At 60.7% G+C, this 56887-nt stretch carries 51 protein-coding genes, 1 tRNA gene and 3 pseudogenes (1 of these 55 cut by a window edge); 30 read left to right on the forward strand and 25 right to left on the reverse strand.

The window, feature by feature from the left end; genetic code table 11:
• Positions 1-625: 625 nt before the first annotated feature.
• Positions 626-1537: a GntR family transcriptional regulator gene (locus tag FHT71_RS25945; RefSeq protein ID WP_007801915.1), complete on the reverse strand. Its 912-nt coding sequence runs from the start codon at positions 1535-1537 to the stop codon at positions 626-628.
• 237 nt (positions 1538-1774) lie between these two features.
• Between FHT71_RS25945 and FHT71_RS25950 the strand changes: the two genes are divergently transcribed.
• The 7 genes from FHT71_RS25950 (at position 1775) to FHT71_RS25980 (ending at position 9738) form a co-directional block, all read left to right on the forward strand.
• Positions 1775-3277, forward strand: coding sequence for an altronate dehydratase family protein (locus FHT71_RS25950; RefSeq protein ID WP_132593402.1), 1503 nt, complete (start codon positions 1775-1777; stop codon positions 3275-3277).
• A gap of 35 nt (positions 3278-3312) precedes the next feature.
• On the forward strand, positions 3313-4332 hold the full coding sequence (locus tag FHT71_RS25955) for an aldo/keto reductase (RefSeq protein ID WP_132593317.1): 1020 nt from the start codon (positions 3313-3315) through the stop codon (positions 4330-4332).
• A gap of 9 nt (positions 4333-4341) precedes the next feature.
• A complete protein-coding gene (locus tag FHT71_RS25960) occupies positions 4342-4788 on the forward strand; it encodes an RbsD/FucU domain-containing protein (RefSeq protein WP_007801920.1) in 447 nt (148 codons plus the stop codon).
• Between the two features lie 206 nt (positions 4789-4994).
• Complete coding sequence (locus FHT71_RS25965; RefSeq protein WP_007801922.1) at positions 4995-5981, forward strand: ABC transporter substrate-binding protein; 987 nt, start codon at positions 4995-4997, stop codon at positions 5979-5981.
• A gap of 121 nt (positions 5982-6102) precedes the next feature.
• Positions 6103-7653: a sugar ABC transporter ATP-binding protein gene (locus tag FHT71_RS25970; RefSeq protein WP_007801924.1), complete on the forward strand. Its 1551-nt coding sequence runs from the start codon at positions 6103-6105 to the stop codon at positions 7651-7653.
• Between the two features lie 24 nt (positions 7654-7677).
• Entirely contained in the window at positions 7678-8652 is a 975-nt protein-coding gene (locus tag FHT71_RS25975) for an ABC transporter permease (RefSeq protein WP_007801926.1), read from the forward strand.
• A gap of 66 nt (positions 8653-8718) precedes the next feature.
• Positions 8719-9738, forward strand: coding sequence for a zinc-binding alcohol dehydrogenase family protein (locus tag FHT71_RS25980; RefSeq protein ID WP_132593319.1), 1020 nt, complete (start codon positions 8719-8721; stop codon positions 9736-9738).
• On the opposite strand, the gene FHT71_RS25985 is transcribed toward FHT71_RS25980, so the two are convergent.
• Both FHT71_RS25985 and FHT71_RS25990 read right to left on the reverse strand, forming a co-directional pair.
• Entirely contained in the window at positions 9735-10457 is a 723-nt protein-coding gene (locus FHT71_RS25985) for a copper homeostasis protein CutC (RefSeq protein WP_132593321.1), read from the reverse strand. The genes FHT71_RS25980 and FHT71_RS25985 overlap by 4 nt on opposite strands.
• A gap of 30 nt (positions 10458-10487) precedes the next feature.
• Positions 10488-11681: a LysR family transcriptional regulator gene (locus FHT71_RS25990; RefSeq protein WP_132593323.1), complete on the reverse strand. Its 1194-nt coding sequence runs from the start codon at positions 11679-11681 to the stop codon at positions 10488-10490.
• Positions 11682-12103: 422 nt separating this feature from the next.
• On the opposite strand from FHT71_RS25990, the gene FHT71_RS25995 reads away from it, so the two are divergent.
• The 6 genes from FHT71_RS25995 to FHT71_RS26020 all read left to right on the forward strand — a co-directional run bounded on the left by FHT71_RS25995 (position 12104) and on the right by FHT71_RS26020 (position 18835).
• Positions 12104-13012: an ABC transporter substrate-binding protein gene (locus tag FHT71_RS25995; protein ID WP_132593325.1), complete on the forward strand. Its 909-nt coding sequence runs from the start codon at positions 12104-12106 to the stop codon at positions 13010-13012.
• Between the two features lie 66 nt (positions 13013-13078).
• A complete protein-coding gene (locus FHT71_RS26000) occupies positions 13079-14245 on the forward strand; it encodes an ABC transporter permease (RefSeq protein WP_132593327.1) in 1167 nt (388 codons plus the stop codon).
• Complete coding sequence (locus FHT71_RS26005; RefSeq protein WP_132593329.1) at positions 14242-15186, forward strand: ABC transporter ATP-binding protein; 945 nt, start codon at positions 14242-14244, stop codon at positions 15184-15186. The genes FHT71_RS26000 and FHT71_RS26005 overlap by 4 nt, the downstream gene beginning before the upstream one ends.
• Complete coding sequence (locus FHT71_RS26010; protein ID WP_007801938.1) at positions 15183-15932, forward strand: ABC transporter permease; 750 nt, start codon at positions 15183-15185, stop codon at positions 15930-15932. The genes FHT71_RS26005 and FHT71_RS26010 overlap by 4 nt, the downstream gene beginning before the upstream one ends.
• 47 nt (positions 15933-15979) lie before the next feature.
• On the forward strand, positions 15980-16375 hold the full coding sequence (locus FHT71_RS26015) for a VOC family protein (protein WP_183722698.1): 396 nt from the start codon (positions 15980-15982) through the stop codon (positions 16373-16375).
• A gap of 9 nt (positions 16376-16384) precedes the next feature.
• Entirely contained in the window at positions 16385-18835 is a 2451-nt protein-coding gene (locus tag FHT71_RS26020) for a glycoside hydrolase family 2 protein (protein WP_132593333.1), read from the forward strand.
• Positions 18836-18950: 115 nt separating this feature from the next.
• On the opposite strand, the pseudogene FHT71_RS26025 reads toward FHT71_RS26020, so the two are convergent.
• Positions 18951-19332, reverse strand: a pseudogene (locus tag FHT71_RS26025) (PRC-barrel domain-containing protein); the annotation flags it as partial.
• Positions 19333-19581: 249 nt separating this feature from the next.
• Here FHT71_RS26025 and FHT71_RS26030 point away from each other — a divergent pair.
• The 3 genes from FHT71_RS26030 to FHT71_RS26040 all read left to right on the forward strand — a co-directional run bounded on the left by FHT71_RS26030 (position 19582) and on the right by FHT71_RS26040 (position 23967).
• A complete protein-coding gene (locus FHT71_RS26030; RefSeq protein ID WP_183722700.1) occupies positions 19582-21282 on the forward strand; it encodes a long-chain fatty acid--CoA ligase in 1701 nt (566 codons plus the stop codon).
• 138 nt (positions 21283-21420) lie between these two features.
• Entirely contained in the window at positions 21421-23046 is a 1626-nt protein-coding gene (pgi, locus tag FHT71_RS26035) for a glucose-6-phosphate isomerase (protein ID WP_007801948.1), read from the forward strand.
• Positions 23047-23166: 120 nt separating this feature from the next.
• Positions 23167-23967: an alpha/beta hydrolase gene (locus FHT71_RS26040; protein WP_132593337.1), complete on the forward strand. Its 801-nt coding sequence runs from the start codon at positions 23167-23169 to the stop codon at positions 23965-23967.
• 1 nt (position 23968) lies between these two features.
• On the opposite strand, the gene FHT71_RS26045 is transcribed toward FHT71_RS26040, so the two are convergent.
• Positions 23969-24895 carry a carbohydrate kinase gene (locus tag FHT71_RS26045; protein ID WP_183722702.1) on the reverse strand — a complete coding sequence of 309 codons (927 nt, stop codon included), beginning with the start codon at positions 24893-24895 and terminating at the stop codon, positions 23969-23971.
• An 88-nt stretch (positions 24896-24983) separates the two neighbouring features.
• The gene (locus FHT71_RS26050) at positions 24984-25673 is read right to left on the reverse strand and encodes an orotate phosphoribosyltransferase (RefSeq protein ID WP_007801954.1); all 690 of its coding nucleotides are present in this window, start codon (positions 25671-25673) and stop codon (positions 24984-24986) included.
• Positions 25674-25913: 240 nt separating this feature from the next.
• Here FHT71_RS26050 and FHT71_RS26055 point away from each other — a divergent pair, with 240 nt between their 5' ends.
• Positions 25914-27185, forward strand: a complete 1272-nt coding sequence (locus FHT71_RS26055; protein ID WP_132593341.1) for an MgtC/SapB family protein — start codon at positions 25914-25916, stop codon at positions 27183-27185.
• 48 nt (positions 27186-27233) lie between these two features.
• Here FHT71_RS26055 and FHT71_RS26060 read toward each other — a convergent pair whose 3' ends face one another.
• Entirely contained in the window at positions 27234-27884 is a 651-nt protein-coding gene (locus FHT71_RS26060; protein ID WP_183722704.1) for a TetR/AcrR family transcriptional regulator, read from the reverse strand.
• Positions 27885-27979: 95 nt separating this feature from the next.
• Here FHT71_RS26060 and FHT71_RS26065 point away from each other — a divergent pair, with 95 nt between their 5' ends.
• Both FHT71_RS26065 and FHT71_RS26070 read left to right on the forward strand, forming a co-directional pair.
• Positions 27980-28804 carry an NmrA family NAD(P)-binding protein gene (locus tag FHT71_RS26065; RefSeq protein ID WP_132593345.1) on the forward strand — a complete coding sequence of 275 codons (825 nt, stop codon included), beginning with the start codon at positions 27980-27982 and terminating at the stop codon, positions 28802-28804.
• 2 nt (positions 28805-28806) lie between these two features.
• Positions 28807-29289, forward strand: coding sequence for an anthrone oxygenase family protein (locus FHT71_RS26070; RefSeq protein ID WP_132593347.1), 483 nt, complete (start codon positions 28807-28809; stop codon positions 29287-29289).
• 39 nt (positions 29290-29328) lie between these two features.
• Here the strand turns inward: FHT71_RS26070 and FHT71_RS26075 are convergent, their stop codons facing one another.
• From FHT71_RS26075 to FHT71_RS26110, 8 genes and pseudogenes are all read right to left on the reverse strand, one after another.
• On the reverse strand, positions 29329-29865 hold the full coding sequence (locus tag FHT71_RS26075) for a glyoxalase superfamily protein (RefSeq protein ID WP_183722706.1): 537 nt from the start codon (positions 29863-29865) through the stop codon (positions 29329-29331).
• Between the two features lie 189 nt (positions 29866-30054).
• Positions 30055-31227: pseudogene (locus tag FHT71_RS26080) on the reverse strand (GGDEF domain-containing protein).
• Between the two features lie 183 nt (positions 31228-31410).
• Positions 31411-32451 carry a dihydroorotase gene (pyrC, locus tag FHT71_RS26085; RefSeq protein ID WP_183722708.1) on the reverse strand — a complete coding sequence of 347 codons (1041 nt, stop codon included), beginning with the start codon at positions 32449-32451 and terminating at the stop codon, positions 31411-31413.
• A gap of 89 nt (positions 32452-32540) precedes the next feature.
• Positions 32541-32888: a DUF805 domain-containing protein gene (locus tag FHT71_RS26090; RefSeq protein ID WP_007801970.1), complete on the reverse strand. Its 348-nt coding sequence runs from the start codon at positions 32886-32888 to the stop codon at positions 32541-32543.
• Positions 32889-33000: 112 nt separating this feature from the next.
• The gene (locus FHT71_RS26095) at positions 33001-33627 is read right to left on the reverse strand and encodes a nucleoside triphosphate hydrolase (protein WP_132593353.1); all 627 of its coding nucleotides are present in this window, start codon (positions 33625-33627) and stop codon (positions 33001-33003) included.
• A complete protein-coding gene (locus FHT71_RS26100) occupies positions 33624-34406 on the reverse strand; it encodes an ATP-binding cassette domain-containing protein (protein WP_132593355.1) in 783 nt (260 codons plus the stop codon). The genes FHT71_RS26095 and FHT71_RS26100 overlap by 4 nt, the downstream gene beginning before the upstream one ends.
• Position 34407: 1 nt before the next feature.
• On the reverse strand, positions 34408-35472 hold the full coding sequence (locus tag FHT71_RS26105; RefSeq protein WP_007801975.1) for an ABC transporter permease: 1065 nt from the start codon (positions 35470-35472) through the stop codon (positions 34408-34410).
• A gap of 155 nt (positions 35473-35627) precedes the next feature.
• Positions 35628-36653 (reverse strand): sugar ABC transporter substrate-binding protein, encoded by a 1026-nt coding sequence (locus tag FHT71_RS26110; protein WP_007801977.1) that lies wholly within the window; start codon positions 36651-36653, stop codon positions 35628-35630.
• 234 nt (positions 36654-36887) lie between these two features.
• Between FHT71_RS26110 and FHT71_RS26115 the strand changes: the two genes are divergently transcribed.
• Together FHT71_RS26115 and FHT71_RS26120 are read left to right on the forward strand one after the other, a co-directional pair.
• Positions 36888-38135: an ROK family transcriptional regulator gene (locus tag FHT71_RS26115; RefSeq protein ID WP_183722710.1), complete on the forward strand. Its 1248-nt coding sequence runs from the start codon at positions 36888-36890 to the stop codon at positions 38133-38135.
• A complete protein-coding gene (locus FHT71_RS26120; RefSeq protein ID WP_007801982.1) occupies positions 38119-38601 on the forward strand; it encodes an RbsD/FucU domain-containing protein in 483 nt (160 codons plus the stop codon). Before FHT71_RS26115 ends, FHT71_RS26120 begins: the two co-directional genes overlap by 17 nt.
• A gap of 3 nt (positions 38602-38604) precedes the next feature.
• On the opposite strand, the gene FHT71_RS26125 is transcribed toward FHT71_RS26120, so the two are convergent.
• The 4 genes from FHT71_RS26125 to FHT71_RS26140 form a co-directional block, all read right to left on the reverse strand.
• Positions 38605-39642: a 4-hydroxyproline epimerase gene (locus tag FHT71_RS26125; RefSeq protein WP_132593357.1), complete on the reverse strand. Its 1038-nt coding sequence runs from the start codon at positions 39640-39642 to the stop codon at positions 38605-38607.
• Between the two features lie 609 nt (positions 39643-40251).
• A complete protein-coding gene (locus FHT71_RS26130) occupies positions 40252-40620 on the reverse strand; it encodes a surface protein (protein WP_183722712.1) in 369 nt (122 codons plus the stop codon).
• 198 nt (positions 40621-40818) lie between these two features.
• Positions 40819-41142 (reverse strand): hypothetical protein, encoded by a 324-nt coding sequence (locus FHT71_RS26135; protein WP_132593360.1) that lies wholly within the window; start codon positions 41140-41142, stop codon positions 40819-40821.
• A 306-nt stretch (positions 41143-41448) separates the two neighbouring features.
• Positions 41449-41817 (reverse strand): antibiotic biosynthesis monooxygenase family protein, encoded by a 369-nt coding sequence (locus FHT71_RS26140; RefSeq protein WP_132593362.1) that lies wholly within the window; start codon positions 41815-41817, stop codon positions 41449-41451.
• Between the two features lie 96 nt (positions 41818-41913).
• Between FHT71_RS26140 and FHT71_RS26145 the strand changes: the two genes are divergently transcribed.
• Together FHT71_RS26145 and FHT71_RS26150 are read left to right on the forward strand one after the other, a co-directional pair.
• Positions 41914-42390: a MarR family winged helix-turn-helix transcriptional regulator gene (locus FHT71_RS26145; protein WP_007801992.1), complete on the forward strand. Its 477-nt coding sequence runs from the start codon at positions 41914-41916 to the stop codon at positions 42388-42390.
• Between the two features lie 117 nt (positions 42391-42507).
• Positions 42508-42897 (forward strand): annotated as a pseudogene (locus tag FHT71_RS26150) (cytochrome b/b6 domain-containing protein).
• Positions 42898-43046: 149 nt separating this feature from the next.
• Here FHT71_RS26150 and FHT71_RS26155 read toward each other — a convergent pair.
• Positions 43047-44033, reverse strand: coding sequence for a GlxA family transcriptional regulator (locus FHT71_RS26155; RefSeq protein ID WP_132593364.1), 987 nt, complete (start codon positions 44031-44033; stop codon positions 43047-43049).
• A gap of 118 nt (positions 44034-44151) precedes the next feature.
• Between FHT71_RS26155 and FHT71_RS26160 the strand changes: the two genes are divergently transcribed.
• The 4 genes from FHT71_RS26160 (at position 44152) to FHT71_RS26175 (ending at position 48245) form a co-directional block, all read left to right on the forward strand.
• Positions 44152-44724 carry a cysteine hydrolase family protein gene (locus FHT71_RS26160; protein WP_007801999.1) on the forward strand — a complete coding sequence of 191 codons (573 nt, stop codon included), beginning with the start codon at positions 44152-44154 and terminating at the stop codon, positions 44722-44724.
• 185 nt (positions 44725-44909) lie between these two features.
• The gene (locus FHT71_RS26165) at positions 44910-45380 is read left to right on the forward strand and encodes an aminoacyl-tRNA deacylase (protein ID WP_007802001.1); all 471 of its coding nucleotides are present in this window, start codon (positions 44910-44912) and stop codon (positions 45378-45380) included.
• A gap of 399 nt (positions 45381-45779) precedes the next feature.
• On the forward strand, positions 45780-46973 hold the full coding sequence (locus FHT71_RS26170) for a succinylglutamate desuccinylase/aspartoacylase family protein (protein ID WP_183722714.1): 1194 nt from the start codon (positions 45780-45782) through the stop codon (positions 46971-46973).
• Between the two features lie 261 nt (positions 46974-47234).
• Positions 47235-48245 (forward strand): D-cysteine desulfhydrase family protein, encoded by a 1011-nt coding sequence (locus FHT71_RS26175; protein WP_183722726.1) that lies wholly within the window; start codon positions 47235-47237, stop codon positions 48243-48245.
• Between the two features lie 102 nt (positions 48246-48347).
• On the opposite strand, the gene add is transcribed toward FHT71_RS26175, so the two are convergent.
• The 5 genes from add to FHT71_RS26200 form a co-directional block, all read right to left on the reverse strand.
• Entirely contained in the window at positions 48348-49187 is an 840-nt protein-coding gene (gene add / locus FHT71_RS26180; RefSeq protein ID WP_246699509.1) for an adenosine deaminase, read from the reverse strand.
• 657 nt (positions 49188-49844) lie between these two features.
• A complete protein-coding gene (locus FHT71_RS26185) occupies positions 49845-51254 on the reverse strand; it encodes a M20 family metallopeptidase (protein ID WP_132593372.1) in 1410 nt (469 codons plus the stop codon).
• A gap of 176 nt (positions 51255-51430) precedes the next feature.
• Positions 51431-51507, reverse strand: a tRNA-Arg gene (locus tag FHT71_RS26190).
• Between the two features lie 113 nt (positions 51508-51620).
• Positions 51621-53138, reverse strand: a complete 1518-nt coding sequence (locus FHT71_RS26195) for a HAMP domain-containing sensor histidine kinase (RefSeq protein ID WP_132593374.1) — start codon at positions 53136-53138, stop codon at positions 51621-51623.
• A 152-nt stretch (positions 53139-53290) separates the two neighbouring features.
• Positions 53291-55291 carry a methyl-accepting chemotaxis protein gene (locus tag FHT71_RS26200; protein WP_183722716.1) on the reverse strand — a complete coding sequence of 667 codons (2001 nt, stop codon included), beginning with the start codon at positions 55289-55291 and terminating at the stop codon, positions 53291-53293.
• A 445-nt stretch (positions 55292-55736) separates the two neighbouring features.
• Between FHT71_RS26200 and rpmH the strand changes: the two genes are divergently transcribed.
• The 3 genes in view from rpmH to yidC are tightly spaced (at most 22 nt apart) and all read left to right on the forward strand, a layout consistent with a single transcriptional unit that may run on beyond the window.
• Positions 55737-55871, forward strand: a complete 135-nt coding sequence (rpmH, locus tag FHT71_RS26205) for a 50S ribosomal protein L34 (RefSeq protein WP_016552555.1) — start codon at positions 55737-55739, stop codon at positions 55869-55871.
• A gap of 22 nt (positions 55872-55893) precedes the next feature.
• The gene (rnpA, locus tag FHT71_RS26210; RefSeq protein WP_132593376.1) at positions 55894-56295 is read left to right on the forward strand and encodes a ribonuclease P protein component; all 402 of its coding nucleotides are present in this window, start codon (positions 55894-55896) and stop codon (positions 56293-56295) included.
• Positions 56295-56887, forward strand: the 5' end (the start) of a protein-coding gene (gene yidC, locus FHT71_RS26215) for a membrane protein insertase YidC (RefSeq protein ID WP_132593406.1). Its footprint extends 1195 nt past the window's final position; 593 of the gene's 1788 nt are visible here — the first part of the coding sequence; its start codon is at positions 56295-56297; the stop codon falls past the right edge of the window. Before rnpA ends, yidC begins: the two co-directional genes overlap by 1 nt.

A 56887-nucleotide genomic window follows, 5' to 3' on the forward strand; every position in this document is an offset into this window, starting at 1 on the left:
TCGCGCGAAAGGCCGGACAGATGTCAGCACCCGACTACGCGTACTGCCGCCCGAAACTCTTCTTGCATTCACCGGGGCGTCCACAGATGGAGAATGGTTCAAGAACCGAAGGACAGCATCTGTCCAGCGGAAGGACGAGATTTAGCGGATCGACGAAGAACGTCGATCAAACACAACCGAACCCAAGGAAAAGTCCGCAAATGCGGTAGTTTATCCCTTGTGTTCTTTCATTGGAGAAATGCCATGCTTCTACGAGCGCTTGGAGCGCCCGTTCTAGCAATTGGTCTTGCAACCAGCGCTATGGCGCGATCGAGCGCGCGACCGGCGGCGGAGCAAATACGACCGGCAGCGGCTCGACAACACGCCCGGCCTGAACAACAACACACCTGTATCAACGACAGTAACAATGGCACCGGCACGCTGGATCCAAACGCTGCGAATAACGTCACCACTGCGAACGGACAGTCAGGCTCGTCGGGCGGCAATCCGAATGACCGCCAGCGCCGCGAGTCCAGTGGCACATCCAACCCAACGCCGCCGGTGAGCACCACGATGACCTCGCCTGACACCCAGCAGGCGTGCCGATAGAACTAAACCCGCCTTCGACCGGGTTTTTCCTTTTAGACTAACTCTCTGCCTCAAACTCGTCGGAAGGCGTCAGCGGAATCGATTGCAGCAGAGTCTGCCGCGCCGAGCGCAGATGCAGGCGGCACGCGAAATCAATCGTCGCCTGATCACGTGATTCCAGTGCGGCGATATAATCCAGATGTTCGTAAATGGCGCGTTCGTTGCGCTCACGGGCGAAAGCTTTGTTCCACTGGTAGTGATAGTGAAAGATGATCGCGATCGCATCGTAGAAATCGGCGATGAAGCGGTTCTTCGAGGCTGCGTGGATAAGCAGGTGGAAGCGTTCGTCGAGGGTGGAAAACTCCTTGTAGCGCGTATCGAGATCGCGCAGCATCGCCTGGTGTTGGGCCTTGATGTCCGAGAGCGCGCGCCACGCGTCGCTCTCGGGCGGAAGCTTGCCGAATTCCGCGGCCGAATGCAGCTCGAACATCTCACGCACGTCAGCGAGTTCAAGCGCAAAGTCACGCGTGAACCCCTTGAGGATCCAGTGGCTGTTCGGCCGCTTCTCGATCAGGCCGAACCGCGAAAAGCGGATCAGGAACTCGCGGACGCTGGTGGTGCCGGTGCCGATTTCGCGGGCGAGTTCCAACTCGTTGATCTGCATGCCGGGTGCAGCATCATCCGACAGAATGCGCTGCATAAAGCTGCGCTCGATGATGTCGTGCAGCGAATCCGTCTCTTCCGTCGGGAAGAAATCGGCCTCGGTCGGCTGCCGGAGGACAACCTTCTGGCGCTTGTTCCAGCGAATGATGCCGGCATCGCTGAGCCGTGTCAGGATGGCACGCGCCGTGCTGCGGCTGATGCCGAGCTGGGACGCGATCTCGGGCTCCGACGGTAATGCGGCGTCCGTCCGCAAAGCCGCGGCATAGCGGTTGTACGCTTCCTTGAAGACTGTATTCTGCCGTGCCATACGCGCTCCGCCCTCTTGCCTCGGCAACACGAACGGCCGGCCGCGGAGCGCGGCACGAAGCGTGGCAGAAGCTTATCTCTCAGCAATCCTTATCTTATTTTGGATCGCATGCGGCTGTTTGCCTCCCTCGTCCACAGGATCAATAATCCCGTTGACTTGAAAATGTTTATTGTAGATAAAAAACAAAATCAATGAGCATTCGCCGACGCAGCGAGTGTTTCCCTAGGGAGAAGAATGTTGACCAAGGACCCCTGGATCATCTTGTCTGCCGGCGACAACGTTGCGGTCGCAACGGCGGCGATCCCCTCTGGCGCGACGGTCGCCGGCATCCAGACCCGCGAGAAGATCGATCCCGGCCACAAGATTGCATTGGCCGATATTCCGCTCGGCCAGCCGGTCGTCAAATACGGGCAAGCGATCGGGCGGACGACGGCTGACGTTAGGGCCGGCGACCATATTCACAGCCACAATCTGCATTTCGAGAACGATCGTCTTGCGGCAACGGCCAATTCGGCGCCCGAGGAAGCAAGCGCCGCAGACAGAGCGCGCACGTTCATGGGCTATCGTCGCGCCGACGGCCGCTCGGCGACGCGCAACTACATCGGCATCATTGCCAGCGTGAACTGTTCCACCACGGTCTGTCGGGCGATCGCCGACGAGGCCAACCGGACGATCCTGCCGCATTTCGACGGCATCGACGGTTTCGTGCCGATCGTGCACGATCAAGGTTGCGGCATGAGCTCCACCGGCGACGGCATGGCGGTCCTCCACCGGACACTTGCCGGCTATACCAGGCATGTGAACTTCGGTGGCGTGCTGATGATCGGGCTCGGCTGCGAAGTCAACCAGCTCACGCTCTACGGCCAAAGCGGCGCCGGCAATTCCAAGCGCCATTTCAACATCCAAGATGCCGGTGGCTCGCGCCGTGCGGTTGCGCGCGCCATGGGCATGCTGCGCGAGATTGCTCAGGATGTCGCCAAGGAAAAGCGGGTGCCGCTGCCGATCAGCGATATCATCATCGGCCTGCAGTGCGGTGGCTCGGATGGATTTTCCGGCATCACCGCCAATCCGGCGCTTGGAGTGGCCGCCGACCTGCTGGCGGCTGCCGGCGGCACGGCGATCCTCTCCGAAACATCCGAGATCTATGGCGCGGAGCACCTACTGCGAAGCCGTGCAGTCAACGATGAGGTTGCCCGCAAGCTCGACGATAAGATCGCCTGGTGGGAGAAATATGTGGCGTTGCATGGCGCATCGCTGGATAACAACCCCTCGCCCGGCAACAAGCGTGGCGGCCTGACGACCATTCTAGAAAAATCGCTTGGCGCCGTCGCCAAGGGCGGTCGTTCGCCCTTGACCGCCGTCTATGGCTATGCCGAGCGCGTCAGCGCGCCGGGTCTGGTCTTCATGGATACCCCCGGCTACGATCCGGTTTCGGCAACCGGCCAGGTGGCCGGTGGCGCGAACATGATCGCCTTCACCACCGGCCGCGGCAGCTGCTTCGGCTGCCGCCCGGCGCCTTCGATCAAGCTTTCCAGCAACTCGGCTCTTTATGCCTCGATGGAAGAGGACATGGATATCGACTGCGGCACGATCGCGACAGGCGATGCAACCATTAGCGCGAAGGGCCGCGAGATCTTCGATCTGATCATCGACACAGCGTCGGGCAAGAAGACGAAAAGCGAAGAATTCGGCTACGGCGACAATGAGTTCGTGCCGTGGCATCTCGGAGCGACGCTCTAAACCACACGAAATATCAGGTCTTCGCAGGAGGAAGGATGAAGAGGAGGAGCATCGGCAGGACGGAGCTTGACGTGACCGAAGTGAGCTTCGGTGGCGCGGCTCTCGGCGGCCTGTATCGGACCTGCCCGCGCGAGCAGGCCATGGAGACGCTGGAGGCTGCATGGGACAGCGGCATTCGCTACTTCGATGTCGCGCCATGGTATGGCCTTGGCCTTGCGGAGCGTCGCTTCGGCGATTTCCTGCGTGACAAGCCGGAAAAGGAGTGGGTGCTCTCGACCAAGGTGGGCCGGCTGCTGCGCCCGGTGCCGACGGGGACGGTTCCCGATTATAGCTATGTCGATCCGCTCTGCTTCGATGCCGACTACGACTATTCCTACGACGGCATCATGCGCTCGGTGGAGTTCAGCTACGCCCGTCTCGGCCTGAACCGGATCGATATCCTCTATGTCCACGACATCGGCAGATACACCCATGGTGCGGCCAAGAACGCCATCCTCCAGAAGCAATTCCTGGATAGCGGCATCAAGGCGTTGGAGGAGCTGAAATCCTCCGGAGCGATCAAGGCCTTCGGGCTTGGCGTCAACGAGGTCCCGGTCTGCCTTGACGTGATGCGTAATGCCGATATCGACTGCATCCTGATGGCCGGGCGCTACACCCTGCTCGACCGATCGGCAGTTGCCGAGCTGCTGCCGCTCTGTCGGAAGAAGGGCACATCGCTCGTGGTCGGCGGCGTCTTCAATTCAGGTATCCTTGCAACCGGACCCGTGCCCGGCTCGCATTTCGACTATATGCCGGCGACAGATGACGTGCTCGCCAAGGTCGCGAGCATGGAAAAGATTGCCGTTAAGCACGGTGTGCCACTGGCCGCCCCTGCTCTGCAGTTTCCGCTCCGCGATCCGCTAGTCTCGTCCGTGCTGATCGGCACGGCCAAGGCATCAAGCTTGCAGCGCAACATGGAGCTTTTCGAGCCCACGTTGCCGGACTCCATCTTCCCCGAATTCGACGCTCTGACGCTCGTCGCGCCGCCGCTCGGCGAAGACGCTGTGCGTATTTAAGGACTGGCTATGCTTAAAGGCATCCACCCCATCCTCAATCCCGACCTGCTGCGTGCGATCGCTCGCATGGGACACGGCGACGACATCGTGATTGCCGACGCCAACTTCCCGTCGAGCACGATGGGGCCGGAGGTCATCCGCGCCGACGGCGTCAGCGCGACCGACATGGCCGGGGCCATCCTGACGCATTTTCCGCTTGATACGTTCGTGCCGGAAACGGCGTGGCGCATGGAGGTGGTCGGCGATCCGACTGCCGTGCCCGAAGTTTGTGCCGAATTTCAGGAAATCGTGTCGAGGCGCGCTGGCGACTTCAGGATCGCCTCCCTCGAACGCTTTGCCTTTTATGAGCGCGCTCGCACGGCTGCCTATATCGTGGCAACGACCGAATTCCGGCTCTACGGCAACTTGATTTTGAAGAAAGGCGTCGTTCACCCCCATGAAGTCTATCGCGGTTGACAGAACGTCAGACTGCGGTTGAATAATCGTAAAAACAATCACTTACGGCGAATGAAGAAACGACAATCGAGCCTGCTAAGCTACTTGCAATTTGACTTTCGCTCGGCTAGCTTCTCGTAGTAAATGTTTTTTATCGATAAAAATCGTCCGCCTGCGTTCAGCGGTACGGTTTACCTGGAGGAGAACGCACCTAGGAGGAGAACTACATGCGCATGAAATCCATTCTGTCGCGCCGAGCCTTCACGGCTCTCGCGGGTGCTGCCGTTATCGCCACCGCAATGCCGGTGACGTCGTTCGCAGCTGACGTGACGATCCCGATCATCGTCAAGGACACGACGTCCTTCTACTGGCAGATCGTTCTGGCCGGCGCCCGCGCTGCCGGCAAGGATCTCGGCGTCAACGTGCCGGAACTCGGCGCACAGGCCGAATCCGACATCAACGGCCAGATCAGCATTCTTGAGAACGCCGTTGCCGGCAAGCCGGCTGCAATCGTGATCTCGCCGACGGAGTTCAAGGCGCTCGGCAAGCCGATCGACGAAGCCGCCAAGTCCGTTCCGATCATCGGCATCGACTCGGCCGCGGACTCCCAGGCGTTTAAGTCGTTCCTGACGACCGACAACGTTCAGGGCGGGCGCATCGCAGCCGACGGCCTTGCCGCGGCCATTAAGGAAATGACCGGCAAGGAAGAGGGCGAAGTCGTCATCCTTACCAACCTTCCGGGCGTCGGCTCGCTTGAGCAGCGCCGCGAAGGTTTCCTGGATCAAGTAAAGACGAAGCATCCCGGCCTGAAGGTCATCGCCGACAAATACGGTGATGGCCAGGCGACGACCGGCCTCAACATGATGACCGATCTGATCACGGCCAATCCGAACCTCGTGGGTGTCTTCGCCTCGAACCTGATCCTGGGTCAGGGTGTTGGCCAAGCGATTGCGGAAAACAAGCTCGGCGACAAGATCAAGGTCATCGCCTTCGATAGCGACGACAAGACGGTTGGCTTCCTCAAGGACGGCTCGCTTGCCGGTCTCGTTGTTCAGGATCCCTATCGCATGGGCTATGACGGCGTGAAGACGGCGCTCGCCGTATCCAAGGGCGAGAAGGTCGAAGAGAAGGTCGATACCGGTGCCAACCTGGTCACCAAGGCCAACATGAGCGACCCGAAGATCGACGCTCTGCTGAACCCGAAGATCAAGTAATGATCTGACGATGGCCGCGCGGGAGAAATCCCGCGCGGCCTTTCCTTCACCTGTGTTATCGTCCGCATGAGGAGCGCGGACGGCCGGTGGAGAGTTGGCAATTCGCGAGAAGGAGACGTCCATGAGCCTGGAAGAGGTCAGTCATCGCCACGATGACAGCGCCACGCTGACGGAGGGAAACCGCATTCCGGCGGGCGCCCCAATCCTCGAACTCAAGGGATTGCAAAAGAATTACGGCTACGTTCAGGCGCTGAAGCCGGCGACGATGACGTTTCTGGCCGGCGAGATTCATGCGATTGTAGGTGAGAACGGAGCCGGAAAGTCGACGCTGATCAAGCTGCTGACAGGCGTTATCACCAGAACGGCCGGCGAGATCCTCTGGTGCGGACACCCCGTCGCGCTGGCAACGCCGAACGAGGCGATCGCGCGCGGCATCAACGCCGTCCATCAGGAAGTCGTGCTTTGCCCGCATCTGACGGTCGCGGCCAATCTCTTCCTTGGCGACGAGGTCAATCAATACGGCCTGATGCGCAAGAGAGAGATGGAGAAGATGGCGCAAGCCGTGCTCGACGATCTCGGCTTCGGGCTGCCCGCCGGCGTCCCGCTCGCCGATCTGACGATCGGCCAGCAGCAGCTCGTCGCGACGGCGCGTGCGGCGATGCGCGGCACCCAGTTTCTGATCTTCGACGAACCGACCGCTTACCTTACGCGTCAGGAATCGGCCCAACTTTTCAAGCTGATCCGTCGCCTGCAGGGCGAAGGCGTGACGATCGTCTACATCAGCCACCGCATGGAGGAAGTGTTCGAGCTCGCCGACCGTGTTTCGGTACTTCGCGACGGCACGCATGTCGGCACGCGCGCCATCGGCGAGACGAACGAGGCCGAGCTGATCGCTCTCATGATCAACCGCTCGATCGAGCAGATCTATCATAAGGAAGAGATCCCGATCGGAGAAACGATCCTCGACGTGCGCGGCCTTTCTGGGCCGGGCTTCGAGAACGTGTCGCTCTCGGTCAAGGCCGGGCAGATCGTCGGCCTTTACGGCCTGATCGGTGCGGGGCGAAGCGAATTCGCGCTGGGCCTTTTCGGCCGGGAAAAGACGACGGCCGGTGAGATCCACTGGATGGGCAAGAAGGTCGATATCAACAGCGAACGCACGGCGATGGAGCTCGGGATCGCGCTGGCGCCGGAGAGCCGCCGCGACCAGGGTCTTTGCCTCAACCTACCGATCGGGCTCAACATCAACCTCCCGGTCTTCAAGCGGCTGAGCAAGGGCCCGGTCATCAGCCACAGCGAAGAAACGCAGAATGCCGACCAACAGATCCGTGACCTCGCGATCAAGACGCCCAGCCGGCGCGTTCTGGTTTCGGCCATGTCCGGCGGCAATCAACAGAAAGTCGTCATCGGCAAGTGGCTGAGCTATGGCGCACGGCTCTTCATCTTCGACGAGCCGACCGTGGGCGTCGATGTTGGCACCAAGGCGGAAATCTACCGGCTGTTCGCCAAGCTTCTGAAGCAGGGGGCCGGGATCATTCTGATCTCGTCCTATCTGCCCGAGGTTTATGAGCTTGCGGATAGGCTGCACGTCTTCCGCCGCGGCCAGCTTGTCGCGAGCCACGACTTCCACGCCGCAACACATGAAGAAGTGCTGAGCGAAGCGATCGGCGTCTAAAAGAATAAGAGGGAGAGAGAACCAATGACCGCAACCCCCACCGAGATCGCCGCGCCGCCGCCGCGTCGAAAAGTGAACATCCTTTTCGGCCTGACTCTAATCGGGCTCCTGGCCTTCCTTTGGATCGTTCTCGGCTTCGTGACTGCCAGCTTCTGGACGCCACTGAATATCTCCAACCTCCTGCGCCAAGGCGCAATGACGGCGATTTTGGCTCTTGGCCAGACCTTCGTGATCATCACCGCCGGCATCGACCTTTCGGTCGGAGCGATCGTCGGCTTTACCAGCGTCATCCTTGCCTGGCTGCTGCAGGCGGGCGTGCCGGTCTGGGCGTCTATCCTGATAACGCTGCTGATCGGCGTCGGCATCGGGGTGTTCCATGGCTTCGGCATCGTCAAAATGGGACTGCCGCCTTTCATCATCACGCTGGCAACGCTCACGTCGTTGCGCGGCATCGGGCTTCTGATCACCAACGGCTCGACGATCAACATCGTCAACGAGCCCTTCACGAACTTTGCCCGCGCCGACTTCCTCGGAGTGCCGAGCCTGTTCTGGATGGTCATTCTCGTCGCGGTGCCGTCCTACATCTTCCTGCATCTGAGCCGATGGGGACGCTATCTCTTCGCCGTCGGCTCGAACCGTGAAGCGGCCCGCCTGTCGGGCGTCCGGGTGAACGGCATCATTTACCTCGCCTACATCCTCTCGGCGACGTTCGCTGCCTTCGTCGGCGTTCTGCTTGCCTCGCGTATCGCGATCGGCAACGCCACACAGGCCGACGGATGGGAGCTGCAGGCGATCGCTTCCTCTGTGATCGGCGGCACCAGTCTGTTCGGCGCTGTCGGTTCGGTCCACGGGCCGCTCATCGGCGCCTTCATTCTGGCAACCATCAACAACGGTGCGAACCTGCTCAACGTCAATTCGTTCTGGCAGCGCATCATCACCGGTCTGCTGATCATCGTGATCGTCTACTTCGATCAACTGCGCCGCCGCCGCAACCCGTAAGCAGGCAGCGACATACGGAGCCGGCCCCGAGGCCGGCTTCTTCCATTTCAGGAATGCGAGACCATCATGAAAGCAGTGCTCTGCAAAGAACCCGGTGTCCTCGAACTCGTGGAACGCCCTTCCCCCGGCGCGCCGTCACCCGGCTGGATCCGCCTTGCGGTCAGCCATGTCGGTATCTGTGGCACCGACTACCACATCTTCGAGGGCAAGCATCCATTCCTCGAATATCCACGCGTGATGGGGCACGAGATCTCCGCGACGGTTCTGGAAACAGGCGACGGTGTTGCCATGGCGGTCGGCACGCCCGTCATCGTCAACCCCTATCTTTCGTGTGGCAGCTGCGTTGCCTGCCGCCAGGGCAAGCCGAATTGCTGCACGGACATCAAGGTGTTGGGCGTGCACACGGACGGAGCGTTCTGCGACGAGATTTCGGTGCCGGCCGGCAATCTCTATGCTGCAAAGGGCGTGAGCCTGGAGGCCGCAGCCACCACCGAGTTCCTCGCAATCGGCGCCCATGCGGTCCGCCGTTCCATGGCGCCGGCCGGATCACGCTCACTCGTCATCGGTGCCGGTCCGATCGGGCTGGGCGCCGCGATCTTCTCGCGGATTGCCGGGCATGAGGTCACATTGCTCGACACCAGTCAGGAGCGACTGCAGATGGCTGCTGACCGGTTCAACTTCTCCTCAGGCATCGTTGCCGGCGAAGGTGCCTCCGAAGCTGTCAAAGCGAAGACTGACGGCGATGGTTTTGACGTCGTCTTTGATGCCACCGGCTATGGCCCGTCGATGGAGAAGGCCTTCGGCTTCGTTGCCCATGGCGGCGCGCTTGTGCTCGTCAGCGTCGTCAAGGACGACATCCGTTTCTCCGATCCGGAGTTTCATAAGCGTGAAATGATGGTGATCGGTAGCCGCAACGCGACGCGCGTGGATTTCGAGCATGTCGCAGATTCGATCGCCAAAGGACTCGTGCCCGTCGAGCAGCTGATCACTCACCGCACGACGCTGGCGGACGCGCCGCGTGACCTGGCACGCTGGGCGCACGAAAAGAGCGGCCTGATCAAGGCAGTCATCAAGGTCGGCGCCTAAAGCGCGTCGATCGCCGCCCGCATTTGACGCACTACGTCGGCATCCGTCCGGTTCGTCGTCGCGGCTTCGAAGCCGAAGGCAACCGCCCTTGGATCGATGCTGTCAACCCGTGAGCTGCAGGAGGCGTGAACCTCGCTTGCGCCCGTAACCCTTAGTATGTCGCCCACGTTGCCGGGACGCACGCCGCTGCCGGGCATGATCGAAACGCGGCCGGCGGCCTTGCGGGAGAGACGACCCAGCGTCTCCAAGCCGTCGATCACCTTCGGCACACAGCCGGACGTGAGAACGCGCTCGCAGCCAAGCTCGATCGCCTGTTCCAGCGCTGCATCGGCATCAGGGACGAGATCGAAGGCGCGGTGAAGGGTCGATCCAAGTCCCTCGGCGCGAGCCTTTAACCGGCTGATCAGCGGTACATCCAGTGTACCGTCCAAACGATTGGCGCCGATGACAACCCCGGCGAGGCCGAAGGCGCGCACGGCGTCAATATCGGCCATCATCGCTTCTTCGTCGACCGCATCGAATACGAAGGGCCCGGCATGCGGCCGGATCATCGCATAGACAGGAACAGGTGCGGCGGCCGCAGCCTTCATCAGGCCCGCAACCGGCGTCAGTCCGCCAAGCTCCAGAGCCGAGCAGAGCTCAATGCGGCCGGCACCGCCGGCGATCGCAGCCACAAGGCCCTGCGGGCTGTCTACGCATACTTCCAGCAAAACGGTCACGCTCGAATCTCCTTGTCCGCCGCTGTCTCTTTAAGCGAAGGCGCTCTCCTGCGCGATGGGCGTGGCAATTATTTTGGCGACGGCGTCGATGATCATGGCACTTGCGTCAGCCGAAGCTTTCCGATGGTTGAAGGCGACATGATAGGACATCGGAATGGACTCAGCGAGCTCGACGATCCGAACTTTGTCGGCGATGGGCATGGCGCTGACGCGGCCAAGAAACGAGATGTAGCCGTGATTGGCCACAAGGTCGACGATGACAGGCAGCGAGTCAGCCGCCGTGATATCCCGGTTTCGGTAGCGGCGATTGTTGACGCGCTCGTGGCTGAGCGCCATCGTGGCGTGTCCGAGGCCCGTCCGGGAACTCGGCGTGCAGATCGCGTGACCTTCGACAAGCTCGGCCACTGTCCGCTCGCGGCTCTGCGGCGGCGCGATAAGAACCATGTTCGTCTGCAGCAATTCACGGTGTCGGAAGCGCTCGAGGCCGAAGACGGAGTCGAGAATTGCAACATCGATACGGCCGGCCTTGAGAGCTTCCCGCAAGTCATCCGCGGTCATCAGTACGAGCGAGATCGCGTTCTTGCTGCGGCTGGCATTCCACTCCGCAACCAGCGCGCCAAGGCATCGCGCTACCCAACTTTCCGATCCTGTTGGGATGATCGAACCGATGCGAAGCGCCCGCGCGGTGCGCTGATAGCGCTCGTCGGAGGATGCCTTCAAATCATTCCATCTCTGAGCGATGGCCTGGAAGATGGCATAGACCTGGTGGCCATGCTCGGTTAGCACAGAGCCCTGAGCCTGCCGCTCAAACAGGCGATGACCCAGTGCCTTCTCCAAAGTCGCGATCTGAAGCGAAAGCTGCGGCTGACCAAGCTTCAGCCGCCGCGCCGCACGGTTGATGCTGCCCTGGTCGGCGACCTCGAGAAATCGCTCCATGGTGGCGATCTTGATCGGCAGGCGCGACGGCTTGTCTGTCCCAATCCATTCCGCCAGATCCTCCGCCGACTGCACAATCGGCAGGAGTTTTTCGCGGACGTCGTCGCTGGCAAGCAGCGTCGCAAGCTCGCCGGAACTGCGCTCGGTCAGTTTGAGCGCAAGCTCGGTCTCAAGGCTGCGGACTGCTGTCGAAACCGTCGATACCGCGAGTGAAAGGTTTCGTGCCGTCTCTCTCACCGACCCGGACGAGAGCACGTGATTAGCAACAAACAACGTGCCGAGCTGCAACCGCGTTCTCCGTAACGATATGGAAAATCGAACGATATGATGTGTTCGTTAAAAAAGATATCCCTGCCGGGAAATCGGCCGGCTATCGTTCCTGCCAAGTACAAAACCGGGCGTGGCAGTAGAACCACGGAAAAGAGCACCGGACATCTGCGGAAACGCGTAAGGGAACAAAAACAAATCGCGCCGGCGATAGAAAAGGAAATGCATTTTCGCGCAAGCGTTTGCATTCACCGCCATAATCACGCCGCGACCGCAAAACTGGAGAGGCTTGCATCGATTTTTTCAACGCGAACGCTATTTCCATCACGCACGTATTTCCGGCACGATCGTAGCGGGGCTGCTTTCGCCGGTGATTTTATACGTGGGAGCCCTCCGCCGGGGCTTTCCGCGCAGTCCAACGGTGTAAATCAAGGGGACAATCCATGCTGAAGAAATTCGCTCTTGCCGTTTCGCTCTCCGCTTTTGCGGCAGGCGCGGCCGATGCTGCAGACGTCGTCGTTTCATCGAAGATCGATACTGAGGGCACGCTGCTCGGCAACGTCATCGTGCTGGCGCTCAACGCAAACGGCATCAAGACGCAGGACCGCGTCGCGCTCGGTACGACGCCGGTTCTTCGCAAGGCGATCACTGCCGGCGAAATCGATATCTATCCGGAATACACAGGTAACGCCGGCTTCTTCTTCAACAAGGCCGACGACCCGGCCTGGAAAAATCTTCTTCAGGGCTACGACCTCGCGAAGAAGCTCGACTACGACGCCAACAAGATCGTCTGGCTGACGCCTTCTCCGGCGAACAACACCTGGGCGCTCGCCGTGCGCAATGATGTTGCCGGCCCGAACAACCTGAAGACCATGTCGGATTTCGGAAAATGGGTCGCCGGCGGCGGGGCTGCCAAGCTGGTCGCTTCCGCCGAGTTCATCAATTCGGCCGGCGCGCTTCCGGCATTCCAGACGACCTACGGCTTCACGCTGAAGCCGGATCAGGAAATCGTTCTTTCGGGCGGTGACACGGCCGCGACCATCAAGGCCGCAGCCGACCAGACGAACGGCGCCAACACGGCCATGGTCTACGGCACGGACGGTGCGATCCAAGCCGCCGAACTGACCGTTCTCGAGGACGACAAGAACGTGCAGCAGGTCTATGCGCCGACCGCGATCATCCGTGAAGAAGTGCTAAAGGCAAACCCGAAGATCGAAGAAGTCCTCGCACCAATCTTCAAGAGCCTGAGCGCGGATGAACTGCGCAAGCTGAACGGCAAGATCCAAGTCGATGGCGAACCGGCGAAATCCGTTGCCGAAGGCTACCTGAAGGAAAAAGGCTTCCTGAAGTAATCTCGTCGCCCGATGCTCCGCCCGCCGCGGGCGGAGCATCGTTTCTGACCGGACAGGGATGGATCGATGGAAGAAACCTTAGCGGTCCGCAAGCTGGACCGGCTCGGCGCGGTGTTGGTGACGGCCGGCATCGTCGCAACTGCGCTCCTGCCTTTCATCTATGTGAAGGCAAACCGCATCGCCGCCGGAAAGCCCATGCTGCTGACGCAGCTTCTGAACCAGCCGTCCGCCATCATCCTGACAATCCTCCTAATCGTCACCGCACTGGCCGTTCTGTTTCTGCAGAACGCGCTGCTGCGGCTGGTGATCGCGACCCTCTGCTTTGCGGCGCTGCTTGCGACGATCGGGCTTGCGGCCGCGGTATTCACACCACCGAACAGCAATGCCGCACGCATGACGCCTGGCGGCGGATTCTGGGTGCTGTTCGCGGTCATCGGGCTCATCATCTCGGACGCGCTCGTCAAGATCAGGCTTACTCCGTGGATGCGGATTGCAGCCCTTGCTGCTTACACCGGCCTGCTCGGAATCTTCCTCACGTCGGGTCTGCTCGACAATCTCTCGATCATGAAGGAATTCGCGACCCGATCCGCGCAATTCTGGACCGAGGCGCTGGCCCATCTGCTGCTCGCATTCGGCTCGCTGGCGACCGCGATCGTCATCGGCCTGCCGCTCGGCATCCTGTGTTTCTGGGTTCCGAAGCTGCGTGCCGCAGTGCTACAGGGTCTCAGCCTGATCCAGACAATCCCGAGCCTTGCGCTTTTCGGTATTCTGATGCTGCCGCTCGGCTATCTCGCGACCCATGTGCCGGCGGCTGCCTCGATCGGCATTCGCGGCATCGGTGCTGCGCCAGCGCTGATCGCGCTCATCCTTTATTCGCTGCTGCCGATCGTCGCCAACACGGTCGTCGGTCTGCAGGGTGTTGATCCCTCGGTCCGCGACGCCGCGGCGGGGATGGGCTTGACGCGCCGCCAGATCCTCACTGGCATCGACCTGCCGCTGGCCTTTCCCGTCATCCTGACAGGCATTCGCATCGTCCTCGTTCAGGCGATCGGTCTGGTGACGGTGGCAGCGCTGATCGGCGGTGGCGGCTTCGGCATCTTCATCTTCCAGGGGCTTGGCCAGACAGCCATGGATCTCGTTCTGCTCGGCGCCGTGCCGACCGTTTTCTTCGCCTTTTCTTCGGCCGTCATCCTCGATGCGGTCATCGACAGCATACGGGGATCCGCTGCATGAGCATGATCGAGATCAGGAACGTTACCAAGCGCTACGGAGCGGCAACCGTCGTCGACAATGTCTCGATGGATGTCGAGAAGGGCTCGATCACCGTCATCGTCGGTACGTCGGGCTCGGGCAAATCGACACTGATGCGGATGATCAACCGTCTCGTGCCGATCACCGCGGGTGAGATCTTCGTTGGCGGGCAGAACATCATGGATGTGCCAGTGACGGAACTGCGCCGCAAGATCGGCTACGCGATCCAGGGCCACGGCCTCTTTCCTCATCGGACGGTCGCACAGAACATCGCGACGGTGCCGCAGCTTCTCGGCTGGGACACGGTAAAAATCAAAGCCCGCGTCGAGGAACTGCTCGGCCTCTTCAACCTCGATCCGGCGACCTTCGCCGAGAAATATCCGCATCAGCTCTCGGGCGGCCAGCAGCAGCGCGTCGGCGTTGCGCGTGCGCTGGCGGCGGAACCGGAACTGCTATTGATGGACGAGCCGTTCGGCGCGCTCGATCCTGTCATCCGCGGCAAGGCGCAAGACGATCTCCTCGCGATCCAGAAGCAGTTCGGTACGACCGTCGTCCTCGTGACGCACGATATGGACGAGGCCTTCCACCTCGGCAACCAGATCGCCGTGATGAGCGTCGGCAAGCTGCTGCAATGCTCGACCCCGGAAAAGATCCTGACCGAGCCGGCCGATCCCTTCGTGCAGCAATTGACCGGCACCTCCGACCGGGCACTGAAACTGATGTCGCTGCTGCCACTGAAGGAGAGCATGGAGCCGGCGAAGTCAGGCCTGGCTTACACATTACCAGAATCGCTCAGCCTGCGCGACGCGCTGGCCGAGATGATCTGGCAAGGCGTCGACGAAGCCGCCGTTCAGGATGGCGACAGGGCGCCTATCGGCTCGATCTCGATAACGCGGCTGCTCGAACTGGGCCGTAAGGCATGAAACACGTCTTCGCGAACCTCTTCCGCGTCGTCGCACTGCTGTTGCTGCTGATCCTCCTGTTCAGGACGGAGTGGCTGTCGTTCCTGCTCGTGCCGTTGACGAGTAACAATGCGCCGGCCGTCTACACGCAAAACAGTCTTCCGCAGCTTGCCGCTTCGCATCTCTTTCTTGTGGCGATCTCGATCGCGGGCAGCGCCGTTCTTGCGATCCTCGGCGGCATTTTCGTCACCCGCAAGAGCGGCGAAGACTTCCTGCCGTTGTCGCGGGCGATTGCCAATGCCGGCCAGACCTTTCCGCCGGTCGCGGTGCTCGCTTTGGCCGTGCCAGCAACCGGCTTCGGTGCCGGTCCGACGTTGATCGCCCTCTTTCTCTATGGCCTGCTGCCGATCTTCGAGAACACCGTCTCCGGCCTGAAGCAGGTCTCCCCCTCCGTGCTTGATGCCGCCGATGGCATGGGCATGAATGGCAGACAGCGGCTCTTTCAGGTGGAACTGCCGCTTGCTCTGCCGCTGATCCTCGAGGGCTTGAAGGTTGCGACCGTCATCAACATCGGCACCGCGACGATCGGCTCGACGGTGGCGGCCAAGGGCCTTGGCGAAGTCATCATCGCCGGGCTGATTTCCGACAATACCGCCTTCATCCTGCAAGGTGGTCTGATCGTCGGCCTAATGGCAGTGCTGATCTATGATGCGATGGGGCTTGTCGAAAACGCCATCACGCAAAGAATTGGCTTGCGCCCGGCCTGAGGCGGCGGCTACCAAGGCTGCCGTGATATCGGCAACGGGAGGCAGCCTTGGCCAAGATGATTCATTCCATGATCCGCGTTCTCGACGAGGCGCGCTCGGTCGAGTTCTACGGCAAGGGTTTCGGCCTCAAAGTCGCCGATCGCATCGACTTCGATACCTTCACCCTGATCTACATGAGCAACGACGAAACCGGCTTCGAGCTGGAGCTGACGGTCAACAAGGGGCGCACTGAACCCTATGATCTCGGCAATGGCTATGGGCATCTTGCCCTCTCTGTCCAGGAAGTGAAGATCGAGCATAAGCGCCTGATGGAAGCGGGCCTGAACCCTGGCAAGATCGTCGAACTCAATCGCGACGGCAAACTGCTGGCGCTGTTCTTCTTCGTTACCGATCCCGACGGCTACAAGATCGAAATCCTGCAACGCCACGGCCGTTATCTCTAAAAGTTTCCCATGATCGAAAAGACCGAACTAAACCGGGGCTGGACTCTTTCCTGCAACGTTACAGGTCGACGCGACCTGCCGGCTGAGATTCCAGCAAAAGTGCCCGGTTGCGTACATCTCGACCTTCTGGCCGCCCGGCTGATCCCCGACCCCTATCTCGACATCAACGAGATCACCAACGACTGGATCGGCAAGGACGACTGGACCTATCGCTGCACTTTAGACGCGTCACCGGACGCCGGAAAAATCCACGAACTGGTGTTCGACGGCCTCGATACCGTCGCGACGATTGTCCTGAACGGCGAGGAGCTCGGCCGAACCTTCAACATGCATCGCACCTATCGCTTCGATGTCTCGGAGCGACTGAAGCAGGGCTCGAACGAGCTCGTCGTGGCATTTCGCTCGGCATACGCATACGGTGCCGAGATGGAGGCGCATTACGGCTATCGGCCGAATAACTATCCCGGCCCTGGCAACCTGATGCGCAAGATGGCCTGCAACTTCGGTTGGGACTGGGGACCGACGCTGGTGACCGCGGGGATCTGGAAGCTGGTGCGGCTGGAAAGCTGGGAACGGGCTCGGCTTGCAGAAACGCGGGTTTCGGCAACGCTTGCCGGCCGCGACGGGCTTGTGACGGTGCGAGCACGTGTCGAGCGCCACGCCGGCGAGGGCGCGAAGATCGTCGCTAGCATTGCCGGCATCAGCCATGTCGCCGAGTTCGCGGAGGGAGCAGATGAGATCGAGTTTCGGTTGACTGTCCCTGCCCCGCAGATCTGGTGGCCACACCATCTCGGCGCACAACCGCTCTACCCGTTGCAGATTGAACTGCGCGATAGCGTAAGCAATGACTTACTTGACAGCTATTCGAAAGAGATCGGCTTCCGCTCGGTCAGGCTGGATACCGCACCCGACGAACACGGCTCCGCATTTACTTTCGTTGTCAACGACGTCCCACTTTTCCTCTGCGGCGCGAACTGGATTCCGGACGACTGCTTCCCATCGCAGGTGACCGCAGAGCGCTATACTTCCCGGATTGAGGAGGCCAAAGCAGGGAACATCAATCTGCTGCGTGTCTGGGGCGGCGGCATATTCGAGCGCGACGAGTTCTACGAAGCCTGCGACCGCGCCGGGATGCTCGTCTGGCAGGACTTCCTGTTTGCCTGCGCATCCTATCCCGAAGAAGAGCCCTTGCGCAGTGAGGTCGAAGCGGAGGTGCGCGACAACGTCATGCGCCTGATGCCGCACCCGTCGCTTATCGTCTGGAACGGCAACAACGAAAATATCTGGGGCTTCGACGAGTGGGGTTGGCGTCCGATCATCAAGGATGGAGTGAGCTGGGGGCTCGGCTACTATCTCGATGTTCTGCCGAAACTCTGTGCTGAGCTGGACCCGGATCGGCCGTATTATCCAGGCAGCCCCTACTCCGGGACGATGGAGATCGAGCCGAACGCCGATGAACATGGCTGCAAGCATATCTGGGATGTCTGGAATGACCTCGGCTACGAGGTCTATCGCAACTACATCCCCCGCTTCTGCTCAGAGTTCGGCTGGCAGGCACCACCCAACTGGGCGACGATCGAGGAAAGCGTCCACGATACGCCGCTGACACCGACCTCGAATGGCGTTTTCCACCATCAGAAGGCGACGCAAGGCAACGACAAGCTGATCCGCGGCCTCGCCGGGCATCTGCCGGTGCCGCGGACCATGGACGACTGGCATTTCGCCACACAGCTCAACCAGGCGCGCGCCATCCGCTTCGCGATCGAGCACATGCGCTCACACCGCGCTGCCTGCAAAGGCGCCGTCGTCTGGCAGTTCAACGATTGCTGGCCGGTCACCTCCTGGGCGGCGCTCGATTCGGCCGGACGCCGCAAGCCGCTCTGGTATGCCATGCAACAGGCATTCGATCCGAGGCTGCTGACGATCCAGCCGCGCAGCAGCGGACTGGCGGCGGTGGCAGTCAACGAGCGTACCCTCTTCTGGCGTGCGAAGATTTCAGGCAAGCGCCTGCGGCTTGACGGAACAGTGCTGGCCGAATTCGAGTTCTGGCGACTGCTCTGCGACCGCTTCGAAGCGAAGGAGTTTCCGCTGCCGGCTGACATCGCAACGCCAGACAACGCAAACGATGAGCTCATCGTCGTGCAGATGCTCGACCGCCGTGCCTTCCACTACTTCGTCGAGGATGTCGACCTGAAGCTGCCGGCGCCGCAGGCATCGATCGAGGTTAGCCCTTCCGCGGATGGCTATGAGGTGAAAGTAACAGCTGTGACGTTCCTGAAGGATCTCTGCTTGATGTCAGATCGGCTCGATCCTGATGCCGTCGTCGATTCCATGCTGGTAACGCTACTTCCGGGCCAAAGCCACATATTCGGGTTACGGACTGCAACGGCGCTTTCGGCAAGCGATATCACCATTGGCGCTGTGCTGCGCTCGGCCAACGACCTCGTTGCCACAAACTGAAAAGGCCCGTCTGCACGGCGCCCATCCAAGTCGCTTTACCACGCCAAGCGCCATAAAGCGCGCTCTGGCGCAGCGGATATACGCGCGATAGATAGACCGCGCGCCGACGACGTTGCATCCAGTAGGGCGGCACGCCGTAGTAGTCATAAACGCGGCCATTATCCTTGTACCAAGTGTGGTCATCATCCGCATAGCTCGGCGCGCCTTCGATCTTTTCCTTCGTCTGGTCGATGCGGTAGCCGTCCAGTTGTGTGTCGTAAGTCAGCTTTTCCCACGGCAGCGGACAGTGATCGTGACCGATGCCCAGGAAGCCACCGAAGCTCAACACGGCGTAGGCAACGCGCCCATCCTGCTCGCATCAACCGTTCGATCGAGCCGATGTCTTTGCCATCGGCGCCATAGACTCTGGTGCCTTCCACGCGGTCGCTCGCAATCAGCGTTGGCGTATCCTCTACATTCGGGTCACGGCGGGCCGTGTCAGCGTCCTGATGCAGCATCGTGCACCTCCTCCTTTTTCGTTCCTCGTGGTTGGTCCACAGTTGAAAGACGCTGCCCGAACTCGAGGTTCCCTTTAGTCACAACAACCAGCCCCGCAGCGTTATTGACGTTTACGTCAAGGTTAGTGTAACTCTATTCTCAGCTTGAACCGTTCAGGCGATGACATAAGCTGCCGTGTTGGAAGATGGAGGATCGTCCAATCGGTTTTGTCGGTAGGACCGGCCGGCGGCGACAGGGAGAGAGACACGATGAACAGCATTTCCGTCCATCCAGGCGGTGCGAATCCCCAAAAGCCCTGGCTTGCGACCTATCCCGACAGCGTGCCGGCCGAGCTGCCGCCTTTGGAATACGAATCGCTGGCGGAACTGCTCGAAAAATCCTGTGCGCGCTACGCCAATCGTACCGCCTTCTCCAGCATGGGAAAGACGCTGACCTATGGCGAGCTTGAAAGCCAGACGCGGAAGATCGCAGCCTGGCTTCAGGGCCTCGGCCTCGAAAAGGGCGACCGCGTCGCCGTCATGATGCCGAATGTGCTGCAGAACCCCGTCGCCGTCTACGGCATCCTGCGCGCTGGCCTTGTGGCAGTGAACGTCAATCCGCTGTACACGCCGCGCGAGTTGGAGCACCAACTGCGCGACTCGGGCGCCAAGGCGATCTTCGTGCTGGAGAATTTCGCCCGCACCGTGGAGCAGGTACTTGTGAAAACCGATCTGCGCCATGTGGTGGTCACCTCGCTCGGCGAAATGCTGGGCGCCAAGGGTCTGATCGTCAATCTACTCGTGCGCAAGGTGAAGAAGCTCGTTCCATCCTGGTCCATCCCGCAGCACAAAACCTTCAAGCAGGTTCTGGCCGAAGGCGCCGGCAAGGCGCCGAAACCGGCAAACCTCAAGGGCGACGATATCGCCTTCCTGCAATACACGGGCGGCACGACGGGGATCGCCAAGGGCGCAGTGCTAACGCACAAGAACCTGCTCTCCAATAAGCTCCAGCTGGAACTCTGGCTGCAATCGGCTTTCGACAAGAAGCAGCGGCCAGAAGTGCTGAACTTTCTCTGTGCCCTGCCGCTTTATCACATCTTTGCGCTGACGGTGAATTCGCTGATGGGCATGTCGCTCGGCGCGCACAACATCCTCGTTGCCAACCCGCGCGATATTCCGGCGCTCGTCAAGGAGTTCGGCAAGGTCAAGGTCCACATATTCCCCGGCCTCAACACACTCTTCAACGCCTTGATGAACAACGCCGATTTCGCCAAGGTCGACTTCTCCTCCATGGTGATGTCGCTTGGCGGCGGTATGGCGGTACAGCGGCCGGTTGCGGAGCGGTGGATGAAGATCACCGGCTCCCATATCACCGAAGGCTATGGCCTCTCCGAGACGTCGCCGGTGGCAACGGCAAACCGCTTCGATTCGGCCGAGTTTACTGGCTCGATCGGTCTGCCGATCCCATCGACCGAGCTCGACATTCGCGACGAAGACGGCAATTCGCTTCCGCTTGGCGAAATCGGCGAGATCTGCATACGCGGTCCTCAGGTGATGGCTGGCTATTGGAACAAGCCGGAGGAGACGGCGCGCGTGATGACACCGGACGGTTATTTCCGCACCGGCGACATGGGCTTCATGGATGCACGCGGCTACACCAAGATCGTAGACCGCAAGAAGGACATGATCCTCGTCTCCGGCTTCAACGTCTATCCGAACGAGATCGAGGAAGTGGCAGCGATGCATCCGGGCATCCTCGAGGCCGCGGCGGTCGGCATTGCCGACGGGCACTCCGGCGAGGCAGTGAAACTCTTTGTGGTGCGCAAGGATCCGGCGCTGACGGAGGCGGACGTCAAGGCGCATTGCGCCGCGAATCTCACCAATTACAAGCGCCCGCGCTTCGTAGAATTCCGCACGGAATTGCCGAAGACACCGGTCGGAAAAATCCTGCGCAAGGATCTGCGCGGTTAAGTTTGACGGTTGCGTGAAATTGAGAGCCATCCGTTTGTTCGGATGGCTTTTTTGCGTTTCGACAGGTCGCCGAACTTGATTTGCGCCCTACAAAGCGAATAGTTTCCGCGACCCTCTCGCCCTGCAAAGGAGCCTCCCATGAATGCCATCGTCGAACAATTGAAGAGCACTGCGGCCGCCACCAAAGCGACCGATCTGCGCGCCGCCTTTGCCGCCGATCCGCAGCGTTTCTCGCACTTCAGCGTGTCGCTCGACGACCTGCTGATGGACTATTCCAAGACGGCCGTGAACGATAAGATCCTGGCTCTCCTGGTCAAGCTCGCGGAAACGAGCGGCGTCGAAGCCAAGCGCGACGAGATGTTTGCCGGCAAGGCGATCAACTTCACCGAAAACCGCGCAGTCCTGCACACTGCTCTGCGCAACCGCTCCAATACGACGGTGCTGGTCGACGGCAAGGATGTCATGCCTGAGGTCAACGCTGTACTTGCCGCCATGGGCAAGTTTGCCGACGGCATCCGCTCCGGCAGCCTGAAGGGCGCGACTGGCAAGGCGATCACCGACGTCATCAATATCGGCATCGGCGGCTCCGACCTCGGCCCGGTCATGGCGACGCTGGCGCTGGCGCCTTTCCACGACGGTCCGCGCGCGCATTTCGTTTCCAACATCGACGGCGCCCATATCGCCGATACGCTGAAGCTCGTTCAGCCCGAGACGACGCTCTTCATCGTCGCCTCCAAGACCTTCACCACCGTGGAGACGATGACGAACGCACAGACGGCGCGCAAGTTCATCGCCGACGCGCTCGGTGAGGCCGCCGTTCAGCATCATTTCGCTGCCGTTTCGACTGCGCTCGACAAGGTCGCGGCCTTCGGCATCGAAAGCGAACGCGTCTTCGGCTTCTGGGATTGGGTCGGCGGTCGCTATTCCCTGTGGTCGGCGATCGGCCTGCCGATCATGATCGCGATCGGACCGGACAATTTCATCAAGTTTCTCGAGGGCGCCCATGCCGTCGACAACCACTTCCGCACGGCGCCGATCACCCAGAACCTGCCAATATTGCTCGGCCTGATCGGCTACTATCACCGCAATGTACTCGGCTACCCGACCCGTGCGGTCCTGCCCTACGACCAGCGCCTGTCGCGCTTCCCGGCCTATCTGCAGCAGCTCGACATGGAATCGAACGGCAAGGGTGTGACGATCGACGGCACGCCGGTTGAAGGCAATTCCGGTCCGGTTGTCTGGGGCGAGCCCGGTACCAACGGCCAGCACGCCTTCTACCAGCTCATCCACCAGGGCACGAGCGTCATCCCGGCCGAGTTCATGATCGCGGCGAATGCCTTCGAGCCAAATCTGCGCCACCAGCACCAGCTTCTGATGTCAAATGTGCTCGCCCAGTCCGAAGCCCTGATGAAGGGCCGCACCTTCGAAGAGGCGAAGAAGCAGCTGACCGACAAGGGCATGGACGACAAAAAGGCCGATTTCATCGCGCCGCACCGCGTCTTCACCGGCAATCGCCCGTCGATCACCTTCGTCTACGACAAGCTGACGCCCTATGCGCTGGGTCGCCTGATCGCGCTCTATGAGCACCGAGTCTTTGTTGAAGGTGTGCTCTTCCGCATCAACTCCTTCGATCAGTGGGGCGTTGAGCTCGGCAAGGAACTGGCGACCGGCCTGCTGCCTGTCGTCGAAGGCAAGGAAAGCGCTGACGGACACGACTCCTCGACGCAGGGGCTCGTTTCTGCACTGGCGAAGCTCGCCAAGTAAGCGCTCGCACAAAGCGATTCAAAAGCTCGCCCATGTCATGTGGGCGAGCTTTTTTGTTTGAAGCAGTCGAACCGGGCTACATTTCTTCGTCTTTACTGCAGTGTTCGATGGGAGAGACGCATGATCGAAACAGACGACGAGCTGGCAATATTCGAAGCGAAGGGTGCCGCGCCGCTGCCCACCGCAGCTCGTGCTGGCTTCGTCGAAAACGACGGTGCTCGCATCTGGTATGAGAGCTATGGCTCCGGCCCCGCTGTCATCCTGCTGCATGGCGGACTCGGCAATGCCGGGAACTGGGGATATCAGGTGCCAGCACTTGTTGCCGCCGACCGACAGGTCGTCGTCATCGACAGTCGCGGACACGGCCGCAGCACGCGCGACGCACGTCCTTTTCACTATGCCCAGATGGCAGACGACGTGCTTGCGGTGATGGATCGGCTGGCGCTCGCGAAAGCCGCCCTCGTCGGCTGGAGCGACGGTGCCTGCACGGCGCTGATCCTCGCCGATAAGCGGCCGGAGCGGGTTTCCGGTGTGTTTTTCTTCGCCTGCAACATGGATCCCAGCGGCACGCTTGAATTCAAGCCGACACCCGTGATCGATCGTTGCTTTAGTCGCCATCGTAAGGACTATCAGGCGCTATCCGCCACGCCCGATGCCTTCGATGGCTTCGTGGCGGACGTGTCGAAGATGATGGCCAGCGAGCCGAACTACACGGCCGCCGACCTCGCCGGCATCAAGGTGCCGGTCGCGGTCGTGCTTGGAGAGAACGACGAGTTCATCAAGCGTGAGCATGCCGATTATCTGGCACGCAGCATTCCCGACGCCGAGCTGATCCTCCTACCAGAGGTCAGCCATTTCGCACCGCTACAGCGGCCGGAGCACTTCAGCCGCGAAGTGCTCGCCTTTCTCGATCGCCTATAGTTCAGAGGCCGATTTCTTTCGCCCATGGGGGATTGGCGCCGGCGCGCGAGACCGTGACGGCGGCGGCCTTCGCGCCAAGCGAAAGGGCGTTCTGCAGAGCCTTTTCGCTGAGCGAGGCAACCTTTTCCTTGGTCAGGAGGTCGTCGATCTTCAGCGAGGCGAGCACGCCGGCATCGAAGGTGTCGCCCGCGCCAACGGTATCGACGACGGTGACGCGCTCGCTCGGCACGGTGACCTTGCGTTCCTTGGTGTAGCCGGACGCCCCTTCCGCACCCTTGGTGATGACGACAAGCTTGACGCCCTGTTGCAGCCAGTAGGCGGCGAGATCGTCGTGGCTGCCCTCGAGACCGAACCACTCCAGGTCCTCGTCGGAGAACTTCACGATATCCGACTTGGACGCCATGCGCTTGATGCGCGCCATGTGGGCTTGCTTGTTCTTGATGAAGCCGGGGCGAATGTTGGGATCCAGCGAAATGACGCGCTTGTCGCACTCGCGGTCCAGCAGTGCCTCGTAGGTCTCGCCGCAGGGGCTGGGGATGAGGCTGATTGCGCCGAAATGCAATGCTTCGCAATCGTCGCCAAGTGCGGGCAGATCGTCGATGGTGATCATGCGGCCGGCCGTGCCTTCATCGTAGAAAGCATAGGTCGCCTGGCCGTTGACCAACTTGACGAACGCGACAGTCGACGGGCGCGGGGTGATGGCGCAGAGGCTGAAGTCGACATTGCTCGCCTTCAGCGTATCGCGCAGGATCTCGCCCATCATGTCGTCGGCGAGGCCGGTGAAGAACGCCGTTGGGATGCCGAGGCGTCCGAGCGCGATCGCCGTGTTGAAGATCGCACCCCCGGCGTACGGCGCAAAGCCCTTCTCGCCGAGAGTTGTCTCCCGCGGCAGCATGTCAATCAGCGCTTCGCCACAGCACAAAATCATTCCGGCCTCCAGCATTACGATCCATCGATGTTCAAATCGATTAGATAATTTCGTGGCAAAAGCAAAGCGCCGCGACGCAATTCTTCATTCAAAGTGATGAAATGCCCCCATTGCGTCCCGACCAGGCGAGGGGCGCATCAAGGAAGGCCTCCACTTCGCTCAATGTCTTCTCGTCGAACAGCTTCTGCGCCTTGGCGACCGCCAGCACATCGCGCCAGGTGGCGATGTAGTGCAGCTTGACCTTGCCGTCGGCAAAGCGCAGGGCGCCTTCGTCGAAAATGCCGTAGTAGAAGAGCGCGATACCGTGATCGACCACACCACCGGCGGCACGGACAGCATCGATGAACTTGAACATGCTGCCGCCGGCCGTCGTCAGGTCCTCGATGACGAGGACGCGCGAGCCCTCCGGCATGTTGCCTTCGATCTGCGCGTTGCGACCGTGACCCTTCGGCTGCTTGCGCACATAGATCATCGGCAAGCTGAGGCGATCTGCGAGCAGTGCGGCAAAGGGGATGCCAGCGGTTTCACCACCGGCCACGCAATCGAACTGCTCGAAGCCGGCCTCGCGCAACACGACGCTGGTGGCAAAGTCCATGACGGTCGAGCGGACGCGCGGGAAGGACAGAAGCTTGCGGCAATCGATGTAGACGGGGCTCGCCATACCGGAGGCGAACTTGTAGGGCTGGGCAGCGTTGAAGTGCACCGCCTTGATCTCCCAGAGCATCTTCGCAACGAGTTCCGCCATGACTGCGCGGTCGGTGAATGTCGTCTGGATCATCGCTCTCTCCTTTGGTCAAATTTATGGGCCAATAGCAGCAAGCGGGTCAGTTTTCCAGAACAGCGAGCGGTTCCATGTCGAGAATGATGGCAAAAACGCCCTGGTGATCGAACAATGCCCGCGCGCCGCCGCACAAGAAATGCTGAGAAAACCGCGTTCGAGGGCACGGCGGCGCGCAATGCATCAATTCTTTCAGATATTTGCGCTTGCGCGCCCGCGCGGCGGCGATATCGTCATGCCATGGACCATATCGACGTTTTCCAGCGCCTCGGCGTCGCACTTGCCATTGGCCTGCTCGTCGGCGTCGAGCGGGGCTGGCAGGAACGCGAAGTTCGCGCGGGCGGCAGGACGGCGGGTATCCGCACCTTCGGTCTCACCGGCTTTCTCGGCGGAATAGCTGGAACACTTCAGTCCATGACCGGCCCCCTTCTGCCTGCAGCAATCGCGGTGCTTCTGGGTCTCATCTACATCGCCGGCAAGTGGCAGGAGACGAAGGAGGACGAAGACTACAGCATCACCTCGGTCGTGGCCGCCCTTGTGGTGTTCGGGCTCGGCGTTCTGGCTGCCGTCGGCGACATCGTTACCGCGGCAGCCGGCGGCGTCGCAACGACAGCAATTCTTGCGGCTCGCCACAGCCTGCACGGCTTTCTTAGAGGGTTAACGTGGGTTGAACTCCGCTCCGCCTTGCTGCTGCTTGCGATGACCGTGATTGCACTGCCACTGCTGCCGGACGAGGCGCTCGATCCCTGGGGCGCGCTCAATCCTTACTCGCTGTGGCTGTTGACGATCACCATCGCGGCCCTGTCTTTTGCCGGCTACATGGCGATTCGATTGATGGGCACCGGCCGTGGCGTTCTGTTGGCGGGGGCTGCCGGCGGGCTTGTCTCGTCGACCGCCTTGACGCTGTCTTTCGCCCGCTATTCGGCGGAAGCGCCCGAGGGTGCACGGCACCTTGCGGCAGGCGCAGGTATTGCCGGCGCCCTCTCCTATGCGCGCGTCCTCGTCATCGCCAGCGCCCTCTCCTTCACCATGCTGGCGCCGCTCGCGTCCGCGCTCGTCCCGGCGATCATCGGTTTCATGGCGGCCGGCCTGTTCTCGGTGTGGCGTTTCAAGACTGCGACCGAGGCGCCGGAGATCGACCTGAAAAACCCCTTCGAGCTCAAGACCGTCATCTCCTTTGCGGCGCTGCTCGGTCTCATCAGCCTCGTGTCGAAGATGGCGATCGACTATGTCGGGCCATCCGCGCTCTTCGTCGTGGCGGCGATCTCCGGCCTCGTCGATGTTGATGCCATCACGCTTTCCACCGTACGCCTCGTAGGCTCGACGATCGACGTGACGACGGCGGCCGATGTCATCCTGATCGCCGTCGCGGTTAACACGGTGACGAAGGTGGTGCTTGCCTTCACGGCCGGGCGGCGGGAATACGCGATGGCGCTCGGCGAAGCGTCGGCGGTGGCGGTCGTGCTCGGCGCCGTAGGCTATTTCGCGGCGCGCAGCTTTCTGCCTGCCTGAGCCGATTGCACCAAGGCGAGCCCAGAAAAAGAAGCGTGGATCCAGCGCCTACGATAGTCGTGCAATATCGGCGGGCAGCATCCGCTGATAAAGCGCAATCGTGGCACGTCCGTCCGCATCGTCCAGTGAAATCGCGTAACGAACGGCCGCTGCCAGAAGCTGCATGGTAAGCCTGGCAATGGCGAGAAGCTCGCTCTTGCCACGTTCCGGCTCCAGCTTTGCGAGAACGGAAAACAGCGCCTGAGCGTGAAACTCCATGTCCTCGCCATCGACCTCCTGCAGCAACCGATCAGCCTGGGTGGCGACCCATATGTCGCGCATCACGGGCTCCTGCCGGAAAAAACCGTAGTACTGGCCGGCAATGTTGCAGAGCGCCTGCCGCAGCGTTGCGGCATCCGTCGCCGTTGCAAGCTCAGCCCCGACGCAAGCCCTGCCCTGTTGGTTGAAGCGTTCGGCAAGTGTGCGGATGATCGAACTCTTGTCCGGGAAATACTGGTAGAGCGCCCCGAAGGATAGCTCAGCCCTTTCAACGATCTCACTCATCCTCAGCGCATCGCTGCCATTCTTCTGGATCAGTTCCAGCGCCACGGAAAGGATCTTCTCGAAACGCTCACGGCCGCGCTTCTGCCGCGGAATCCGGCGCGGCTGGCCGGTCGGTTCCGGCTGTCTTCTGCGCCTAGCGGCAACCTCTTCGCCCATTCCACTCTCCATTTTTCACTTGACGAATAAAATAAGAGAGTTTATCTCATTTTGCAAATGAGAGACTTTCTCTTATTTAAACCGGAGGTGGTCCCATGCAGAATTCCGAAATCATCGTCATCGGCGGCTCGGGCAAGACAGGCGGCCGCATCGCAGACCAGCTGGCGAAGCGAGGGCTCACCTTCCGCTTTGCCTCGCGTTCCAGCGCGCCTCCATTCGATTGGGAAAAGCGGGCAGACTGGGCCGCGACGCTCGCCGGCGCAAAGAGCGCCTATGTGAGCTTCCAGCCTGACCTTGCCGTATCATGGGCCGCTGATGCGGTTGGTGCGCTCGCCCGCACAGCGATCGACTGCGGCCTTAGCCATATCGTCCTGTTGTCGGGCCGCGGCGAAGAGGGTGCGCAGCGCGCCGAGGAAGCGCTCAAGGCGTCCGGCATCGACTACACTATTCTGCGAGCATCATGGTTCTGCCAGAATTTCAGCGAAGGCGCCTTTGCCGAGCAGGTCGCTGCAGGCGAACTGGCCCTTCCGGCGGGTGCTGTGAAGGAACCCTTCATCGATACCGACGACATTGCCGACGCGGCCGTTGTGGCGCTAACCGATGCCAGCCATGTTGGCAAGACCTACGAACTGACCGGTCCACGCGCGCTAACCTTCCGCGAGGCGGTCGCCGAGATCGCTGAAGCATGCGGCAGGGATATCGCCTATCAGCAGATATCCATGGCAGAGTTCAAGGAGGGACTTGCTGCCGCTGGGCTGCCGAAAGACATGATCGGCCTGCTCGAAGAGCTCTTCACGCAGGTGCTTGATGGCAGAAATTCGCAGGTTGCGAATGGGGTCGCGGAAATTCTCGGCCGCCCCGCCAAAGATTTCGGCGACTATGCACGCGATGCTGCTGCCAATGGAACGTGGAGGGTATGACAATGACACTTGTTGTCAGTATCGCTTTGGCGGCTGCGGCGATCGGCAGCGGCCTTGTTGCCGGCATCTTCTTTGCCTTCTCAACCTTTATCATGACGTCGTTCGCCCGCATTCCCACCGAACAGGGCATAGCGGCGATGAACTCCATCAATGTCACGATCGTGCGCTCGCCCTTCATGCTGCTTTTCGTACCGACCCTGGTCCTGTGCCTCGTGATCGCTGCCGTCGCGTTCTTCAACTGGCGCGGTGGCGTCAGCGTCTGGATGCTCTCCGGCGCAGTGCTTTACGTCTTTGCATCGTTCCTCTCCACGATCGTCTTCAACGTGCCGATGAACGCCGCGCTGGCGGAAGTCAGCGGCAGCGGCGCCGAGGCCACCGCGCTCTGGACGGCCTACCTCAAGGATTGGACCTGGTGGAACCACGTGAGGACGATTGCTTCGCTCCTCGCCTCGATCGCCTTCGTGCGCGCCTTGATGCTCGTGTGAAATAAGGCCGCAGGGGATACCTCCTCCCACCTGGCGACATTACATCCGTTCGCAGAACGTGAGCCGGTTATTGAAGGGGTCGATTGCCTCCATTTCGAGGCCCCAGGGCGCCTCCTGCAGGCCGGGCTTCATGTAGCGATATTGCTTGGCCGCGAGCTCGCACTGCAAGACACGAACACCGGTGACGGGCACGAAGGCGCGGGCGCCGGGGCTGGCGTCGCCGGAATGTTCGCTGAGATGCAGGATCATGCCGCTTCTCGACACCTGGCAGTAGAGCGGGAAATGATCGCCGAAGGGGTGCTCCCAATCCAGCGCGAAGCCGAGAAATCTGCAATAGAACTCCTTCGCCTTGTCGACGTCGAAGATGCGGAAAATCGGGATCGGCGGCTGAATGGCAATCGCGGGCGTTGCCGCTTCCTGCTCTTCAAGCTTGGCCGAAAGGATATTCCACTGATCGAACCCGAACTGCCGGGCAACGATCTCCAGGGTTTCACTATGGGTGAAGTCTATGTCGCGGGTAGCCAGAGCCTGCCGCAGAGCTTTCGCCATGAGTTTGGCGTCGCGAAAATCGCGCATGATTCATTCCTTACGTTGGCGGCAAACAGGATGATCAGTGCCCGCGTCTGCTGACCCGTTCGCCATCAATCGCCAAACGGCAAGGGATGTGAAGGATGTATCTGGATGCATTCACCATCGCGCTTTCGCGCCGCGGGGCGGCTGGCCGCATCCGGCCGACGGCGACAATAGGCGAGCTGAGTTTTTCGCTCAAGAGCCGGTGCGAGCCGCACCCGCCGGCACAGAATGGAGATGGCTTGCGAGCTCGATTCGGTTCCGGCCCGCGCTTGGCGGCGTAGAGCGCCTTGTCTGCGGCATTCAGCATCGCGTCAAAATCCATCGGCGTGGAGCGCCCCGGCGCGACACCGACACTGACCGTGCATGTGAGTGTTTCGTCGTCGAGGTAGATCTCGCGGCCGGCAAAAGCTTTGCGGATGCGTTCGGCCACCATTTCGGCGCGGCCAGGCATGATCTCTTTCACAACCAGCGCAAACTCCTCGCCGCCGAGGCGCGCGGCGGTATCACCGATTCTGCAATTCGCCGCGAGCTCAGCTGCGAAAACCTTCAGTACACGGTCGCCTCCGGCGTGCCCAAAGGTATCGTTAATGGACTTGAAGCGATCGAGATCGAAGATCAGCACTGCGGTTGCCGATCCCATCAGACCCTGCCCGTAGCGATCGAAAAGCGCACGGCGATTCACGAGCCCGGTCAGCGGATCCGTCATGGCATCCAGACGGTGCCGCGCGGCGAGCCGCCACTGGTGAAGTGCCAGCGACAGGGCACCGATGCCGGTCATGCTGGCGATGCAGATCGCAAGGCTCAGATCCTCGGCCCAATTGCTCGGCGCAACGCCCAGCACCATCTTTCCATCGGCGATCAGGACGGCCGCGCACAGAACGAAGGAAATCGCCGTCAGGCAATAGAGGACGGTAATTCCGGTCAGAGGCGCCGGCGCCTCTTGCCGCGCCCGCCAATACTGATAGGCGGTAGCGAAGAGCATGGCAGCGATCGCCGCATTTTCGGCGATAAATGCGAGCCCGTCATAACCGATCAACAGTGGAGGAATGGAAACGAGCATCGCCACCAGGGCGCAGGCGACGGTGGCTCGCAGCGCCAGTCCGCTAGTGCGAAACTGGCAACCGGCGCCCCAGACAGTTGCAAAGCCGGCATGGAAAAGTACGAACGAGACAACGGCAAACACCACCGCCGGATCATCGACATACATGCCGTAAGCAATGATGCCGCTGACGATGAGAACGAGGCCCAAAGTGCAGGTTAAAAGAAAAGTCTCGGAGCGGTGCACAAACCAACTGCCCAGCGACGTAAGGGCAAGACACGTGGTCGAGACAGCAAGCGCCAAAGGGAATGGTAATCAAGCGTCATGCTTTAGAAATCGCGATGGCCGGCGCGCCCCATTCGTGCAAAGCCTACGGGTCTGCTATGACGAATGTCTTACTTATTTCGTTAAAAATTCATGCATTTAGATCAGCGATGCCGCAGGCATAGCATATCCCTGCAGCCCTCAAAGAAGAGCGGCAGTAAACATTCCGTGATGACAAAAGATCTTTAGCGCTCAACGTCCCAATGGAGCGGGAACATTGGATCGAAAACGGTAACTACGCCTGCACCGGTTTCGACCTTGCTCGGAAAACTGACGGGGCTATCACGCTTGACCAGCGTTATTCTTTCTTCGTTGACCGGCAGGCCATACCAGGCGGGTCCGTTCAACGACGCGAATGCTTCGAGCTTGTCGAGCGCGGCTTCCTGTTCGAAGACATGCGCAAGGCAACTCATCGTGTTGATCGAAGTATAAATGCCGGCGCAGCCGCAGGCACATTCCTTCAAGGGATCGACGTGCGGGGCTGAATCCGTGCCTAGAAAGAAGCGCTGATCGCCGCTCGTTGCGGCGGCGCGAAGGGCAAGGCGGTGGTTCTCGCGCTTGGCGACCGGCAGGCAATAGTAATGCGGGCGAATGCCGCCGACCAGGATGGCATTGCGGTTGATGATCAGATGGTGCGTCGTGATCGAGCCTGCGAGATTGCCGCTTGCAGACTTGATGTAGTCGACGCCGTCCTTGGTGGTCACGTGCTCCATCGTGACCTTGAGTTCGGGCAGGCGTTTGCGGAGCGGATCGAGCACGGTTGCGATGAACACCGCTTCACGATCGAAGATGTCGACGTCAGGTGTCGTCACCTCGCCATGAACGCAAAGCGGCAGGCCGATCCTGGCCATGCGTTCCAGCACCGGCATCGCCTTCTCGATATCGCGCACCCCGCCATGCGAATTGGTCGTGGCGCCGGCGGGGTAAAGCTTGACGGCGGTAATCAGCCCGCTCGCCTTGCCGGCCTCAACGTCATCGGGATTGGTGTGCTCCGTCAGGTAAAGCGTCATCAGCGGCTGGAACTTGTCGCCCTTCGGCAGCGCCGCCATGATGCGACCGCGATAGGCTTCGGCGTCCGTTGTGGTCACCACCGGCGGCACCAGGTTCGGCATGATGATTGCGCGAGCGAAGTTGCGGCTCGTATCACCGATCACCCCTTCCAACATGGCGCCGTCACGCAGATGCAGGTGCCAATCATCGGGACGACGGATGGTGATCGATTGCATGCGCTGAAACTCCGCGGGCTGGCCTATAAGGTTCAGCCCTGCGCATTATCACCCCAACGCGCTGCATGGCAAACATTTTACCGACCGTTTCAGGCGGGCGCGCCGTATTCATTGAAGCCCGGCGTGCCACGGCTGACATACCAGACGAGAAGAACGATCCAGCCCACCAGCGGAATGACGCCGACCAGAATCCACCAGCCGGAGCGGCCGATATCATGGAGGCGCCGAACCGCGACGCCGAGGCCGGGAAGCAACACGGCAAGACCGTACAGGGCGCCAAGTATTTCGTAACCGAAGAGGACCTTGTCGAGAAAGGCCAGGATCAGTGAGGCGATGACGTTGAAGAGCGCAAACCACCAAAATTCGGGGCGGCCGGCGCGGCCGCTGAAGACGGCGTATTTCGAAAAAACTGTCGAGACTGCTTCCGTGAAACCCATTTGCTCTCCCTCCAGGCATTCCGCTGATAACGCGGAAGTTGCATGAGGATAAACCTGCAACGATTCCATCACGCGCTGCAAGTCCAGTACTTCAGCGGGAACAGCGGACAGATCAGGCCATGTCGAGCGTCACATCCGCCCTGCGGCGGTTGCCGAGGATCAGCCGGCCATTAGGCAGATCATTGCCGCAGACCTTGGCGCTCGCTTCCTCCTCTGTCAGCCCGTAGCCGCGCCAGCGCGCCCACAGCCGCTCCTCGAGCACCTCGATCGGCGGCGCCAGCATGACAGAGTAGTCGAAGATGCCTTCGAGTTCGGCCCATTTGCCTTGGCTGAACAGCAGGTAGTTGCCCTCGACGATGATGAAGCGATGCTCCGGCGAAACGACACGCGCCGAGGCGATGGCTATCTCGCGGGACCGGTCGAAGACCGGGATCAGGACTTCCTGGTCGGCAGGGCGTACAGCCCGGATGATATCCAGGAAGCCTCGAACGTCGAAGGTTTCCGGGATACCCTTGCGCGCCAGAAGACCGCGTTCGACGAGGATGGCATTGTCCATATGGAAGCCATCCATCGGCAGGACCTCGGCCGTTTCGCCCCTGGCTTTCAGGGCATCGGCAAGATTGTCTGCCATGGTGGACTTGCCAGCGCCGGGGGGACCTGCAATGGCGATCAGGAAGCGTTTGATATCTCCGGCGCGGTCGATGACCTCGCCGGCGATTTCGTCGATCGTGACGCTCATGCGGCGACCGGCTCCGTCGGCACGGCTTTGGCGCCGGTCATGAAAGCAACGGCGTCGGACATCGTGTATTCCTTCGGATTGATGACCGTCAGACGGCGGCCAAGCCGATGAATATGAATGCGGTCGGCGACCTCGAAAACATGTGGCATGTTGTGCGAGATCAGCACGATCGGCAAACCGCGCGAGCGTACGTCGAGGATCAGTTCCAACACCTTGCGGCTTTCTTTGACGCCGAGGGCGGCCGTCGGCTCGTCCATGATAACGACCTTCGATCCGAAGGCGGCGGCGCGCGCCACGGCCACACCCTGGCGCTGCCCGCCCGAGAGCGTTTCGACCGCCTGGTTGATGTTCTGGATGGTCATCAGGCCAAGCTCGGAGAGCTTGGCGCGCGCCCGCTTCTCCATCGCCGGGCGATCGAGCATACGGAACCAGCTGCCGAGCAAGCCAGGTTTCCTGATCTCGCGACCCAGGAACATGTTGTCGGCAATCGATAGTGCCGGCGAAAGCGCGAGATTCTGGTAGACGGTCTCGATGCCCGCCTCTCGCGCCTCCATGGGGGACTTGAAGTGGACCGGCTTGCCCTCCAGCGTAATCTCGCCCTCATCGGGAGCGATCGCGCCAGATATGGCCTTGATGAGCGACGATTTGCCAGCACCGTTGTCGCCGATCACAGCGAGAATCTCGCCGGGATAAAGGTCGAAATCGGCATGATCGAGTGCGGTGACGCGTCCGTAGCGTTTGACGAGCCCGCGAGCCGAAAGAAGGGGTTCGTTTGCCATGTTACACCGACACCTTTCTGATCCACTGGTCGATTGCGACTGCGGCGATGATGAGCACGCCGGTGAGCAACACCTTCCACTGCGGATCGGCGCCGAGCATGTTGAGGCCCATCGAGACCACGCCAACGATCATCGCGCCGAACAGGGTGCCTAGGATCGAGCCGCGACCGCCGAAGAGCGAGATGCCGCCGATCACGGTCGCCGTGATGGCCTGCAGGTTATAATCCGTCACCGCGGACGAGGGAGAGATCGAGCCATTACGGCCGATCGAGACCCAGGCTGCGAAGGCGGCAATGATGCCGGAGACGGTATAGACCGTCAGCAGCACACTCTTGGCCTGGATGCCGGAGAGCTTGGCCGCTTCAGGGTCGTCGCCGACGGCATAAACGTGGCGGCCCCAGGCCGTGTGATTGAGGATATACCAGAGCACAAGAACGAGCAGCACCATGGCGATGACGCCGAGAGTAAGCACGGCGGTGCCCAATCTGAAGCTGATCGCAAAGAAATGTAGCAGCGGCGCCTGCGCATCGACATCGGTGTCGCGGATCGTTTCGTTGGCGGAATAGATGAAGTTCGTCGCCATGACGATGTTCCAGGTGCCGAGCGTTACGATGAACGGCGGCAGCTTCACATAGGCGACGAGGAACCCGTTCAGCAAGCCACAGAGACCGCCGACAAGCATCCCGGCCAGCACAGCGATCGGTGTCGGAATGCCGTAAGTAATGGCGCAGTTGCCCATGATGACAGCCGAAATGACCATGATGACGCCGATCGAAAGATCGATGCCGGCAGTCAGGATGACCAGCGTCTGTGCAGCACCGAGAATGCCGACGATGGCGATCTGCTGCAAGATGAGCGTCAACGTGTAGGACGAGAAGAACCGTCCGCCGAGCGCGAAGCCAAAGATGATGATCGCCAGCACCAGCACGATCAGCGGCACGGCGGCCGGGGTCGAATGCAGGAAGTGCTGCGCACGTTTCACAAATGGTACGCTTTGGTGTTCGAACGACGCGACGTTCTTGTCGCTGCCGTCAAGCACCCGTTCGAATTCCTGTGCTCCGGTCATTGTTCCTCCTCCGCTTTCGCGCCAAACCGCGCGCGGAAAGCCCCTGCCCCTTATCACGCCGGTCTTCGTTCGCCGGTTTCTCAGGCAGCAGCTATGGTCAGTCGAAACCGGCCGAGGATCAAGCCCCGGCCGGCGCTAGATTCATATCGCGAGACTTAGCCCCAGCACTTGTCGGTGCCGACCTTCGTGTCGATTGACTCGAGGCCAGAGACCGGCTTGTCGGTGACAAGCGAAACGCCGGTATCGAAGAACGACTTGCCTTCGGTTGGCTTCGGCTTTTCACCGCTGTCGGCGAACTTCTTGATCGCCTCGATGCCGAGCGAAGCCATCAGCAGCGGATACTGCTGGGAGGTGGCGCCGATGACGCCTTCCTTGACCGACTGGACGCCTGGGCAACCGCCGTCAACCGAGACGATCAGGACGTTCTTTTCCATGCCGACAGCCTTGAGGGCCTGGTAGGCGCCAACTGCGGCTGGCTCGTTGATCGTGTGAATGACGTTGATGCTCGGATCCTTCTGCAGAAGGTTTTCCATCGCCTTGCGGCCGCCTTCTTCGTTGCCGTTCGTCACGTCGTGGCCGACGATGCGCGCATCGTCTTCGTCGCCGATCTTATTCGGGTCCTTGGTGTCGATGCCGAAGCCCATCATGAAGCCCTGGTCACGCAGAACGTCGACAGTCGGCTGCGATGGCGTCAGGTCGAGGAAGCCGACCTTGGCATCCTTTGCCTTGTCGCCGAGCGTTTCCTTGGCCCACTGGCCGATCAGCTTGCCGGCGAGCAGGTTGTCAGTTGCGAAGGTTGCGTCGGCTGCGTCAGCCGGATCGAGCGGGGTGTCGAGGGCAATCACCAGGAGGCCGGCATCGCGGGCCTTCTTGACCGAGGGGACGATGCCCTTCGTGTCGGACGCCGTGATCAGAATACCCTTCGCGCCGTCGGCAATGCAGCTTTCGATCGCGGCAACCTGGCTTTCGCTGTCACCATCAATCTTGCCGGCGTAGGACTTAAGCGTCACGCCCAGTTCCTTAGCCTTGGCCGTCGCGCCTTCCTTCATCTTGACGAAGAACGGGTTGGTGTCGGTCTTGGTAATGAGGCAGGCGGAAACATCCGCGGCCATGGCCGGCGCCGAGAAGGCGACACCGAGGGCGAGCGCACCAAGCGCGGCGGAAAGCACTGATTTCTTCATTGAGTCCTCCCTGAGATTAGCCGACCCGCCCCCTGGCGGTGCCGGAATTGACGGGCACGAGAACCGCTGCAGTCTCGCCGACGGCCTCCTCCAAGCCGTTCCGTGCCGTTTGACGATGGCAATTAAGAGCGAAAGGAATTGCCTTGTCAATAAATAAATCCAATTGAATTATTAATTCTATATGGCATGCTCGATGAAAATAGGGCATAGGCCAACAGACGGGAGGAGTGGCCAATGTCGTCTTTGGACGGTCCGGTACATACGTCGGCTCAACCGCCTATTTTGAGTCCGGCAGGCGGCGCGAACCAAATCAGGGTGCGCGCCTATAACGAGCGGCTTGTGCTGTCGCTGGTGCGCCTTTACGGCTCCCAGTCGAAGGCCGATATCGCGCGGCGAACCGGGCTTTCGGCGCAAACAGTCTCCGTCATCATGCGAGCATTGGAGAAGGAAGGGCTGCTCTCCCGCGGAGAGCCGGTGCGTGGCCGGGTTGGCCAGCCGTCTATCCCGATGCGCCTCAATGCCGATGCCGTCTACTCGTTCGGCGTCAAGATGGGCCGACGCAGCGCGGACCTAGTGTTGATGGATTTCGTGGGCAAGATCCGCCTGCAGCTTCACCAGACCTATGCCTATCCGCTGCCTGACGTCTTTCTGAATTTCATCACTTCAGGGATCCGCGAACTCGAAAGCCGGCTCGACGAGAAGCAACGCGGCCGCATTGCCGGCATCGGTATCGCGGCACCGTTCGAGCTTTGGAACTGGGAAGAGGAAGTCGGTTCACCCAAGGGCGCGATGGATGTATGGCGCGACTTCGATCTCCACACCGAGATTGCCGCCCGCGTGCCCTACCCGGTCTACCTGCAGAACGATGCGACAAGTGCCTGCGGCGCAGAACTCGTATTCGGCATCGGGCCGTCCTACCCCGACTTCGTTTATTTTTTCATCGGCTCCTTCATCGGCGGCGGCATTGTCCTCAATTCCGCGATCTTTTCGGGGCGCACGGGTACGGCTGGCGCCATCGGCCCACTCCCGGTGCGCGGCAAGAACGGCGAAACGCTGCAGCTGCTTGAAGTTGCCTCAATCTTCGTTCTCGAGAACATGCTGCGGGAGCGCGGCATCGACCCGCAGCCACTCTGGTATTCAGCCGACGACTGGATCGACTTCGGCGAGCCCCTGGAAACGTGGATCCAGGACACCGCCCGAGCACTCGCGCAGGCGATCGTCGCGGCAGCCTCGATCATCGACTTCAGCGCGGCCGTGATCGACGGCGGCTTTCCCGGATGGGTGCGAGAACGGATCGTGCAGGCGACCATCCACGAAGCAGCGATGCTCGATCTCCAGGGCGTCGTCATGCCCGACATCATCGAAGGCGCAATCGGAGCCCATGCGCGCGCCATCGGCGGCGCCAGCCTACCGATCTTCGCGCGCTATCTCACGGACCAGAACGTTTTATTCAAGGAGGTCGAAAATGCTGAAGGGACTTAACCCACTTTTGAGCCCGGAATTGCTTTCGACGCTGCGTGCCATGGGGCATGGCGACGAAATCGCTATCGTCGACGGCAATTACCCCGGCGTCGAACATGCACGGCGGCTGATCCGTCTTGATGGCCACGGCATCGTGGCCGTGCTCGACGCCGTTCTCAGCGTCCTGCCGATCGACGACTTTGTTACAGAGGCGATCTTCCGGTCGACCGTCAAGGCCGAGCGCGACAGGCTCGACCCGGTTCACGAGGAGATGATCGACTGCTGCGCCCGCCACGAGCCGCACCGACAGGTCGTGCCGCTCGTCGGGGCAGACTTCTACAATCGAGTACGGACCGCTCACGCCGTGATCCAGACCAGCGAACCGCGGCTTTACGCCAACATCATCCTGCGCAAGGGTGTCATCTATCCGGAGCGAGCGGGCGACCACGCCGTTGAAAAGGCAGAGGTCGACCCCTTCACCTATTGAGCGTCAGATCTCGCCGGCCAATGGCCCCCAGACATCCGTCAAGGCAAAACCGCCCGGATGCGGATCGAAGGGATCGAGTGCGACCTGCGAAAGGCCGAAGGTGAAACCGCGGCCCGCGATGGTCGGAATGATCGCGGGGCGACCGGCAACTTCGGTTTCCGCCAGCAATCCGACTTCGAACTCCGAACCGATGATCGAGCGCGACTTGAAGACATCGCCGACCTTTGCCTTGCCGCGCGCATGCCATGCCGCGAGATTGGCGGAACTGCCCGTGCCGCAGGGCGAGCGATCGGCCCGGCCCGGCCACATCGTGGTGCAGGTGCGAACGGTGCCGTCCGCCTCGAGGTCGCGGAACATGACGTAGGCAACGCCGGAGATTGCCGGGATTTCCGGATGGACAACCTCGATGCCACGGTTGATCAGTTCCTTCAGGACCATGCCGGCCTGAACCAGGGCGGCAGCATTGCCCTTCTCGATTGTCAGATTGATCTGCCCGACGTCGACCAGCGCGTAGAAAACACCGCCGTAGCATAGGTCGACCTTGACCTTGCCCCAGTGCGGCGTGTCGATGGCCACGTCGAGCTCGTGCACGAAGGACGGGACCATGGTGAGCTTCACCTTCTCGCATCGCCCGTCGCGGCAGGTCGCGGTCGCCTTGACGAGGCCGGCGGCCGTCTCCAGCGTGACAATGGTTTCCGGCTCCTTCATCTCGACGACGCCGGTTTCCAATAGCGCGGTTGTGACACAGATCGAGTTCGAGCCGGAGCTCGCATGCGCCTGGTCCGGCTGCAGGATGATGAAGGCCGCATCGGCATCCGGATGCTTCGGCGGCAGCAGCAGATTGACAGAGCCGATCGGCGCGCCGCGCGGTTCGAGGCAGAGGAAGCGGCGCAGTTCCTGACCCTTCGGATCGGTGTTCAGCCAGTTCAGCTGCTCGGCGACGGTATTGCCGGGAATCTTTGGCACGCCGCCGATCGCGACCTTGCCGATCTCGCCCTCGGCGTGAACATCCAGAAGCTGGATCGTGCGCTTCCATCTCATCAGTCAACTCCTCTCAAGCCTGTCGCGTGATGCTGGCGCAAATCAACACGAACGGCCTGATATATCAGATCACTGGCGATTGCCTACGGGATTTTTTCGCTCGGTAAAAGACTTCCCGACGCTGCCATGGCTCGCGGCAGTGTAGCGCAGTCCCGAGCAGATGGGCCAGCACAAGCGCCTGAACATGTGTGAGGGGGGCTGAAATAGAAAAGAGCCCGGTGCGGGAGGAGGTGCACCGGGCTCTTGATCCTGACTGACAACTGGGAGGAGGAGTGTTGCCAGTCCGATGAAGGAGCGCTGGGAGGAGGAGTGCGCTGCCTTCGAGATAAGAGATAGCCCATTGTTTCGATCAGGAATAGGGAGATTACCGCAATGCAGCAATGCGCCTCGCGCATATCTCGCCTATTATTGAAGCCTCTTTTTGCGGCATTTTTGATCAGTTAGTCAATTTCTTAGGCGAAGCAGGCCAATCTGCGCAGGGGCGGCTCACATACTACCAGACGGTGGCCGGACCGCGGCGCACCCACCGCAAAATATCGCCAAAAGTTGGAGGAAATCGATGATCGGAAAGGCGAGAGATCGTCCCGCCTTTCCCCTGGCCCAACGCGATCAATAGCCGTTGTCACAGGGCATGCCGCCATCGCCATTGGTGCCGCCGAACGTGTTCTGGCAGTAGGTTTGCCGTTGCATCGGCCGCACGGGCCGATTGCCGATCGAACCCGTTGTGCCGCCCTCGACGCCAAAGGCTGCCAGCGGATACCAATAGCCATCCGGACCGCGGCGAGTGCCCGGGCGCTCGGTGCGTGTGCCACGATAGCCGTTCAAGTGGCCTGCCCGCTGACTGTACTGCACCATTTGAATGTTCGAGGCGCTTGGGAGCGGGACCTGCTGCACAGGCGCCGCCTGAACGGGAGTGATTGATGCGAGCGTGAGCAGAGCCCCTGCTGACAGGGCGGGAACGAAGATGGAGATTTTCATGATAAATCCTCCTTCTGGATTTATCCGAGAAAAATGCGTTCCTTCGTAGCAAAGTTCCGCGATCACACGCAGCCTCCAGCAGTCGTGATCGGCAGCGACTGGGCGTGATCCGCAGGCGCTGATCTCAAGAACTGCTTGCTCCGTTCGGAGATGGTATCAAGCGATGCAGAGTCCGGCGGCAGCAATTCACTCTAGAACTTATCTGTCGGCGATCCGATATCCCTGGCTCGACAGGCACGTGACATACTGCCGGTGTGCGGCAGCGGTCGCGTTCGCTTCTTCCTGGGCCGGATCGATTGGATAGCCACCCATGCCGGCGCGCAGTTCGTATTGCTTCTTCGCCTCGCGATACATGAAATTGCCGTCGCCGACGCAGATGTGATGGGCGACAGCCGGCAGATTGAGAGGCGGGTCAAAGGGTGCTGCGACGGGCACGAGCGTCGGCGCATTGGCGTCAACGCAGCCGGCAAGCGTCACTACGGCCGCGCAAAACGCAAACGCTCGCACCATACTCCTCCGCATATTCCCTCCGGCCATGCGCCATGAATCGCTGCACACGCGCAGCGCCGACCGCATCATGGCTTCGCAACATTGCGCCAAGCTAGCGGGCCGGCTATGCCGATATCGGCGGCATGGTGCTTTCACAACGGAGAGGCAACACTGAGGTGACCTCAACGAAGGTTCCGATCGATCGAGCGGCCGCTAATGACCTTCTGCGAGCTGCCATCTCCTGACGCCGGCAGACATCGCTGCCTCCGTGACCGCAAGGATTTTGAACAGAAGCGTCGTGCGCCTTCTCACTTCGTTGTCGTGTCTCTTTCTCGCCGGTCAGGCCGTGCAGATGCTGGCAACGCCGACCTTTTGGAACAGCTGCGGTCTTGCAATTGCGGACGATGGATAGCTCGTCAGCTTCGCCCGGAACTCAGGATGTGTGAAAGCTGCGCGAAATGCTTCATTCGATTCCCACACCGCATAGTTCAGGTAGGCTGGGCTTTCGCCTATGGCGCGATGGAGTTGGGTCGAGATAAAGCCCGGCTGGCGCTTCATGAACTCGGCGTCGTCCTTCCAGACTTCGAGAAAGCGCTCTTCATCGGCCGCATCGAGTGTGAAGAGGTTGATGAGTACGACCGGCGCGGCTTCGATGGCCAGTTGGCGTTCGATAGGTAGTCTCTCGTCCATGGGCTTCATGCGGGACATTTCGAGCTCCTTCCAGATTGTAAGCATGATGTCAATTCGATACAATGAAGACATATTAACTTGACATAATAATGTCAATATAGATGGATGTTGCCAATGAGCGAAACGACCCGAAACCGGAAGGGCGATGCCTTGACCGACCTGATCCTCAGCCTGTTCAGAGCGAACAACCTGACCCTGTTGTGGGGAGACAGGCTAGTTGGGTCCTACGGGCTGACCAGTGCTCGGTGGCAGATTCTCGGAGCGATCGTGCACGCCGACCGGCCGCAGCCGGTGGCGTGGCTCGCCCGTGACCTCGGAGCTAATCGGCAGAATGTTCAGCGCATCGTAAATGATCTGCACCAGGAAGGGATCGTGGTGTTCGAGCCCAACCCGCACCACCGGAGGGCGCATCTCGTGGTGCTTACGGCGAAGGGACGCCGCGCCTACGAGTCCGCGATCAACGCGTACAACCCGAGGGTCGACGCGTTGGCTGAGGGCTTTTCACTTGAAGATATCAGGATAGCGCACCGCGTGATGGCGACGCTGCGAGCAAGACTCGAAGGAGAAATGGATGCTGAGAAGCACAACTAGCCGCTACGGCGCGATCCCCGTCACGATCCACCGGCTGGTCGCCATCCTCGCTATACTCGCGCTCGGTTCCAGGTTTCAGGCGGGCAGCGCGCTTGCCCCGGACACGAAAGCCTGCGCATGCACATCCCCGCAGCGATCATAGCCCTGCTGCTCACCACGTTCCGCATCGTCTGGTGGTGGTTCTTCGATAAGAAGCCCGAGCCGGTGCAGGGATCGCTCCTGTGGCAGGAACGGCTGGCGCGCGGCGTTCACATTGCCTTCTACATTGTCATCCTCGGCATGATCGCAAGCGGTATCGGTATGATTGTGTTGAATGGTGCGGGACCCTTCATCTTCGGTGGAGCGGGCGCTGAACTGCCGAACGTCCTTTAATATCCTCCGCGTATCCCGCACGGCCTCGGAGCCAACCTTCTGGTCGCACTGCTACTCGCCCATGTCGGTGCAGCGCTCTACCACCATTACATCCGCAGCGACGGGTTGCTCTGGCGCATGTGGTACGGGCGTTGATCATCGCAGCAGCATCGAAACAAACGGGGTGTTTTGCCACGAGCCAAAAGAGACTCGCGAAGAGCGCCGCCCGCTCCATGCCGAGTCCTTTCACTGAAAACAGGCTTCGGTCCCACCTCTCACACACTTGCGCGGCATAATGCCGGACCTCATGCCCGCCCGGTCAATCCGAAGCGCTTGCGGTAGTCTCCCGGCGATAGCCCGGTGATTTTCTGGAACACTTTTCGGAACGCACCCGAATCCTCGTAACCGGCCGCAACGGCGGTCTGCTCGACGGTGCAATTCGAGAATTCGAGCATCTCGCGCGCCTTGCCGACCCGCAGATGCTGGCAATATTCGGTCGGCCGCAGGCCGGTCGCCTTGTGGAACCGACGAAGGAAGGTGCGCTCTTCCAGGCGGGCACGCTGCGCCATCGCCGCAAGTGTCACGCCGCGCGCGCCGCTCGCGTGCAGCCAGTGCTGCACCTTTAGGATCTGCCCGTCGCCATGGTTCAGGCGTGGCGAGAAACTGCTGTAGCAGCGCTGCTCCCTGCCCGGCGGATCGACGAGGAGGTGGCGCGCGGTATCGAGCATGATGGTCGATCCCAGCAATCTTTCGACGAGGTTGAGACCGAGATCGGTCCAGGCCATCATGCCACCCGCGGTAATCATGTCGCCCTCGTCGACGATGAGTTTGTCGGTGTCCACCCGCACCTCGGGAAATCGCTGCGCCAGCAAGTCCGCATAGACCCAGTGGGTCGTCGCCATGCGGTGTGCCAGAAGGCCCGTTTCTGCAAGAAGGAAGGCGCCGACGCAAACGGAGCTCAGCGTCGTTCCCTCGGCATGCCGCTCACGAAGCCATCGCGCCAGCGGACCGGCTTCCTCCGAGGTCATCGGCTCGCTGAAGCTTGGAGGCAGGACGAGGACGGTGGGCGACCCAGTAGTGCCGGGCACCGTATCGAAAACGCGCTCGATTGTCGCTGCGGTTTCTGTCCCGCGCCAATGGCTTACACGCAGGGCGGGGCCTCCCGACGGTTGCCGGGCCGCTGCGAACCGATTGGCTAGGTAAAAGAGATCGGTCAGGCCGTAGACGGCTGCGAGCTGGACGTTCGGATAAAGCAGGATACCGATCTCGGCCGGCGCGTCGGTCTGGCTCATTTGTCAGTTTTGGCCTCGATAATGTCAATTACGCCAATCCACACAATGCGGCTTCAGACGTAACTTGTCCATCAACGAACGGGGATCGTCCCCGGAAGGAATGAAAGGATACAAGGACATGAACAAGCGAGCCCTCATCGTCGTCGACATTCAGAACGATTACTTTCCAAACGGCAAGTGGCCGTTGAACGGTGCTGACGCAGCCGCCGACAATGCCGCACGGATGATCGCGGCAGCCCGCGATGCAGGCGATCTTGTCGTCCATATCAGACATGAGTCGGCCGGCGAGAATGCAGCCTTTTTCCTTGCCGGCTCGGAGGGTGCGCAGATTCACCCGAAAGTGCTGGACCGGCCCGGCGAAACCGTCATCGTCAAGAACCACGTCAACTCGTTCCGTGAAACTGATCTGAAGGCGACACTCGACCGCAATGGCATCGACGAGGTCACCGTCGTCGGCAGTATGAGTCATATGTGCATCGATGCCATCACGCGAGCCGCCAGCGATTTCGGGTACCGGGTAACGGTCATCCACGATGCCTGCGCAACGCGCGACCTCGAATTCAACGGCACGTCGGTCCCCGCCGCGCAGGCGCATGCGGCCTTCATGGCGGCATTCGCCTTCGCCTACGCCTCCGTGCTCTCGACGGACGAGGCACTGGCCGTACGCAGCGAACTGAGAGCCTCCGCCTAGCACGGAGATATCGGGCGCGTGTCAACCGCGCGGAGCACCGGAGAGCTTGTTCGACCGCCATCGCCCCATGGCGGTCATCAGCCAACGAACCGCAACAGGCATTTGCGGCCGCTCGCCGTTGACTTCGCAGGCGATGAGAGGAGAATACCTTTCATGCCTCGCCACGCAATACAGGGGGCGCCCAGATGACGATCGCAAGGAAACTTCAGGATTATATCGACGGTGAGGGTGTCGCCTACGACACCGTGCCTCATCATCGCACAGCGACAACCAGCCAATCGGCACAAGCCGCACATGTTCCGGGCAGCCGGCTGGCCAAATCAGTCGTCGTACATCATGAAATGGGATACGTCCTGGCCGTCGTTCCCAGCACACACCGGATCGAGCTCAGCACGTTACAGGATGTGATGAACAGACGCCTTGGCCTCGCCTCGGAAGATGAGGTCAGTTCGCTTTTCGCCGATTGCGACATTGGCGCAGTTCCGCCGATCGGATCGGCCTACAACGTGCCTGTGATCCTCGACGAAAGCCTCGGCAATGCCAGCGACATCTATTTCGAAGGCGGCGACCACAGGACACTGGTGCATATGAGCGGCCTCAGCTTTCGCAACCTGATGAAGGATGCGCAAATCGCCCGCTTCAGTCACCGACCGTAAAATCGTGATCCTAGGGTCATACTGACGCGGCTCGATGCCGCCCGAAAAGTCGATCAATCCTGCCGGCTGGTGCGTCAAGAGGCGCGCACCGGGTCGTCGCTCACTGATCTCGCTTCCTGGTAGGTCCCGGAAAGAACTGGCACGCCGGACGAGATGAAACTGCGAACTCGCATGTGATTGGTACCGCCGTCGACGTCCACACGGCAGGCCTGCTTCGCGCGCGATCTCCGGATCTTGCCGAACGACCCCGCAAGTTCACGAGCCCGGCCTAGCTTCGCAGAAGTCACGCAACCTTGCCAGTTCAGCAGCATACCCTAGTTTGAAGTCGCGCGGGATTGTCGCGACCAACATGCATGCCGTTGTTCTAAAGTAGCTTTTCAATCACAAAGGGCCTCCATCATGTCGGACAAATCGAAGAACGGCATCGATCGCCGCGATCTGTTGATTGCATCTATTGCCACGGTCGGCGCGTCGGCTGCCCTTGCCGTCAACGCGGGTGCTGCAAATGCTCAGGACGCAGCGACACCCGCTGCCCATCCGACATCAGGAACGGCCTATACCGGCGATGTTATCCGGGGAAAAAAGGTTATCAGCGCGCTCGACGTCAACGACCTGGAGCCGGGACAGAAGCACCTCCTGTATTTTCAGGGTGCGCAGATGCCCACGGGGCAGCACTGGTACGTGTCCGTGACGGTCGCCAAGGGGGCAAGGCCGGGCAAGCGCGGCGTCCTGACCAGTGGTGTGCATGGCGACGAAATGAGTAACATTCACGCGGTCCAGACCGTGATGAACCAGCTCGATCCGGCGCGGATGTCGGGCACGGTCATGGCGGTCACCGACGTGGCACGCCCGGCCATTGAAAGCATGCAGCGCAGGTGGCCCAATCAGGGCAGAGGCCTAGATCTGATCGATATGAATCGGGAATGGCCCGGGAACGAGAACGGTGCCACCGCGCCCAGCCGACACGCCGGGCTGCTGTTCAACCGGCTGCTGCGGCCGAACGCCGACTTCGCGATCGACTTCCACACCGGAACAACCGGATTCGAAGTCACCGCATTTAATCTTGGCGGCATGGATGTGCCCGAGGTCAAGGCAATGGTGGAGCTCTATCCCGTCGGCCAGATCTTCGACAACCATGTCTATCCCGGTGTCCTGCACAACGCGTTCATGGACGCGGGCATCCCGTCCTTTACACCGGAGATCGGTGCTGCTCGCGTTCTGAACGTCGAGATGATCTCACTGTTCGTGGAAGGCACGATGAACGTCCTCAAGCATCACGGCATCGTCGCCGGGCCGATGGGCCGGACAGGCAAGGACGTGAATGTCTTCGTCGGCAACAGTGCGTTCCCTATCCTGGCAACCCAGGGCGGGATCGTCGAGCATTTGGTCAAGCTCAATGACAAGGTCGAACCCGGACAGAAGGTGGCCATCCAGCGCAACAGCTTCGGCGAAGTGGTCGCGGAGTATACGAGCGGCGTGGCCGGAGAGATAGCGGGCCAGCGCAGCGACGCAATGTCCGAGCCCGGCAACCCCCTGGTATTCATCCTCTTCCACAAGCCGACGATGGAGGGCATTGAGTCCTATCCCGAATAGCCCGCCTTGCGAGCGATTCTTCGCCCGTCTTAGTAGTTCAGAATCACAAATCGCGCGCTTCAAACCGACGGTGATGTCGTGTTTCCTACAGCGGATGGACGCAGCCTTGGGGCTTTTCTCATCTAGGCCACACCGAGCGGTTGAAGTCTGCCTCGATGAGGCGAGCCGCGTTCTCCACTCGTTACGGGCTATACGCACCCTGCATAACTCTATACGTTCCTAATGATTTCACTGCTTTACACCGAGCAAGGTTCCGATCCCATGCAGCTCGACGCACACCCTCGGCAGATACTGTCCCAATGGCCGACGCCGATCGAGACGCTCGACCGGCTCTCCGCCACTTACGGTGGCCCGCGGATCTCCATCAAGCGGGATGATTTCGGCAGCATCGCCATGGGCGGCAATAAGCTGCGGAAGCTCGAATATCTGATGGGGGACGCTCTGGTGAAGGGATGCGACATCGTCGTCACGTCCGGAGCCTTACAATCGAACCACGCTCGCTTGACTGCGGCGGTCGCGGCCAAGCTTGGCCTGACGTGCCATTTGGTCCTAAAGGACGACGTTCCCGACCGTTCCGAGACCTACCACAACTCGGCAAACCTGCTTCTAGACAAGCTTGTCGGTGCGGAGATCGTGCGGGTCGGACGCCACGACCCGCTCGCCGAGGCGGTGGAGGCTCATGCGGCGTCGTTGCGGGCGAAAGGGCTTTCGCCGTACGTCGTGCCGCTGGGCGGGTCGAACGCGATCGGCTGCCTGGGCTACGTGACCTGCGCCCTGGAAATCGCGGAACAGGAACGGAAACTCGGAAAGGCGTTCAGCCACATCTTCGTCGTGTCAGGATCAGGCGGGACTCATGCGGGGTTGCTTGCCGGGCTCAAACTCACCGGCTCGACGGCGAAGCTTGTCGGCGCGACAATCTCACGGTCGAAAGCGATGCAGCGTCCGATTATCGAGCAGTTAGTCTCTGACGTCGCCCCCCTGGTCGGAATCCATGAATCTGGAACCACGGATGCTATCGAACTCGATGACAGCATGTACCTTCCCGGCTACGGGCTTCCGAACGGCCCTTCGAGGAATGCCGTCGTTCAGTGCGCGAAGTCCGAGGGCATCTTTTTGGACCCGGTCTACACGTCGAAGGCGATGGCGGCTCTTTACAACCGGATCGAGGCAGGGACCTTTAAGCCCTCGGATGAGGTGCTCTTCATCCACACCGGCGGTGCGCCAGCATTGTTCGCGTACGATGAGATCTACGCCAAGAACGCTCCCCTGTAGTTGCCTCCTCCGCAGAGCCCTGGCGCTCCCTGGGCGTTTTCGCTGCCAGCCATGTAAGGTGACCCAGCGGGAGCGACTTGAGGTGACTATTGTGAGCCAGCACTACGATTGCCAGTTGGCCAATGCGGATTTCAGATGCGCTTTCACGTCAGCGTTGGCAAAACTCGCGTCGATGGACGTTCGAGCAACGTCGCGCATGATCTCGTCGCTCCACCCGAAGGCGGCCGCCGCCAGTTCGTATTCAGCCGGAAGGTTTGTAGCCAACAGGCTTGGATCGTCGATGTTGACCGACACCCTGACGCCCGCCTTTCGGAGGCGGTCGATGGGATGGGCCTCAATAGAGGGATAAAGCTTGAGCGTGAGGTTCGAGGTGGGGCAGACGCCCAGCGGGATACCGCGTTCGGCAAGAAGCGCCACCACACGGTCGTCCTCGACAGCTCGGACACCGTGGTCGATGCGATCTGCGCCTAACAATTCGACCGCATCACGAACTCCTTCCGGTCCGCTCGACTCGCCGGCATGAACGGTACGCCGCAAGCCGGCAGCCGCGGCCCGGCGAAATGCCTCGGCAAAGCGTGGTCCGGTGCGACCTGCGGCTGCCTCATTGCCGTCAACCGACAGGGCGACCACCCGCGGATGGCGCCAGGCGATGAGATTTTCGACGAGTTCTACCGCTTCATCGGAGTTCTGGGTGCGGAGCAAGCTGACGCACAATCCAACGGGTGGAAGTCCGTCCTGCGCCGCAGCGGTGAAGCCTGCATCGAGGGCCTCTATCAGCTCCCTGGTCCTGCCCTGCCATGAGGCCCAGTGCTTGGGATTGATGATCAGGTCTGCGTAACCGGTGCCGTCCGCCGCCAATCGCCGGCAAAACCCATAGGCCAATTCGGCCAGGCGGTCCCGAGTGCTGGCCAGGCCACAGGCCCAGTCTAGAAATTCGAGCATATCAGCGAGGCTCTCGAAAGAGAAAAGCCGCTCGCGCGGCCGCGGCATTGGAACGCCAGCCTGCCTGCCCAACTCTCCAGGGTGGCGGATTCAAAGCAGCCCTCCAGGTGAACATGCACTTCCGCCTTAGGCAATGCCTGAAGGGATTCGCCGCTACGTGTGCCGTCTTTTCTCATCGCGGTTACTCCCCGCTGCAGGGTCCCCACCATGCGGCGACCGCGCGAGGTACGAGGATGGCCGCTATCCTATGCCGTCGCCGGCTTCGCCTGACCGTTGATCACGTGAAGGATGACCGCTTATAGTAGAGTGCCGATCAAGCCGCCTGTCAAACCGACGCAAGAAAGATACAGCATGACGACTGCGCTGTGGATCAACATGCCGACCACAGGCGGCAGTCGTCCTGTTCACGCCGCATTTGAGATTTTCGCGTGCTCGTAGTCGACGACCAACAAGGGTCATTGTCGTAAGTTCAGCTGAAGACGCGCGAGTTTCTGCTTGGGTCGCGATAGCGGACTCCAAGTGCCCAGTTCTGTTCTGAAGCGGTGGAAAAATGGCGCGCCGGACGAGATGAAACTGGGCACCGCTATGTGATTGTTTGCACTATTTAATTTCCCGGCACCACAATCGCACTAACCATTGACGCGGTGATCCGATGAGTTATTGGGTCGATGGCTCACACGCACGCCAATTGCCTGGCACTCCAGTTTCCCCCAAATCCCAATAGAGTCCGGCCATTAGCGCGAGTCCTTCGCGGGCGATCGCGAGGGGGACATGCTCGTTCGGCGCGTGCTGGGAGCAGGCCGGATACGAATGCGGCACCCACACGGTAGGCAATTCTAGAACCTCGGCGAAGATGTCGTTCGGTAGCGCGCCTCCAAGGCTCGGCAGGATCGCCGGCTTCGTCCCGATTGTGCGGCTGATCGATTCGACTGCCCACTCGACCCAAGGATGGTCGGGCTCGAGCATCGACGCCCGGAAGGGTTCGGCGCTTGCCTGTGCGATCTGGACATTCGAAAAGCCGTGCCGATCAAGATGGCGGCGTAGGGCTGGCAGGATGCCATCCGCGTCAACCCCGACCACAAACCGTAGCTGGCAGCGCGCCCAAGCGCGCGGGGGGATTGCATTGACAGGTGTTCTCGGATTGCCGGCTTCGAAGGCCAGCACCGCGAACGAGGACCAACCGAATACCTTCTCGGCCGGTGTAAGCGCTGGCTCGCCCCAGGTCGGATCAATTTCAGGTGCGCCGGGGCTGCTCACAATCTCGCAATCGAAAAGAGCGCGCCGCACGCTGTCGGGAAAGCTTTTTGGAATCCATTCAGGCACCTGAATCTTGCCTGTCGGCCCGGCAAGGCTCGCAATGGCATTGGCAAGCTGGATTGCCGGATCGGAAAGAAGGCCGCCCCAATTGCCGGAATGATGGCCGCCCTCGCGTGCATCAATCCAGATATCGAATGAAAGAGCGCCCCGCGATCCCAAGAAGATGGTCGGTCGTTCGGCCGACAGCCGAGGTCCGTCCGACGCAATCAGAACGTCAGCCCGCAACAAATCCTTGTGCGCGGACGCGAACTCGCGCAACGCGGGCGATCCGATTTCCTCGCCCATTTCGAAAAGATACTTTGCGTTGAACCCGAGACGCCCACGTGTCTCCAGGACGGCTTGCAGGGCGCCGATGTTAATCGAGTGCTGTCCCTTATTGTCGGCAACGCCACGACCATACCATCGACCATCCCGCTCGGTAAGTCGCCAAGGCGAGAGACCTTCATCCCAGCCATCGTCAAGGCCGCGAACGACATCACCGTGGCCGTAGCCAAGGACTGTTGGCCGCAACATATCCTCGATGCGTTCTGCGAGAAGGAATGGCCACTGGCCTTCCGACAGCACATGGCAGACAAAGCCGAGCGCCTTGAGAGTGGGCTTGATCTCGGCTTCGAGATATTCGATCAGCGTTGACGCCTGATCGGGATTCTGACTTTCGGTCGGCATCGCCACGCGTCGGGCCAAGTCTTCGCGGAAGGCACCCGAGTCAAAATAGCTTTGGGCTTTTGCAACAGCGCTGTCTCGGTTCATGCATCCAAACTATCACGCTCGTATGGATTGCGTCGAACTGAATTGGCTAATCGAGGCTGTTGCCGCTACACGACGGCAACGTGGTCAGCGTAGGCTACGACCGTGGTGTACTGAACACGGTTCGCCATCTTGTCCGGTGTCGAGAATATATTGTAGAGAAATCAATATGATAGAAATGGCGCACCCGAAGAGATTCGAACTCCTGACCCCCAGATTCGTAGTCTGGTGCTCTATCCAGCTGAGCTACGGGTGCGTGCCGGAAGCGGCCGAACCGCTTGCGTGGGCGGTTCTCTAAAGGGTCCTTTCGGGGATTGCAATAGGCTTTCTGAAAAAATCGCGACTTTGGTGGTGCAGAGCGGAAACGCATCACTTTTCTTGGAGAGCGCGGCTGCGATAGTCGTCGAGCGATACCGGGCGGTCCGGAATCTCGATGCGGAACTGCGTTCCGACGGAAGGCTTTTCCACAAGAGCGATCGTGCCGCCGTGGGCCAGCACCAGTTCACGGGCGATCACCAGGCCGAGGCCCGTGCCGCCGGAGCGGGCCGAGCCGCGGAAGGCGGCGAAGAGATTCTGTCTGGCCTTCTGCGGCATGCCGGGGCCAGTGTCGTCGACGATGATGCTGACGACGCTACCGACGCGCTGGGCCGAGACGGTGATGCGCTTGCCGCCCTCCGACCCGCGCCCCGCGCCCGTGGCACTCAGCGCCTCTACGGCGTTGCGGCAGAGATTGTGGATGACGCGAAACAATTGCTCGCTGTCCGCGTCGACCTCGAGCTCAGGCGCCATCTGGTCGATGAACTCGATGCCGCTTTGAGCATCGATCGCCAACATGTCCTTCACGTCTTGGGTGAGGTCATAAAGCCGGATGCGGCGCCTGCGAGGCGCCGCTTCGCTTGCCTGGCCATAGGACAGCACCTCGGTCGTATAGCCGACCGCGCGGTCGATGGTGCGCAGCAGCTTTGGCGCGAAGGCCTTCACCATCGGATCGTCGACATCCACGAGACGGTCCGACATCAGTTGCGCCGAGGCCAGGATGTTGCGCATGTCGTGGTTGATCTTCGAGACGGCGAGGCCGAGCGCTGCCAGGTTCTTCTGCTGCTTCAGCGTCTTTTGCAGTTCCATCTGCATGGAGGTCAGGTGCCGGCCGGCCACCGCGAGCTCATCGCGGCCGCCATCGCCAACGAAGACGTTGTGCGGATTTTCCGGATCCGAGGAGAATTGCTGCATGCTTCCGGTCAGCTTGCGAATCGGCCGGATCAGGATGCGGTTGATCGCGAAGAACACCAGCGTCGCGGTGAACAGCGAGATCAGGATCGACAACAGGAAGACGTTGCGGGAATACGCAAGCATCGCATTGCGCAGGTGCTTGTCCTTCATCACTACTTCGACGCCGGTATTGGTGTCCTGCACCGGGCCATAGACACGGATCAGGCGGTTGCCGCCGAAAATCATCGTATCGAGCGCATCGCTGATCGCCGTCAAAGCCGGCACATCCGTCAGGTCGTATTGCTCATCGACAAAGGTGGGCATGTCAGTCGTGGCAAGCAGGCGAGAGGTGCCCTCCTTGCGCAGCACGATTGCCTTGGTGCCGGTCGCCTCCAGCGTCTCCTTTTGCAGCGCGCGCGGCAGTTCGACCGGCTGCAGGCCGTCGATCACGATCGCGGCCGCAGCCGCAGCATTCAACCTCTCGTCCAGCCATCGCAGGCGCATGCTGGCCACCGAGGGAAAGAAGATCAGCACCTCGGCGAGCATGATGCAGACAACCGTCAGCCATAGCAGCTTGCCGGAAAGCCCGCCAAACTTGCCAGGCGGGCGCTGTTCCGCCTTGTCAGCCTCGGTCCCAGTAGCACCGCCGGGGGGAAGATTGTCACCTTGGGCTTGCATGGTCTTTCGTCCGCTTGGCGCAAAGCGCCCTCTGCGCCTTCTATATTAGACGATGACGGTCCGCTTTCAAATCTTTGCGAGCAAAGCCATTTGCGACAAAAGGAAACGCCACCTGGAGGCGGCGTTTCCCATCGGTCGAAAAGAGGAGGGGATCAGAACTCTTCCCAATTCTGCCCGGCGACGGCGGCATTGCCGCTGAACGCCCGGGCGACGGTGCCCATGGAACGACGGGCCGGAGAGGCCACTGGCCGGTGCTCCTGATGGCGGGCAACGGCGACTGGGGCCGCTGCCGGCACGTTCGAGACCTTGAAGCGCGAGATGAGACGGACGAGGCCGTCGGCTTCGGCGGAAAGCTTGTGCGTTGCTGCTGAGGTCTCCTCGACCATGGCAGCGTTCTGCTGCGTCACCTGATCCATCTGGTTGACGGCTGTGTTGACTTCCTTGAGGCCGGTTGACTGCTCCTTCGCGGCGGTTGCGATCGAGTGAATGTGGTCGTTGATCGCGTTGACGCGGCGCTCGATCTGGGACAGTGCCTCGCCGGTTGCCTGCACCAGCTTCACACCGACCTGCACTTCGTCGCCCGACTTGGTGATCAGGCCTTTGATGTCCTTCGCCGCTGTCGCCGAGCGCTGCGCCAGCTCGCGGACTTCCTGGGCGACGACGGCAAAGCCCTTGCCTGCCTCGCCGGCACGAGCGGCTTCAACTCCGGCATTGAGGGCGAGCAGGTTCGTCTGGAAGGCAATCTCGTCGATGACGTTGATGATTTGGCTGATTTCGCGCGAGGCCTGCTCGATCCGGCCCATGGCGTCGACGGCGTTACGGACAACCACGCCCGACTTGCCGGCATCGTCCTTGGCCTCGGAGACCATGACGCTGGCTTCCTGAGCGCGCTCGGTCGAATTGTTGACCACCGCAGTGATCTCGTCGAGAGCAGCCGAAGTCTGTTCGAGGGCGGCAGCCTGCTGCTCGGTACGCTTGGAAAGGTCGTCGCTGGCGGCGCGCAATTCGTTGGTGTTGCCGTGGAAGCCTTCAGCCGTTTCGCGGACCTCGCGCATCGTCGTCTGCAGCGTCGCGAAGGTGCTGTTGACGTTCTGCTGCAGTTCGGCGAAGGCACCCTGGAAGCTGCCGCGCATCGTCTGCGTCAGGTCTCCTTCCGCCAGGCTTGCTATCACGCGGCGCGTTTCGCCGACACCGGCATCGATGCTGGAAAGCAGATGGTTGATGTTGCTGGCGAACTGGTTGAGGTTTTCATCGCCATAGTCCGTTTCGATGCGGCGGCTGAAATCGCCCGCAGCCGCGGATGCAACGACAACCGACATGCTGGACTGCAGATCGTCGCTCTTGGCACGCATGGCGGCTTCCTGCGCATTCATGCGGCGAACGGCGAGACCATTCTCCTTGAAGACCGCGACGGCGGCAGCCATCTCGCCGATTTCATCCTGGCGGCCAGCGAAAGGCACTTCGGCGTCAAAGTTGCCATCGGCGACTTCCTTAATCGCGTCTGTGACCTTCTTGATCGGACGGCTGAGCTGAACGGTGCCGATATAGAAGCCCATCCCGACGCCGGCCACGATGCCGACGCCAGTGATCGCAATCACCAGCCACAAAACAGAGGTGCGCGAGCTTTCGACCTGCGCATTGACGGCGTCAAGTGTCGCCTTGTCGGTGGCGACGATCGCATCGATCTCCGCCTGGAAAGCCTTGCGGTTGGCACGGTTGGCGTCGTTGTTACCCTGCTCGTTCGCGGCCTGGGGGCTCACTTCAGTGCCGAGACGTGCTGTTTCGGCGCGGAATGTCCGGAATTCCTTCGCGCGCTCGGTCATTTTCACGAAGGTATCCTTCTGGCTTTCCGGAACCAGCGGGGCCCAGGAGGCGATAACCTTGTCGATCTGATCGAGATCGGCCAGCAGTCCCTTGGCAAAGTTTGCGGCCTCCTTTGTCGACGGCGCGTTATAAATCCCGCGGGCCTCCATCACCGTTGCCGTCACGAAGCGGTTAAGGCGCTCGCCGGCGTAAGCGCGATCGGATGCATCTCCGTACGCCGACAGACTTTCTTCGTATTGACGCACAGCCCAAAGTGCCGTTGCCCCGATCAGCAGGGCAACGCCGCACATGGCGGAGACAAGCAGATTGATCTTACCGCGAATTTTCAAAGGAAGCCCCCCAAGACTAATCACAAGCCGGGAAAGCATTCCGGCCGATAGCTAAATTTTGGCCGAAATAAATTAATGTTAGCTTTCGGATGCTTGGCCGCATCACTACAAAAAATTACCTGTACTTAGTCGTCGCCGTTTTATTTTTTGCGCGCGAGGCGCCTGGTTATCGGCAAAATGCGCGCAACGGTTGAGATTTGAGAAAAATATTACGCAAGCGCATGGCTTGTCGCTTGTCACAAACATTAATACGCTTCGCTAAATCTTGTATCGCAGCACCGAAATCGGGAAATTCCGGGCAATAATTGACTTTGGCGGCCTTCATCCGTATAAGCCGGCGCACGTCCGGTCATTTAAGGCTCTCGTTAGCCTCGCCCGTTCGAAAAACAACGCTCCTTGCAATATGCAAATTCAAGAAGGGCCGCACTCCGCGGTGTTTAAATAAATGAAGCGTACCTACCAACCATCCAAGCTTGTCCGCAAGCGCCGCCACGGTTTCCGTGCACGTATGGCCACCAAGGGCGGCCGCAAGGTTATCGTTGCTCGCCGCGCACGCGGCCGCAAGCGTCTTTCGGCCTAAGGCCGGAATTGCCCGATAAGAGATGGCGGGCGAATTGACGACCAATAATAAGAAAATGACTGCCGGGCGGCTGAAAAGCCGCCCGCAGTTTCTTGCTGTCCGCCAAGGCGAAAAACGCAAGGGCGGTTTCTTCCTGCTTGAGGTCCTCGACCGGAAGGAACCCGAGACAGAAGCCCGTGTCGGCTTCACCGTCACCAAGAAACACGGCAATGCAGTCGAGCGAAACCGCATGCGGCGGCGCCTGAAAGAGGCGGTGCGACTTCATGCAGGGTTTGCAATGCAGCCCGGACACGACTATGTGGTTGTCGCGCGAAGGGACGTGCTGAAAGCATCCTTCAAAGAATTAGCCGCAGAGCTCAAAACTCGCGTCGAGACCAAGCCGAAACACAAGCGGTCCGGAGACGGCCGCCCCAGGAACGCATGATGCAAAACAACCGCAACTACTTCATTGCGATCGCTCTCTCCGTGCTGATCGTTCTCGGGTGGCAATTCCTCTATATGAATCCGCGCATCGAAGCGCAGCGCAAGGCAGAACTCGCTCAAAAGGCGCAGCAGAAAATCGAACAGGTGCAGACCCCGGCCGCCGGTGGCGCTGGTACGGCTCAGCCCAATGGCGCAGCCCCTTCGGCAACCACGACGACCTCCCTGATCGACGCACTTGCCAAGAACCCGCGCGTCGTGATCGATACGGCAGCACTCGCAGGCTCGATCAACCTAGTCGGCGCACGCCTCGATGACCTGAAGCTCAAGGGCTACCACGAGACGGTCGACGACTCGAGCCCGATCATCACGCTCTTTAGCCCATCCGAAACCAAGGATGGCTACTTCGCCGAACTCGGCTACATCGGTGACGCCGCCACCGGCTCTGTTCCCGGCCCCTCAACCGTCTGGACGGCACCGGAAGGTGCCAAGCTGACGGAGAAGACGCCGGTTACGCTCACCTATACGAACGAAAAGGGCATCACCTTTGCCCGTACGATCTCGGTCGACGAGCACTACATGTTCACCGTCACCGA

Origin of the sequence: Rhizobium sp. BK060 (assembly GCF_014193145.1) — a bacterium.
Taxonomy (GTDB): Bacteria; Pseudomonadota; Alphaproteobacteria; order Rhizobiales; family Rhizobiaceae; genus Rhizobium.

What these genes read in the sequence shown, in the direction of transcription:
- FHT71_RS25945 (WP_007801915.1), bottom strand. Translation starts at nt 1,537, where the DNA reads ATGGCACGGCAGAATACAGTCTTCAAGGAAGCGTACAACCGCTATGCC.
- FHT71_RS25955 (WP_132593317.1), top strand. Translation starts at nt 3,313, where the DNA reads ATGAAGAGGAGGAGCATCGGCAGGACGGAGCTTGACGTGACCGAAGTG.
- FHT71_RS25960 (WP_007801920.1), top strand. Translation starts at nt 4,342, where the DNA reads ATGCTTAAAGGCATCCACCCCATCCTCAATCCCGACCTGCTGCGTGCG.
- FHT71_RS25965 (WP_007801922.1), top strand. Translation starts at nt 4,995, where the DNA reads ATGCGCATGAAATCCATTCTGTCGCGCCGAGCCTTCACGGCTCTCGCG.
- FHT71_RS25970 (WP_007801924.1), top strand. Translation starts at nt 6,103, where the DNA reads ATGAGCCTGGAAGAGGTCAGTCATCGCCACGATGACAGCGCCACGCTG.
- FHT71_RS25975 (WP_007801926.1), top strand. Translation starts at nt 7,678, where the DNA reads ATGACCGCAACCCCCACCGAGATCGCCGCGCCGCCGCCGCGTCGAAAA.
- FHT71_RS25980 (WP_132593319.1), top strand. Translation starts at nt 8,719, where the DNA reads ATGAAAGCAGTGCTCTGCAAAGAACCCGGTGTCCTCGAACTCGTGGAA.
- FHT71_RS25995 (WP_132593325.1), top strand. Translation starts at nt 12,104, where the DNA reads ATGCTGAAGAAATTCGCTCTTGCCGTTTCGCTCTCCGCTTTTGCGGCA.
- FHT71_RS26000 (WP_132593327.1), top strand. Translation starts at nt 13,079, where the DNA reads ATGGAAGAAACCTTAGCGGTCCGCAAGCTGGACCGGCTCGGCGCGGTG.
- FHT71_RS26005 (WP_132593329.1), top strand. Translation starts at nt 14,242, where the DNA reads ATGAGCATGATCGAGATCAGGAACGTTACCAAGCGCTACGGAGCGGCA.
- FHT71_RS26010 (WP_007801938.1), top strand. Translation starts at nt 15,183, where the DNA reads ATGAAACACGTCTTCGCGAACCTCTTCCGCGTCGTCGCACTGCTGTTG.
- FHT71_RS26020 (WP_132593333.1), top strand. Translation starts at nt 16,385, where the DNA reads ATGATCGAAAAGACCGAACTAAACCGGGGCTGGACTCTTTCCTGCAAC.
- FHT71_RS26030 (WP_183722700.1), top strand. Translation starts at nt 19,582, where the DNA reads ATGAACAGCATTTCCGTCCATCCAGGCGGTGCGAATCCCCAAAAGCCC.
- pgi (WP_007801948.1), top strand. Translation starts at nt 21,421, where the DNA reads ATGAATGCCATCGTCGAACAATTGAAGAGCACTGCGGCCGCCACCAAA.
- FHT71_RS26040 (WP_132593337.1), top strand. Translation starts at nt 23,167, where the DNA reads ATGATCGAAACAGACGACGAGCTGGCAATATTCGAAGCGAAGGGTGCC.
- FHT71_RS26045 (WP_183722702.1), bottom strand. Translation starts at nt 24,895, where the DNA reads ATGATTTTGTGCTGTGGCGAAGCGCTGATTGACATGCTGCCGCGGGAG.
- FHT71_RS26050 (WP_007801954.1), bottom strand. Translation starts at nt 25,673, where the DNA reads ATGATCCAGACGACATTCACCGACCGCGCAGTCATGGCGGAACTCGTT.
- FHT71_RS26055 (WP_132593341.1), top strand. Translation starts at nt 25,914, where the DNA reads ATGGACCATATCGACGTTTTCCAGCGCCTCGGCGTCGCACTTGCCATT.
- FHT71_RS26060 (WP_183722704.1), bottom strand. Translation starts at nt 27,884, where the DNA reads ATGGGCGAAGAGGTTGCCGCTAGGCGCAGAAGACAGCCGGAACCGACC.
- FHT71_RS26065 (WP_132593345.1), top strand. Translation starts at nt 27,980, where the DNA reads ATGCAGAATTCCGAAATCATCGTCATCGGCGGCTCGGGCAAGACAGGC.
- FHT71_RS26070 (WP_132593347.1), top strand. Translation starts at nt 28,807, where the DNA reads ATGACACTTGTTGTCAGTATCGCTTTGGCGGCTGCGGCGATCGGCAGC.
- FHT71_RS26075 (WP_183722706.1), bottom strand. Translation starts at nt 29,865, where the DNA reads ATGCGCGATTTTCGCGACGCCAAACTCATGGCGAAAGCTCTGCGGCAG.
- pyrC (WP_183722708.1), bottom strand. Translation starts at nt 32,451, where the DNA reads ATGCAATCGATCACCATCCGTCGTCCCGATGATTGGCACCTGCATCTG.
- FHT71_RS26090 (WP_007801970.1), bottom strand. Translation starts at nt 32,888, where the DNA reads ATGGGTTTCACGGAAGCAGTCTCGACAGTTTTTTCGAAATACGCCGTC.
- FHT71_RS26095 (WP_132593353.1), bottom strand. Translation starts at nt 33,627, where the DNA reads ATGAGCGTCACGATCGACGAAATCGCCGGCGAGGTCATCGACCGCGCC.
- FHT71_RS26100 (WP_132593355.1), bottom strand. Translation starts at nt 34,406, where the DNA reads ATGGCAAACGAACCCCTTCTTTCGGCTCGCGGGCTCGTCAAACGCTAC.
- FHT71_RS26105 (WP_007801975.1), bottom strand. Translation starts at nt 35,472, where the DNA reads ATGACCGGAGCACAGGAATTCGAACGGGTGCTTGACGGCAGCGACAAG.
- FHT71_RS26110 (WP_007801977.1), bottom strand. Translation starts at nt 36,653, where the DNA reads ATGAAGAAATCAGTGCTTTCCGCCGCGCTTGGTGCGCTCGCCCTCGGT.
- FHT71_RS26115 (WP_183722710.1), top strand. Translation starts at nt 36,888, where the DNA reads ATGTCGTCTTTGGACGGTCCGGTACATACGTCGGCTCAACCGCCTATT.
- FHT71_RS26120 (WP_007801982.1), top strand. Translation starts at nt 38,119, where the DNA reads ATGCTGAAGGGACTTAACCCACTTTTGAGCCCGGAATTGCTTTCGACG.
- FHT71_RS26125 (WP_132593357.1), bottom strand. Translation starts at nt 39,642, where the DNA reads ATGAGATGGAAGCGCACGATCCAGCTTCTGGATGTTCACGCCGAGGGC.
- FHT71_RS26130 (WP_183722712.1), bottom strand. Translation starts at nt 40,620, where the DNA reads ATGAAAATCTCCATCTTCGTTCCCGCCCTGTCAGCAGGGGCTCTGCTC.
- FHT71_RS26135 (WP_132593360.1), bottom strand. Translation starts at nt 41,142, where the DNA reads ATGCGGAGGAGTATGGTGCGAGCGTTTGCGTTTTGCGCGGCCGTAGTG.
- FHT71_RS26140 (WP_132593362.1), bottom strand. Translation starts at nt 41,817, where the DNA reads ATGTCCCGCATGAAGCCCATGGACGAGAGACTACCTATCGAACGCCAA.
- FHT71_RS26145 (WP_007801992.1), top strand. Translation starts at nt 41,914, where the DNA reads ATGAGCGAAACGACCCGAAACCGGAAGGGCGATGCCTTGACCGACCTG.
- FHT71_RS26155 (WP_132593364.1), bottom strand. Translation starts at nt 44,033, where the DNA reads ATGAGCCAGACCGACGCGCCGGCCGAGATCGGTATCCTGCTTTATCCG.
- FHT71_RS26160 (WP_007801999.1), top strand. Translation starts at nt 44,152, where the DNA reads ATGAACAAGCGAGCCCTCATCGTCGTCGACATTCAGAACGATTACTTT.
- FHT71_RS26165 (WP_007802001.1), top strand. Translation starts at nt 44,910, where the DNA reads ATGACGATCGCAAGGAAACTTCAGGATTATATCGACGGTGAGGGTGTC.
- FHT71_RS26170 (WP_183722714.1), top strand. Translation starts at nt 45,780, where the DNA reads ATGTCGGACAAATCGAAGAACGGCATCGATCGCCGCGATCTGTTGATT.
- FHT71_RS26175 (WP_183722726.1), top strand. Translation starts at nt 47,235, where the DNA reads ATGCAGCTCGACGCACACCCTCGGCAGATACTGTCCCAATGGCCGACG.
- add (WP_246699509.1), bottom strand. Translation starts at nt 49,187, where the DNA reads ATGCTCGAATTTCTAGACTGGGCCTGTGGCCTGGCCAGCACTCGGGAC.
- FHT71_RS26185 (WP_132593372.1), bottom strand. Translation starts at nt 51,254, where the DNA reads ATGAACCGAGACAGCGCTGTTGCAAAAGCCCAAAGCTATTTTGACTCG.
- FHT71_RS26195 (WP_132593374.1), bottom strand. Translation starts at nt 53,138, where the DNA reads ATGCAAGCCCAAGGTGACAATCTTCCCCCCGGCGGTGCTACTGGGACC.
- rpmH (WP_016552555.1), top strand. Translation starts at nt 55,737, where the DNA reads ATGAAGCGTACCTACCAACCATCCAAGCTTGTCCGCAAGCGCCGCCAC.
- rnpA (WP_132593376.1), top strand. Translation starts at nt 55,894, where the DNA reads ATGGCGGGCGAATTGACGACCAATAATAAGAAAATGACTGCCGGGCGG.